This is a genomic window from Streptomyces sp. TRM70350, from assembly GCF_019219825.1.
Lineage (GTDB): Bacteria > Actinomycetota > Actinomycetes > Streptomycetales > Streptomycetaceae > Streptomyces.
This window is the reverse complement of record NZ_JAHUXH010000010.1, coordinates 113,995-170,553: the sequence shown is the minus strand read 5'-3', so window position 1 is coordinate 170,553 and position 56,559 is coordinate 113,995. Positions and strand designations below refer to the sequence as shown.

Sequence of the window (56,559 nt, the reverse complement as noted above, 5' to 3'; positions counted from 1 at the left end):
TGTGCCAGGTAGCCCTCGACCGGGCCGCCAGGCTCGCACACCGACTGAACCTGCCCGGCGACGCGGACCACTGGGCTCACGAAGCCGAGCAGCTCACTGAGCGCATCCTGCACCATGCCTGGAACGAGCAGACCCGTTCCCTGACCGAGCACCTGGGCGAGGGAGGGGGGCTCGATGCCTCCCTCCTCGCTCTGCCGCTGCGCCGGGTAGTGCCTGCCGACCATCCCAAGATGGTGGCCACCTGCCGGGCGACAGCCGAGCAACTGGGCGCGGGCGGGGGACTGCTGTACCGCTACCTGCCGGAGCGTTCACCGGACGGCATGGATCGTCAGCCCGAGGGCGCCTTTCTGCTGTGCAGTTTCTGGCTCGTGGACAACCTGACGGGGCAGGGCAAGATCGAGCAGGCCGGTGAACTGTTCGAGCACCTGTGCTCCCACGCCAACCACCTGGGGCTGCTGCCCGAGCAGATCGACCCGTCCGACGGCACGTATCTCGGCAACTATCCGCAGGCCATCAGCCACGTCGGTCTCGTCTCCAGCGCGGTCGCCCTGGCCCGCGCCATCCGGGGGGTACGCCCAGACCTCTCCACGGCGGCCTGGTTCTCCTGACTCATCGAGCAGCAGGCGGCTCCTCGCGGGCGGCAGGCCGCTTACGCCGTCACCCATCCCGGCGCCTTCGCGTCGTCACCGCACTCCCGCACTCCCGCACGCACACACCCTCGACGACTACCGCGGCCTCGCCCGCCGCCCCCTGCCTCGCCGCCGCCCTCGTCGCCTGCCTGCCCGGCCTTGTCAGCACCCCATGCCGCCGGTTGCGGAGTGCGTTCATCGGGCCTTGCCGTCGGACGGCGACTCGGCGCTTCCTGGCGGCGCGGGCCGCAGCAGGCTGAGCACGACGGAGGTGATCAGCACGGCCGCGATCACTGCGAGGCTGACGAGCGCGTTCACTTTGGGAACGCTGGTGCTGATGATCTCGTGGGACGCCTGAAGGATCAGTTTGACGGCGATGAAGGCGAGGATCAGTGCCAGGCCCTTGCTGAGATGGTGGAAGCGGTCCAGCAGGTCGGCGAGCAGGAAGTACAGGGCGCGCAGGCCGAGGATCGCGAAGGCGTTGCTGGTGTAGACGATGAAGATGTCGCTGCTGACGCCGAGGACGGCGGGCACGCTGTCGATGGCGAAGATCAGGTCGGCGCCTTCGACCGCTGCGACGACGGCGAGCAGTGGGGTGGCGACGAGTGTGCCGTTCTCCCTGAGGAAGAACCGGTTCCCGGCATAGTCGTCCCGGACGGTGACGACCTTGCGCAGGGCTCGTACGGCGATGCTCCTGCCCGGGTCGACGCTGCCCTCCCCCTTGGTGAGGATCTTGTACGAGCTGTAGAAGAGGAAGGCGGCGAAGACGAACATGACGGCGGTGAAGCGGCTGACGACCGCCACTCCGGCGGCGAGGAACAGGCCGCGGAAGACCAGAGCGCCCAGGACACCGAGGAACAGCACACGATGCTGGTATTCGCGGGGCACCTGGAAGTAGCCGAAGATCAGTGCGAAGACGAAGAGGTTGTCGACCGACAGGCTCTTCTCCAGCAGCCACGCCGTGGTGTACTCGACGCCCGCGGTGGTGCCCACCACGAGGAAGACGACCACGCCGAAGGCGACCGCCAGGCCCACCCAGACCCCGCTCCAGACGGCGGCCTCCCGTAAGCCGATGACGTGCGCCTTCCGGTTCACCAGCAGGTCGACCGCGAGGGCCACCACAACGGTGACGGCGAACGCGATCCAAAGCCACAGCGGAACGTCGTGCACGAGCTCAACCCCTCAGGCGCGGTCGACCGTAGGCTCTCCTGCCGAGTCTGGGGTACCCAGAGTGAGCCGTCGGCCATGTCGGCCGCGTTCGGTCGTCTCGACCACGCTGCACCGGGTGGCGTCGACGCGTAACGACGCCGTAGCGCGCACACAGGTCAGTCCGTGACCAGGAGTTTGTGTCGAGGGCCCGGCCTCGGGTAGTCGGTCCCAAAGTCCGGATAGGAGGTGAGAGCGGTGATCGCGTTGGGATTCTTGCTGGCGCTGGCCACTGGCGGGTTCGCGGGCATCGCGGTCGCGGAGAACTTCACGGGTGGACCTGAGTACGCGGTGGAGATCTTCGGTAATCAGATCGCGACGCTGAGTCCGCCCGGGCTCTTCCTTTCCGGCGTGGCGCTGGCGTTGATCTTCTGCTTGGGGCTGGCGATGATCGCCGCCGGGCTGAAACAGCGACGGCGCGTGCGTCAGGCCCTCGCATCCGCGTCGACGACGAGCGACCCAGGGACGTCGCTACCGTCGAAGCCGGCCCACCGGCGTCGTCGGCACATCTTCGGGCACTGACGGATCCCACAGGGGCGCGGGCGGCGCTCCCGGCTCCTGGCGTTCCCGGGAGCGGAGCCGACGCACGAGGAACCGGTCGGGGAGGTGGCTGCCGTGCGGGCGACATTCTCACTGGGGCATGTGGCGGGCATCCGGGTGGGCGTGCATTGGAGTGTCCTGGTCATCTTCGCTCTGATCCTGTTCGGGCTGGCAGAAGGCGGCTTCCGGGAAGCTCATCCGGATCGCCCGACATGGCAGTACTGGCTCGCCTCGGCGGCGACTGCGGCCGTCTTTCTTCTGTCACTGCTGGCTCACGAGATCAGCCACGCGCTGGTGGCCCGCCGCAACGGTGTGTCCGTGGACGACATCACCCTGTGGCTCCTCGGGGGACTCGCCCGGCTCAAGAGCGAGGCGTCAAGCCCGGGTGCGGAACTGCGGATCGCCGGTGTGGGGCCCCTCGTCAGCCTCGTGCTCGGTGTCCTGTTCGCCCTGGCAGCCGGGCTGGTGGCCGCATTCTCCGAAGCCGCGCTGGTGGTGGAGGCGCTGGTCTGGCTGGCGGGGATCAATATCCTGCTTGCCGTCTTCAATGCCCTGCCCGCCGCGCCTCTCGACGGCGGGCGGCTGCTGCGCGCGGTCGTGTGGTGGAAGACCGGCAGTCGGCTGCGTGCCACCGCGGTGGCCACGACCGCAGGACGGGTTCTGGGATGGGCGCTGGTGGGTGTCGGCCTGTACCTCGTCCTCGCCGGGGCTTTGTTCAGCGGCATCTGGCTGGTGGTCATCGGCTGGTTCGTCATCGCGATGGCCACCGTGGAAGGCGGCCAGGCGAGACTGCGTGAACTGCTGGGTGGCATCCCCGTGGGCGAGGCGATGACGCCCGACCCGGTGACCGTCCCGGCCGCCACCACGGTCAGCGAGTTCCTCGCCGACCCGCGCTTTCGTTTCCGTCACTCGGCCTTCCCCGCCGTCGACGACGGGTACACCGCGGTCGGCCTGGTCACGCTGAAGGGCGCCGACGCGGTCCCGGAGAAGGAACGTCCGTCCACCTCCGTCGCACAGGTCATGGTGCCGCTCGACGATCTGCCGACTCCCCGCCCCGACGACCCGCTGGCCCGGCTCGTGCCCGACCTGGAGGCCAGTTCCGCCCATCGTGCCCTCGTGCTGGAAGACGGCCGACTGGTCGGCATCGTCACCTCCTCGGACATCAGCCGGGTCACCTCCTGGCTGAGCTCGTCGTCCGCGTGGCGGCGCAAGACCCTGTGACGAAGCTTCACCCGTCACGTGCGACCGCTGGACGGCCGTCATGACCACATGCCCGACGTCGCCCGTAGCACTTCAGCAGCTCTTCAGGGGCACACATCCAGGCGGCGTTCGGGCGCCGACGCCGACACGGTGGCGTCGATGTCGATGTCGATCCAGCCGGGCAGCCGCTTGCCCGGCACGAAAGCCACGGGCAGCCGCCCGGCCGCACACGCAGCAGCAGACCGCTCCGGCATGCCCGATTCTCGGCCACCACTGCCGGGGCATCAGGTGCCGGCCAACATCGCTGCATGTCCTCGGACCGGGGACCGATGGAGCACGTGGCCCCGGTCACGGCTCAGGCTGGGCCATCACCGCATCGCTGTCCGGGGTCCGGGGCGCCGAGCGGTGGCGACGGGCGCCGAGCGGGCTGAGTTCGAAGGCCAACCGTCCCAGCGCAATAAGGGTGCCCTGCCCGAACACGAGAATCAGCCACCACCCGACATCCCAGTACCAGTTCTCGCTCCAGGGCTGTGTGATCGCCAGCGTCCCGATGAGGTGGGAGACAGCGATGACGATGCCCGTCCGCCGCTGCCGGGGGCAAAGGAACGGCAGCATCGCCCAGAGCGCGGAGACCAGCACCAGCCAGGGGGTGAAGAACGGCAGACCGGACATGAGGGGCCTCGATATCGGTGGAGAGCGCAGTCCGGCTACCGTCGCACCGGCGGTGCCGTGGCACCAGCTCGGCTGCATATCGCCCGGATCACGATGCGCCCCTGGCAGCCCGCCGGGTGGGCTTGTCACATGCGCGGCTGGCTCCGAGAGCAGGAGCAGGACGATTCCCGTTCCCACACGCGAGGTCATCGCAGGAGATCCTCCACGGTGGGCACCTGGAAGTCCGAGAGGTGACGGCGGCCGAGCTCGGTGAAGGGGTGCATGAGTACGGACATCGGCTTGGTGCGGCACAGACGCATCCGCCCATGTGGTCAGTCCGTGAGGGAGGCGAGCCAGGCGGTCAGGAGACGGTTGACCTCCTCCGGGCGTTCCTGCTGGATCCAGTGGCCGCAGCCGTCCAGGATGTGCGAGGAGACCAGGCCGGGGAGCGTGGCCGGGTAGGCGTCGATCGCGTCGGCCATCCAGGTCGTGGAGGCGTCCAGGCCACCGCCGATGAACAAGGACGGCTGCCTGAGCGGGGCGCCGCTGTGCGGGGCCAGGTCCTCCCAGTCGCGATCCATGCTGCGGTAGCGGTTGAGTGCCCCGGTCATGCCGGTGCGCTCGAACTCTCCGGCGTACACGTCGAGGTCGTCCTCGGTCAGCCAGGCGGGGAGCGGGCCGCTCGGGAAACGGTCGCGCAGTCGCCCCGCGCCCCGGTTCACGAAGTGCGGGTCGGGCTCGCTCTGGCCCGGCATGGTGTCGGCGGACAGGGCGGCGAAGAAGCCCGCGAGCCAGCCCCGGACGTCGGGCTCCATCTCGGCCTCGGCGCGGCCGGGCTCCTGGAAGTAGGACACGTAGAACTCCTGCTCGGGGCCTCCGATCCGGGTGAAGACGTCGGTGGGGCGGGGGCCGCCGGGCGGGGCGTAGGGAACGCTCAGCAGTCCGACCGCGCGGAAGATGTCGGGGTGGAGCAGGGCTGAGGTCGCCGCGATGTTGGATCCCCAGTCGTGCCCGATGATCACCGCCCGGTCCTCGCCGAGGGCGCGCACCAAGGCGACGTTGTCCGCCACCAGGTCGAGCATGCGGTACTCGTGCGTCGCGGCGGGCTTGGAGGAGCGGCCGTAGCCACGCACGTCCAGTGCGACCGCCCGGTACCCCGCCGCCGCGAGGGCCGGGAGCTGGTGGCGCCAGGAGTACCAGGACTCGGGGAAGCCGTGCACGAGCAGGACCAGCGGCCCCGTGCCCTGCTCGACCAGGTGCAGCCGTCCGGCGGGCGCCTCGACGGTGCGGTGGCGCAGGCCGGCGGATGGCGTGGGCTGGGGCATGGTTCTCTCCTCGGATTCCGGGGGGCCGCAGGTGCACACCGATGATGCGCTGCGGCGGCCAACCGATGTGACAGACCTTGCCGTTCTGGCAACGTGGCACGCACGCCGACCTTGTAGGTGCTGCTGCAGCTCGTGAGGGCGTACGGCCTCTCCCTGGACGAGCCGGCAGGCACCGCGTCCGCCGCGACGGCCGGAGCGCCCCCGTCCGCGCCGCAGAGTCGCGGCGACGGCAAGACGGTTCTGCCCCTGACCCGCTACGTCGGGGGCCTCCGCGACGACCTGGCCGACATCGGTGCCGACCGTCAGGACACGCCTGGAGCGCGCTGTCGGCGTACTGACCCTGGTCTGCCGAACAGTGCCCGTGACGCATCATGTGGACTGCGTCGCCTTCCTTGAACTGGCCGTGAAGGGCTCCTGACCTGCGGTGGTGCGCAGTTCAGCGGAGTCGTAGGGCATCGAGCGCTGTAAGGGCCACATGGAATTCCGTGCGCTGTTCGCCGGATTCGAGGTCGCAGTCGAGTATCCGCTCGATGGTGCGCAGCCGCTGGTAGACGGTTTCGCGGGACAGGCCGCCGGAGCGGGCGGCCACCGTCTTGTTGCCTGCCGCGTCCAGGTAGTGGCGCAAGGTGGTCAGCAAGTCCGTGCCGCGGCGGGCGTCGTGGTCGACGAGTCGGCCGAGTTGCCGTTCGGCGTAGTCCTGGATCCGGGTGTCGTCGCGGAGCGCGAACAGCAGGCGGCGCAGACCGATGTCGGATCGTTCATGGTAGGAGCGTCCCGGCGGCAGCGGCCGGCCGGGCTCGGTGGCTTCGGCGACGCGGACCGCCTCGCGGTAGGAGCGGGCGACCCCGTGGAGATCTGTGACCTCGCCGCCGACGCTCACCGTCGTTCCGGGCACCAGGTCGAGTGCGGCGCGGCTCAGATGCTCGACCACGGGCCGCCACGGCTGGGCGCGGCGCAGGGACAGCAGGATGCCGAGGCGGGTGGGGCCGAGCCGACCGACGAGGGCCTGTGATCCCTTTGTCTTCAGTTCCTCGGCGAGGACGGCTTCCGTCTTCGTCGTCTCGTCCTCATGCGGAACGTCCGCCAGTACGGCGATGAAGCGGGCGTCCTTCGTGGGGAGGCCCAGCGCGGAGACCCGGGCGTCGGCGTCCGCGGGTGAGCGATGGCGCTGTTCGACGAGGTCGCGCAGGACGTTGCGGTGTGCGGTGCGTTCCCAGGGCGCGGGGTGGATGAGGCGGGCGATGGTGAGGGCCATCGCGGTTCTCTCCAGGACGGTGACGTCCTCGGGGCCGAAGGCCGAGGGAGCGGTCGGGCCGGGCGGGGCGGGGAGCATCGCCACCCTGCCCCAGCGCTCGCCCTGGTACTCCACGGGTGCCACGAGCCAGCCCTCGGGGCCGGAGACGGTGGCGTGGTCGACGGGCGGGGTCGCTCGGGAGCGCTGTTCCCATCCGGTGAGCGCCTCCTCGACCGTGTCACCGGAGGGCTCGCAGATCAGGGCCTGGTGGACCAGATTCTCCAGTACGACCGTGTGGCCGCTCATCTCCGCGGCGGCGCATACGACGTCCTCCGGTTCGGCGCCGCGCAGCGTCAGCGCGGTGAACGCCTCGTGGATGCGCTGGGTCCGGCGCATCACCTCCGCCTGGTTGCCCAGGATGAGGGCGTGGACGACCTGGGTGACCTCCAGGAAGTTGACATCCCTGGCCAGGGTGACGAGGGGGAGGCCCCGGGCCTGGCAGGCGCGGACCAGGGCGTCGGGCGGACGGTGGTAGCGGCGGACCAGTTCGATGACGAGGGCCGCCGCGCCGATGTCGGCGAGTTCGTCGACGTACCGGCGTACACCGGCCGGTTCCTCGGGCAGGGGCATGCCGGTGGTCAGGACGAGTTCGCCGCCCTTGAGGAAGGAGGCGGGGTCGGTCAGCTCGGTGATGTGGACCCAGCGGACCGGCCGGTCGAGGTGGGTGACGCCGGTGACGACCTGGGGATGTCCGGCGGTCATGACGGGGAGGGCCAGGACGTCGGCGACGGTGAGCGGTCGGCCGACGCTGTCCGCGTCCCGGCCCGGCCCGGAGGCGTCAGGGCCGTCGGTGCCAGGCTCCGCAGCCGTGTGGTGCTTGTCGTTCACGGTGCCTCCATGGGGTCCCCTTCTCGATCGAGGCCGAGAACTCGGGGGAGCGCACCGTCACTCTGACAAGCCTCGCTGACCTGCGCAAGAGCACGGGGACGGCCGTTGCGGCCAGGACGGGCGGGGGCCGGGGACCTGATGCGGTTGACACAACGTCCGGATACCGCGGCCCGGCCGGACAGATCACGCATTGGCGCCGTCCCGCGTCGTCGAGATGCTCGGAAGACCGCAGCAGACCGATGACCGAGGCCGGGAGTTGACCATGACCGCACTGTCGCCGCACCTTCGCCAGGCCACGCCCGTGGTGGCGGCCCGGGGCGAGGGCGTCCACCTCTACGGCGAGGACGGCCGCCGCTACCTCGACTTCACCGCCGGCATCGGCGTCACCAGCACCAGACACTGCCACCCCAAGGTCGTGGCGGCCGCCCAGGAGCAGGTGGCCACGCTCGTCCACGGCCAGTACACCACCGTCATGCACCAGCCGCTGCGCCGCCTGGTCGACAAGCTCGGCGAGGTGCTGCCGACGGGCCTGGACAGCCTGTTCTTCACCAACTCCGGCAGCGAGGCGGTCGAGGCCGCGCTGCGGCTTGCCCGCCAGGCCACCGGTCGGCCGAACATCGTCGTCTGCCATGGCGGTTTCCACGGCCGGACCGTTGCCGCCGCCTCCATGACCACCTCCGGCACCCGCTTCCGCTCCGGTTTCTCCCCGCTGATGAGCGGTGTGGTCGTCACGCCGTTCCCGAGCACGTACCGGTACGGCTGGGACGAGGAGACCGCCACCCGCTTCGCCCTGAAGGAGCTCGACCACACGCTCCAGACGGTCTCCTCGCCCGCCGACACGGCCGCGATCATCGTCGAGCCGGTGCTCGGCGAGGGCGGATACGTCCCCGCCACCCGGGCCTTCCTGGAGGGCCTGCGGGAGCGGGCGGACCGGCACGGTTTCCTGCTGATCCTGGACGAGGTGCAGACCGGCGTCGGCCGCACCGGCCGGTTCTGGGGACACGAGCACTTCGGTGTCACGCCCGACATCCTGATCACCGCGAAGGGCCTCGCCAGCGGTTTCCCGCTGTCCGGCATCGCCGCCTCCGAGGAGCTGATGACCAAGGCGTGGCCGGGCTCCCAGGGCGGTACGTACGGCGCCAACGCCGTCGCCTGCGCCGCGGCCTGCGCCACTCTCGACGTCGTACGCGACGAGAAGCTCGTCGAGAACGCCGAGGCCATGGGCAAGCGGCTGCGCCAGGGCCTGGAGGCGGTGGCCGACCGGACCCCCGGCATCGGTGACGTGCGCGGGCTCGGGCTGATGCTGGCCACCGAGTTCGTCACCGAGGACGGCGGCCCCGACCCCGAGACCGCCGCGCGGGTGCAGCGGGCCGCCGTCGACGAGGGCCTGCTCCTGCTGCTGTGCGGGGCCTGGAACCAGGTCGTGCGCATGATTCCGGCGCTCGTGATCGGCGAGACGGCGGTGGACGAGGGCCTCCAGGCGTGGGCGACCGCGGTCGAAGTCGGTACGTCGGGAGCGCAGGACCGATGACCGACGCCCTCGCGTCCCTGGTCGCCCGGCTCGCCGGGACCGCTCCCGGCCTCCGGGTGGAAACCGGCCCGGGAGCCCTCGGCCAGTACGCCTACGACGCCTCCAACTACCGCGTGCCCCCGCAGGCCGTGGCCTTCCCCCGCTCCACCGACGACGTGGTCGCGGTGCTGCGGGCCTGCGAGGAGACAGGCGTCCCGGTCACCGCGCGGGGCGGCGGCACCAGCATGGCGGGCAACGCGGTCGGGCCGGGCGTCGTCCTGGACTTCTCCCGGTACATGAACCGGATCCTCGACATCGACGTCCAGGCGCGCACGGCACGCGTCGAGGCCGGTGTGGTCCTCGACGCGCTGCGCGGCGCGACCGCCCTGCACGGGCTCACCTTCGGCCCCGACCCCTCCTCGCACAGCCGCTGCACCCTCGGCGGCATGATCGGCAACGACGCGTGCGGGAACCGGTCGGTGCGGGACGGGCGGACCAGCGGCCACATCGAGGCCCTGGAGATCGTGACGGCCGACGGCGTGCGGGCCGTCGCCGACCGTTCCGGGCTGCGTGCCGCCGAGCCGGGCGACGCGGAAGCCGTGCGGCGCGTCGCCCGGCTCGCAGCAGACCTGCGGCGCCTGATCGACGCCAACCTGGCACCGATCCGCACCGAGCTGGGCCGCATCCCCCGCCAGGTCTCCGGCTACCAGCTGCACCACCTGCTGCCCGAGAACGGCTTCGACATGGCCCGCGCCCTGGTCGGCACCGAGGGCACCTGCGCGGTCGTCACGGCCGCGACGGTCCGCCTGATCGCCACCGCGCCGGCCACGACACTGCTGACCCTCGGCTACGACGACGTCGTGGACGCCGCGGAGGACATCCCGGAGATCCTGCGCTGGTCACCCAGCGCCGTGGAAGGGATGGACGAGGCGATCGTCGCCACCATGCGCGCCCGGCGCGGCCCGGACTCCGTCACCGGCCTGCCCGAGGGGCGTGCCTGGCTCTACGTCGAACTCGACGGTGACGACGAGGCGGACCTCAACCGCAGGGCCGCCGAACTACTGGACGTGCTCAGGTCCCGGGGCCGGATGACCGGCGGACGGGTGGTTTCGAGCGCGGCCGAGCGCCGCTCGCTGTGGCGGGTGCGCGAGGACGGAGCCGGGCTCGCCGCCCGCCTGGTCGACGGCGGGGAGTCCTGGCCCGGCTGGGAGGACGCGGCGGTCGCGCCCGAGAACCTGGCCGCCTACCTGCGGGACTTCCGCAAACTGCTGGCCGCCCACGGGCTGACCGGTGTGCTGTACGGCCACTTCGGCGCGGGCTGCGTCCATGTGCGCGTCGACTTCGACCTCGCCACGGACGCCGGGCGGGCCGCCGCCCGCCGGTTCCTCGGGGAGGCCGCCACGCTCGTCGTCGAGCACGGCGGCACGCTGTCCGGTGAGCACGGTGACGGGCGGGCGCGCGGTGAGCTGCTGGAGGTCATGTACAGCCACCGGATGATCCGCGCGTTCGCCGCCTTCAAGCAGATCTTCGACCCCCAGGGGCTCCTGAACCCGGGCGTCATCGTGGACCCGGCTCGCCTGGACGCCGATCTGGCGCTGCACACGCCCTCCGACGTGCTGCCCGTCAGCACCCTGTTCAACTTCCCGTACGACGAGGACGGCTTCGCGGGCGCCGTACGCCGCTGCGTCGGCGTCGGCCGCTGCCGCAGCGACGCGGGCGGCGTGATGTGCCCGAGCTACCGGGCCACCGGCGAGGAGAACGACTCCACCCGCGGCCGGGCCCGCCTGCTCCAGGAGATGGTGCGCGGCGAGACCGTCCAGGACGGCTGGCGCTCGACCGAGGTCCGAGACGCGCTCGACCTGTGCCTGTCGTGCAAGGCGTGCTCCAGCGACTGCCCGGTCGGCGTCGACATGGCCACGTACAAGGCGGAATTCCTGCACCAGCACTACAAGGGCAGGGTCCGGCCCCGCTCCCACTACTCGCTGGGCTGGCTGCCGCTGACCTCCGCACTCGTCGGACACATCGCTCGCCCGCTGAACGCCCTGCTGCGCGGACCGCTCGGCAGGCTGCTCGCCCGCCTCGGGGGCGTGACCACGCAGCGCAGGATCCCGGCGTTCGCCTCCCGGCGCGCCCTGCGCCGGGCACTGCGCGACGCCCGGACCGACGCGTCGGCGCAGGCCCTGCTCTTCGTCGACAGCTTCACCCGCGCCTTCCGCCCCCAGGTCGCCGGAGCCGCCGTCCGGGTGCTCGCGGACGCCGGGATCCCCTGCGCGCCGCGGGACGGGCTGTGCTGCGGGCTGACATGGGTCAGCACCGGCCAGCTGTCCGTGGCCCGCAGGATCATGGCCCGTACGGTCGCTCACCTGGACGACGGCGACGAGCGGCCGATCGTCGTGGCCGAACCCAGCTGCGCCGCCGCCCTCAAACGCGACGTGCCCGAACTCCTCGGCACGGACGCCGCCCGGCGTGTCGCGGCCCGCGTCCACACCTTCACCGGGGCTCTGACCGATCTCGCCGAGCCGGGCTGGACCCCGCCGCCGCTGCCCGAGAGCGTCGTGCTCCAGACGCACTGCCACGAGTACGCCACGTTCAAGGGCCACCGCCCCGCCGATCTGCTGCGTCGGCTCGGCGTACCCAAGGTCGACGAGGCCGAGGGGTGCTGCGGACTCGCCGGGAACTTCGGTTTCGAGGCGCAGCACTACGACACCTCGATGGCCGTCGCCGACCTGGCCCTCAAGCCCCGTCTCGACGGCCTCGACGAGCCCGCGCCGACCGCCGTCCTGGCCGACGGCTTCAGCTGTGCCACGCAGATCGACCACCTTGCCGGTGACCGGGGCGTCCGCGCCCTCCATCTCGCGGAACTGCTCGACCCCGCCGCCGATCAACCAGGAGAGACGTCATGACGACCGACACACCCACGCAGTTGTTCATCGGCGGGGCCTGGGTGGACGCCGCGGACGGCGCCACCATGCCCGTGGACGACCCGGCGACCGGCGAGATCCTCTGCCACGTCGCCGACGCGGGCCCGAAGGAGGCCCGGCTCGCCGAGGAGGCGGCCGTCCAGGCGCAGGAGGAGTGGGCCCGTACAGCACCTCGGGTCCGTAGTGAGATCCTGCGGCGCGCCTACGAGATCATCCTCGACCGCACGGACGCACTCGCCCACCTGATGACGTCCGAGATGGGCAAGCCGTCGGCGGAGGCCAGGGGAGAGGTGGCGTACGCGGCCGAGTTCTTCCGCTGGTTCTCGGAGGAAGCCGTGCGCATCGACGGCGGCTACGGCACCCTGCCCGACGGCCGCAACCGCATGCTGCTCTCCCGCCGCCCGGTCGGCCCCTGTCTGCTCATCACACCCTGGAACTTCCCGCTCGCCATGGGCACCCGCAAGATCGGCCCGGCGATCGCGGCGGGCTGCACGATGATCCTCAAGCCGGCCCCGCAGACCCCTCTGTCCAGCCTGGCGCTGGCCGGGATCCTGAAGGAGGCCGGGCTGCCGGACGGCGTGCTGAACGTCGTCACCACCTCCCGGGCCGGGGAGGTGTGCGAACCGCTCCTGCGCGGCGGTCGGATCCGCAAGCTCTCCTTCACCGGCTCCACGGCCGTCGGGCGGCTGCTGCTGGCCCAGTGCGCGGACACGGTCGTACGGACCTCGATGGAGCTGGGCGGCAACGCGCCGTTCATCGTCTTCGAGGACGCCGACCTGGACAAGGCCGTGGACGGTGCGATGGTCGCCAAGATGCGCAACATGGGCGAGGCGTGCACCGCCGCGAACCGCTTCTTCGTGCACCGGTCGGTGGCGGAGGAGTTCGGGCGGCGCCTGGCCGAGCGCATGGGCGCGCTCGTCGTGGGTCCGGGAACCCGGGACGGCGTCGACGTCGGCCCGTTGATCGACAGGGCGGGGCGCGCCAAGGTGGAGGAGCTGGTCGCCGACGCGGTGGAGCGCGGCGCCCGCGTGCTGGTCGGCGGGCGGACCCCGGACGGTCCCGGCTGCTTCTACCCGCCGACCGTCCTCGCCGACGTGGACCCCGCCAGCCGCCTGATGGACACCGAGATCTTCGGCCCCGTGGCGGCGATCCTCACCTTCGACGACGAGGACGAGGTCGTCCGCCGCGCCAACGACACCCCCTGGGGTCTGGTCGGCTACGTCTTCACCGAGGGCCTGGACCGCGCCCTGCGGGTCAGCGAACGCCTGGAGGTCGGCATGGCCGGCATCAACACCGGCCTGGTCTCCAACCCGGCCGCGCCTTTCGGCGGCGTCAAGCAGTCCGGGCTCGGCCGCGAGGGCGGCCGGGTCGGAATCGACGAGTTCCTGGAGTACCAGTACCTCGCGGTGCCCGTGCGATGACGGCGGTAGTCCTGCCCTGACATACGCCCTGTCGCGCACCGCGCGGGCCACCCCGTGCCCGGCCGACATCTCCCATGGCCGGGCGCGGGGCGTCGCCCTGCGCACAGCCGGGTCGGCCGAGCCGTGCGTCCCGCCGAGGCGCGTCCGTCGCTTCGGCGGGCGGCGCGGCCCTCAGCGCGTCAGCGGTCCGGCCTCGCTGCGCCTGTCCGGGAGCGGGCTGTCGGGGCCTCAGCCGAGGTGGCGGGCGGTGATCTCCGACGCGGTGTCGGTCACCAGTCGCGCCAGCTCGGTCAGCCGCCCGGGCTCGAAACGGGAGGCGGGCATGGAGACGGCCACGGTGGCCAGCGGGGTGCCGTCCTCGTCGAGGACGGGGGCCGCGATGGCGCAGACGCCCGGGCGGAAATGGTTGTGGTTGACGGCGTACCCGCGGTCCCTGACCCGGCGGAGTTCCGCGCGCAGCTCCGCCGGGTCGGTGATGGTCTCCTCGCCGTAGCCCTCCAGTCCGCCTGCCACGAGCTCGTCGACCTCGGACTTCGGCAGGTGGGCGAGGATCGCGTGCCCGGTCGCGGTGGCGTGCAGCGGCGAGGTGTCGCCGATGGCGTGGAAGGTCCGTACGGCGTGGTCGCAGTCGACGCGGTCGACGACGACCATGCCGTGCAGGGCGTCGGGCACCGACAGGTGGATGGTCTCGTTGACCGCGTCACGGAGCCGGATCATCGGCTCACGTGCCGCGGCGAACAGGCTGGACCCCTGCAGGGCGGCGGGTCGTACGGCCAGCACACGGGCGCCGATCTCCCAGCGGGTGGTGTCTCTGCGGTTGGCCCGCAGCCAGCCCGCCTCGTTGAGTGTCACCAGCGTCCGCTGCACGGTCGACTTGGGCAGCCCGAAGAGCTTCGTCAGTTCCCCGACGGTGACCGGCTGGTGCTGCGCCACAGCCTCCAGGATGCGCAGCGACCTGGTGACGCTCTTCATTTCCATCCGGGCCCCCGGGTCGGTTCTGTGTGTTCATCGTGCCCGCCTCTTGACTCCTCCCGGGAGCCGCGGGCATGCTCGTGCCGGATATTAGCACAGCGTTCCACATTCCGGCATGGATGGGGGCTCTGTGATCCGATGCCTCGCGGCGGTTCGCGGTGGTCAATGCCCTGACTGCGCCGTACTTCGCCGCGTGGGTGCCCCGCGCCCGGACCCCTCCCCCGCCGGGCGTGGGGGTGCACAGGGCAAGAGGGAGCCCTCGGAGGGCTCCCTCTTGTTGTGGCGCGCTTGTTGTGGCGCGACGGCGGGTTCAGGCGCCCAGTCGTCGCCCGGAGATCTCCGCGGCCGTGTCGGCGACCAGGCGGCCCCATTCCGGCAGCCGGGCCTCGTCGTACCGGGAGTCGGGCATCGACATGGCCACGGTGGCCAGCGGTGTGCCGTCCTCGTCGAGGACGGGCGCGGCGATGGCGCAGACACCCGGCCGGTACTGGTTGCGGTTGACCGCGTAGCCGTCGGTGCGGATGCGGTCCAGCTCGGCGCGCAGCTCCTCGGGGTCGGCGGGCGTCGTCTCGCTGAAGCGCTCCAGGCCCTGCGTGATGAGTTCCTCGACGTCCTGCTTCGGCAGGTGGGCCAGGATGGCGCGCCCGGTGGCGGTGGCGTGCAGGGGCGAGGTGTCGCCGATGGTGTGGAAGGTGCGTACAGGGTGGTCGCAGTCGACGCGGTCGACGACGACCATGCACTGCAGGGCGTCGGGCACCGACAGGTGGATGGTCTCGTTCACGGTGTCCCGGAGCCGGACCATGGGCTCGCGGGCGGCGACGAACAGGCTGGACCCTTGCAGGGCGGCGGGTCGTACGGCCAGGACGCGGGCGCCGATCTCCCAGCGGGTGGTGTCCTTGCGGTTGGCCCGGAGCCAGCCCGCCTCGGACAGGGTGACCAGGGTGCGCTGCACCGTCGACTTCGGCAGGCCGAAGATCTTCGTCAACTCCCCCACGGTCACCGGCTGATGCTGGGCGACCGCTTCCAGGATGCGCAGCGACCTGGTGACGCTCTTCATTTCCATCCGGTTTCCCCCTGTTGATCCTCGGAATTTCTGGCCGGCACCCTCTTGACTCCCTCTTCGGCCACTGCCATTCTCTGTGCCAGATTCTAGCACAGCATTCCACATTGTGGCACGACTCTCCCTGGAAGAACCCGATGAGGTGAGCCGGGACCCCGGGACCCGGACGGATGAGACCGGCGGCCTCCCCAGGGCCCGCCCCCGCCCAAACCCTCTCGAATCGAACAGCCTCACGCCGGGGCCCAGCATGCGCCCCCGCGATACGAAAGGAAAGTCCTGTGTCAGCTGCCGGTAAGCGTGTCGCCGTGGTCGGCGTGGGAACGATGGGCAGCCAGGGCGCCTGGCGCCTGGCGGCCCGGGGCGCCGAGGTCGTCGCCTACGACCGCTTCGCCCCCGGTCACGACCGCGGCGCCGCCGGCGGTGAGACCCGGATCTACCGCAGCGCCCACTTCGAGGACTCCCGGTACGTCCCGCTCCTCGAGCACGCCGACGCCACGCACTCGGCGAGTACGCAGCCCGGGCGTGACGTCCCCAAGGGAGGACTGAGGGCGTCAGGCAGCCGCCTTGGCGGCCTCGGCCCGTTCCGGGCGGCGCGGCAGCAGTGCCACCGCCAAGGCGGGGATGGCGGCGAGGACCAGCCAGGGCACGGCGGTCGGTAGCCCCAGGTCGAGCAGGGAGCCGGTGGCCGAGCTGCCGATGAGGACGATCAGGCCGGAGACGGAGGACAGGGCGCCGGTGTAGAGGCCGATGCGTCCTTCCTCGGCGAGGTCGGGCACCCAGGCGCGGGCGGCCGGAACGACCAGCATCTGGCCGAGGGTGAGCAGGACGACGTACCCGGCGGCGGGCAGCAGCCCGGTGATGCCCGTCCACTCGGCGGGCCGGGCGGCGGCCACGACGGCGAAACCGGCGGCGACGAGCAGCAGTCCGATGGCCATGGAGCGGCGCAGGTCGAGCCGGTCGCCGGCCCAGCGGGTGACCGGAAGCTGGGCGCACACGACCAGCAGGGAGGAGAGGGCGAACAGCCAGGACAGGGCTGCCTGGGAGCCGGTCGCGCGCTGCACCTCGTCCGGGAGGGCGAGGTAGAGCTGGTTGTAGGCGAGCAGGTAGGTGCCGTAGGCGCAGCACAGGGCGAGAAAGCGGCGGTTGCGCAGCAGCGCGCGGGCCCCGCCCCGCCGGCGGGTGCGGCTCCGGCCGGGGATGTGCTGCGGCATCAGCCGGACATGCCCGGCGAGGACCAGAACGAACACGGCGGCACCGGCGAGGCAGGCGGTGCGGAAGTCCACGAGCAGCAGCAGGCCGCCGAGCAGCGGGCCGACGAAGGCACCGGCCTGTCCGGCCGCGCTCAGCAGGGCCAGCACCCGGGTGCGTGAGCCGTGGCCCTCCTCCTCCCAGACGACCGCCTGCCGGGCCACCTCGGACTCCACCGCCGGGGAGAACAGGGCGGCGGCGAAGCCGATGACCAGCACCGCGCCGATCACCGCCCAGGTCGCCTGCGCGTACCCGAGCCAGGCGAACCCGGCGATCCGCAGCGCGCAGCCGACGAGGACGATCGGGCGTACGCCGTAGCGGTCCACGAGCCAGCCGCCGACGACAAAGAGGCCCTGCTGGCTGAAGGTGCGCAGGCCGAGGACGAAGCCGACCATCCATCCGGCCATGCCGATGGCGGTGCCGAGGTGCTCGGCGAGGAACGGCAGCACGGCGTAGAAGCCGACGTTGAAAGCGAGTTGGGTGAGGATCAGCAGCCGCAGGAGCGGTGACAGGTGCTTCCAGGTCCGCTCGCGCGGGGACTTCGCGGCCGAGCGGCGGGGGCGTATGCGGGAGAGCAGGTCGGTCATGGGCTTTCTGTCCTGGAGGCCGATACGGGGGTGAGGGCGGCGTCGGCACGCGGCGATACCGTGCCCGGCGGAACCCGCGTGGCGGGAGGTCCGGGCCGGATCAAGAGGCCCATCGGCGGACAGAGTAAGCGGTAATCGTTTCCAATCAAATGTCGTCTTCGGGGGCGGCCCCGCGTCCTACTGGCCCGTGCCCTGGCCCAGCAGCCCCGCGTCCTGGTCCTCGACGAGCCGCTCGACCACCTCGACGTACGGCACCAGTTGGAGGCCCTGCGCATGATCCGGGGCCTCGGCATCACCACCGTCCTCGCCCTGCACGACCTCGCCCTGGCCCTGCGCTACTGCGACCGGCTGTGTGTCCTGGCCGACGGCACCGTGGTCGCCGCGGGCCCGCCGCGTGAGGTACTGCGACCCGATCTGATGGCCGACGTGTTCGGCGCACGGGCCCGGCAGGTGGAGATCGCGGCGGGGGAGTACGTCCTGTGGTGCGAGCCCTTGCCGGACGCCCGGCTCCCGGGCGACCTCGAATCCCAGGACGCCACCGAGTCCCCGAACACCTCCGGGCCCCTCACCGCGCCCGAGCCGTCGGCCACATCCGAAGAGGAGCCCGCGTGCTGACCTCACTGCTGTCGTACGCACGCCCCGGGCGCCGCCCGCTCCTGGCGAGCGTGGCCGCCGGACTCGGCGTGTCCGCCTGCTACGCCGCCCAGAGCCTGCTGCTCACCCTGGCCGTGGCCCGCGGGCTGCGCGAGGACCTGACCGGCGCGGTCTGGGCCTGCTGCGGCGCGCTCGCCCTCGTCGCCGTACGCGCCGTACTGATCCGGGCCCGCGAGGTCGCCGCCGCCCGCGCCGCCGAGCACGTCAGGACCGAGCTGCGGCCGCACCTGTACCGGCACCTGCTCACCCTGGGCCCCGGCCATGTGACACGGCAGCGCACCGGAGCGGTCCTGACCACGCTGCAGGACAGCGTCGAGGCGCTCGACCGGTTCGTCAGCATCTTCCTGCCCCAGGTCCTCCTCGACCACTGCCCGGCCTACGGCGAACTGCTCAACCGGAAACCGCAGGAAGCCGAGTAGACGACAGCCGTGGTGGCTGGGGGCCCCATGACGCGCCGTGTCCCAGATGCGATGATGCTCGGCGACAAGGCGACGGCGGAACGAGGAAGCCGGTGTGATTCCGGCGCGGTCCCGCCACTGTGATCGGCGAGCGGATCCCGAACAGGCCACTGCCCGAAGCCGGGTGGGAAGGCCGGGACGAGCTTCGACCCGAGAGCCAGGAGACTCACGCGGTCGCCTCCTCGACGAACCCGGGGCGGATTTCCCCGGAGGAGGGTGGTTCGGCATGCCCGTGAGGCCGGCCGAGGGGGCGTACGACAGCCCGGTGGGCAGAGGATCGGTCGATCCGGTGCCGTGCCGGGTCGTCGTGTGCCGGGACTGCTGCTGCGGCAGTCCCAAGGTGACCGGGGTGGATCACACGGCGCAGACCGCGCGCCTGGGTGAGGCCGCTCCCGTACGCGTCTCCGCCTGCCTGGACGTGTGCGATCAGGCCAACGTGATCGTCGTGCAGCCCTCCGCCGCCGGACGGGCCGCCGGGGCGCGGCCGGTCTGGCTGGGCCTGGTCAACGACCCGGCCGCGACCGAGGACATCGCCGCCTGGGTGAGCGCGGGCGGCCCCGGCATCGCTCCCCGGCCCGAGATCCTCGACCTCTACGCCTTCACCCCACCCCGGCGCCGCGCGGTCTCCTGAGATTGGCAGCCTGCGCGCCGATCATCCCTAACACCCGCACGAGCCGTACACCCGTACGAGCCGTAACACCCGTACGAGAGGAACTCTCCCATGACGGGCAGACGCCCACTGTCCCCCCTGCTGGCCATGGCCACAGCTCTGCTGATCTCCGGTTGTGGCACGAGCGCCCAGGACAACACCGGTGGCGCCAAGGGCGGCCCGGCCGCGAAGGGCTTCCCGCTCACCGTGTCCAACTGCGGGGTGAAGACGACGTTTCAGCGCCCACCGCAGCGCGCGGTGTCGCTGAACCAGCACGCGACCGAGGTGATGCTGGCGCTCGGCCTGGAGAAGTCGATGGTCGGCACCGGCTACCTCGACGACGAGATCCTCCCCGAGTACCGGGCCGCCTACGACAAGGTCAAGGTGCTGTCGAAGGAGTACCCGTCGTACGAGACGCTGCTGGCGGCCGAGCCCGACTTCGTCTACGGCGGCTGGGCCTCCACCTTCGACGAGAAGGAGGGCCGCTCCCGCGACGCCTTCGCCAAGGTGGGCGTCAACACCCGCCTCAACATCGAGGAGTGCCCGTCCGGGCCCGTCACGATGACCCTGATGGACCGGGAGATCCGCGAGGTCGCCAAGGTCTTCGGCGTCCCGGAGCGGGCCGAGCGGCAGATCGAGCGGCTGCACGCCACCTTGGAGGAGGTGGACGAGAAACTCGACGGCGTCGAGCCGGTGAAGCTGTTCGTCTACGACAGCGGCGACAAGACCGCCTTCACCGCGGGCGGCGCGGGCATCGGCAACGACATGATCGAGCGGGCCGGAGGGGTCAATCTCTTCGCCGACCTCGACAAGCCGTTCGGTGACGTGTCGTTCGAGCAGGTGGCCGAGCGGGCGCCCGAGGTCATCGTCATCTACGACTACGGCGACCAGACCGTGGCGCAGAAGAAGCAGTTCCTGCTCGCCAACCCGGCGCTGAAGGACGTGCCCGCCATCAAGAACCGTCGGTTCGCGGTGCTGCCGCTGTCCTCCACCGTCGTCGGCGTACGGGTGCCCGCGGCCGTGCAGTCGCTGGCCCGTCAGCTCCACCCGGACCGTTTCCGGTGACCGGCGTGACCGAACCGGCCGCCACCGGCAAGGACGCCGTCGCCGGGAAGACCGGCGCGGGCAGGGCGTCGGCAACTGCCGAGGCGGTCGGCAGGAGTTCCCCCAGGACCGGGGCCGGGCAGACCGTGGTGCCCGGCCGCCGCAGACTCCCCTACGCCCTGGTGCTCGCCGGGCTCGCCGCCCTGGTGGCGGTGGCGGCGACGTTCGGGATCGCGGCCGGTTCGGTCACGGTCCCGGCCGGGGAGGTGTGGGGCATCCTGCTCCACCACCTGCACCCCGCCCTGGCGGATGCGACGTGGCCCCCGGTACGGGAGACGATCGTCACCGACGTCCGGCTGCCCCGGGTGCTGCTGTGCGCGGTGGTGGGAGCCGGACTGTCGGTGGCGGGGATGGCGTTGCAGGCCCTGGTCCGCAACCCGCTCGCCGATCCGATGCTGCTGGGAGTGTCGTCGGGCGCGAGCGTCGGCGCGGTGCTGGTCCTCGTCTTCAACGTGACGCTGTTCGGAGCCTTCTCGCTGCCGCTGGCGGCGTTCTGCGGCGCTCTGGCGGCCCTGGTCGCGGTGTACTTCCTGGCCCGCTCCGGCGGACGGATGACCACCGTGCGGCTGGTCCTGGCGGGCGTGGCGATGGCCGAGGTGCTGTCGGCGGTGGCGAGTTTCCTCATGGTCACCTCCAACGACCCCCACAAGACGCAGTCGGCGCTGCGCTGGATGCTCGGCGGACTGGCCGGCACCACCTGGACGATGGTGTGGATCCCGGCCGCGGCGGTCCTGCTCGGCACGGCCGTCCTGCTGGGCGTGAGCCGCCCCCTGAACCTGCTGCTCGCCGGGGAGGAGGCCGCCGCCGCCCTCGGCCTGGACGTCCACCGCTTCCGTGCCGCACTGTTCATCCTGGTCGCGCTGATGATCGGCACGATCGTCGCGGTCAGCGGCCAGATCGGCTTCGTCGGCCTGATCCTGCCGCACGTCGTACGGCTCCTCGTCGGGGCCGACCACCGCCGGGCGCTCCCGGCCGCGGCCCTGCTCGGCGCGGCCTTCCTGATCGCCGCCGACCTGGCCGCGCGCACCCTCATGAGCCCCGAGGAGATCCCCGTCGGCATCCTCACCGCCCTGGTCGGCGGCCCGTTCTTCCTCTGGCTGATGCGAAGGAGGGCACGATGACCGGACGACCGGAAGCGGCACCCGGAACCTTGGACATCGACGACGTGTCGGTGGTCGTCGACGGCAGACCGCTGGTCGACCGGGTCTCCTTGACGGTGCCCGCCGGAGAGGTGGTCGGCCTCGTCGGCCCGAACGGCGCGGGCAAGTCCACCCTCTTGCGCACCGTCTACCGGGCGCTGCGCCCCACGTCGGGCCGCGTGCTGCTGGACGGGACGGACGTCTGGCGGATGCCCGGCAAGCGCCTGGCCCGGCACCTGGCGGCCGTGCTGCAGGAGCACGCCGGGGACTTCGAGCTCACCGTGTACGAGGTGGTGGCCATGGGCCGCACCCCGCACAAGCGCCCCTTCGCGGGCGACGACGCCGACGACCGCGCCATCGTCACGGCCGCCCTGACGGAACTCGACGCCGCCGACCTGGCCGACGCACCCTTCGACCGGCTGTCGGGCGGGGAGAAGCAGCGCGTCCTGATCGCCCGCGCACTCGCCCAGCGGGCCGGGACGATGGTGCTGGACGAGCCCACCAACCACCTCGACCTGCGCCACCAGCTCGACGCGCTCCGTCTCGTCCGCCGCCTCGGAGTCACCGCCGTGGTCGCGCTGCACGACCTCAATCTCGCCGCCTCGTTCTGCGACCGCCTCTGCGTGCTGCAGGCCGGACGGGTGGTCGCCCACGGCGCACCACCAGACGTCCTCACCCCTGCCCTGCTGGCCGAGGTCTACCGCGTCGAGGCGGACGTCACCGAGCATCCCCGTACCGGCGTACCCCAGGTGACACTGCTCACCGGCGATCGCCCCGGACAGCGACAGAGGGCCACGCAGACATGACTCCACCCGTATCCGCGTCCGCATCCGCTCGCGCGCCCGCCGGGGCCGTCGCCGCCGCGCTCAAGGACGTGGCGGCCCTCGGAGGATTCTTCACCCTGGCCGTGGGCGGACCGGACCAGGGCCGGCACCCGGTCACCGACGCCTACGCCCGCGGCTTCACCGACCTCGCGGAGGCCGTCGCCGACCGGTACGACACCCGCGAGAGGCGCATCGGAGTCTCCATCGCCCAGCTCGGACACGCCGCACGCCTGTGGTCCCCGGTCCTCGCCTGCACGCTCCTCCACGGCATCGTCCCCGACCTGGCCGGGCTGCACCGCGCCGACGAGGGCCCCGCGCTGTGGCTGCCCGCCCCCACCGGCTGGTACGCCGACCGGATCCCGCACCTCACCGAGGCGCTGTACCAGATGGTGGTCGAGCAGCACCTGGACGCGCTGGCCGCCGGACTCCGCGTCAAGATCTCCCCGCGTCTCCTGGACGGAAACGCCGCCTCCGCGCTGGCCGGGACGGCCCAGGTGCTCCTGACGGCACGACCGGACCTGCGCGGCCCGCTCACCCAGCTCACCACCGACCTGCTCACCACCGGACGCCTGGCCGGCACCGGCCACTTCACCGGGCCCGACCTGACCTTCCGCCGCCGCAGCTGCTGCCTCTTCTACCGCACGCCTGCGGGCACGAAGTGCGGAGACTGCTGCCTGGCCCGATGAATCAGCCGACGGCCGGGGCACCAGGGGGCGCGGCCAAGGCGCCGCGCCTCACCCTAAGACTCGCGTCGTCGACATGCCTCCCTCGGTGGCGGCGGCGCCGGCCGAGTACTTCATGGAGATCCCCGCTGCCGAGGTGGAGTTGCCGTGGGGCGGCCCTGAGCGGGATCGGGAGATGATCGAGGCGTACGTGTGCCGGAGCCTTGGAAGCCGTCCTTGCGGGACACCTTTCGCGGGAGAGTTCGTAGATACGGCGGGAGACCTCCGGGTCGCCGCGGAACACCTCGGTCTCGATCTCGTCGATGTCGTTCTGGACGCCCGCGACGACCGGCGCGTAGCCGTCGACGACCGCGTCGAGGATGGCGTACAGCACCGCTTCCGGGCCCAGCTGCAGCAGCTCCGGCGTCTCCTCCATACGGCGGCGCAGGTAGAACTCCTCGGCGAGGGAAAGGAGTTCACTCTCCGTGGGGCGGGCCAGGCCGATCCAGGCCATGCCGGACGGCTTCGCGCGCAGTTCGCGGTAGGTGTCGGCGAGGGTCGCGGGGGAGGAGACCCGGACGCCGTCCTCGTGCAGCGCCGCCTCCACCACGCTGACGATCTCCGCGGGCTGCGCGGTCGGCGGATCAGGAGTGGGTGGCGGGTCGGCCTTCGGCGGCTGCGGGGGCGAGGCTGCGGCGAGAGCTGCGGACCGAAGCTGTCCGCAAGCGGCGTTAGCGTGCGCAGCATGACGAAGACGACGACCGTGCTCGGCACCCGAGCCCTCAACCGCGCCACCCTCGACCGGCAGCTGCTCCTGCGCCGGGCGCCGCTGTCCGCGAAGGCGGCTGTGGAGCACCTGGTCGGACTGCAGGCCCAGGAGGTCAAGCCGCCGTACTACGCGCTCGCCGCCCGCCTCGACGGCTTCCGCCCCGAGGAGCTCTCCGGGCTGCTGGCCGACCGCGAGGCGGTCCGTATCGTCACCCTGCGCTCGACCATCCACCTGCACACCGCCGACGACTCCCTCACCCTGCGGCCGCTGGCGCAGCCCGCCCGCGACCGGGAGATCAAGATCTTCCGCAAGGGCCTCGTCGGGGTCGACCTGGAGCGGCTCGCCACCATCGCCCGCGAACTGGTCGAGGCCGAGCCGCGCACCATGCGGCAGCTGCGCGAGGCCCTGCTCACCGAGTGGCCGGACGCCGACCCGCAGGCCCTCGCCATCGCCGCCCGCTGCACGCTCCCGCTGGTCCAGGTCACCCCACGCGGACTGTGGGGCACGAGCGCCCAGGTCGCCCTCACCACCGCCGAGCACTGGCTGGGCCGCCCCGCCGAACCGGCCGCCACCCCGGAGAGCGCCGTACTGCGCTATCTCGGCGCGTTCGGCCCCGCCTCCGTGAAGGACATGCAGACCTGGTCCGGCCCGACCCGGATGCGCCCGGTGTTCGAACGGCTCCGTCCGCAGCTGGTCACCTTCCGGGACGACAGTGGCGTCGAGCTTTTCGACCTGCCCGACGCGCCCCGCCCCGACCCGGACACCCCGGCCCCGCCCCGCTTCCTGCCCGAGTTCGACAATCTGCTGCTCTCGCACGCCGACCGCACCCGCGTGGTGCCGCCCGCGCGCCGTGGCCGCACCTGGCAGGCGAACACGTTCTACTGCCCGCTCCTCGTCGACGGCTTCCTGGCCGGTGTCTGGCGGCTGCTCGACGGCGCCCTGGTCGTCGAGCCGTTCGGCAGCCTCAGCCGGGCCCAGCGCGACGAGGTGGCCGAGGAGGGCGGGCGGATGCTCCAGGTGCTGCACCAGGGGTCGTACGACCTCCGCTTCGGGACCGTGATCCCGTGACCCGCGCCCGACCGGGCGCATGGAAAGGGGGCGCTGCGGGCCGCTCGTGGAGGCCCGCAACGCCCCCCGGCTCACTTACCTGAGGGGTACTCAGGAATCCTGTTCGTCCGCTACGAGTTGACCTGCGCGGTCACCTGGCTGGAGAACGTCGTCAGCCGGGTGTAGACGCCCGGGTAACCGGCCTGCGCGCAGCCCTCGCCCCAGGAAGTGACTCCTGCCAGGACGCCCCCGATGAGCAGGGGACCGCCACTGTCGCCCTGGCAGGTGTCCACGCCGCCGGAGGTGTATCCGGCGCACACCATGTCGCTCGCCAGGAAGTCGGAGCCGTACGAGCTGCGGCAGCCGGCATCGGACACGGTCGGGACCGTCGCGGTCCGCAGCTGGTTGGAGGAGCTGCCGCTCTGCGAGGTGGTGCCCCAGCCGAGGACGCGGGCCGTGGTGCCGGCCGCGTACACGGAGGTCTGCGAGGAGGAGACGTACTTCGCCGTGGTGTACGGCATCGACGTCGACAGCGTCAGTACGGCCACGTCGTCGCCGCTGGTGACGTTCCTGTAGTTGGGGTGGATCCAGATCTTGCTGACCCGGCTCACCGTGCCGTTGGTGCCGTTGAGGTAGGTGCGGCCGCCGACCACGCGGACGCTGCGGGTGGTCTCGCCGACCATGCAGTGCGCGGCGGTCACGACCTTCGTCGGGGAGACCAGGGTGCCGCCGCAGAACTGGTCCTGCGAGGCGTCCGTGATCTGCATCATGAACGGGTACGCGGACGTCGTGGTCGTCGTACCCCCGACGACGGGCTGCGGGGCGGCGACGGCGGCGGGGGCGGTGAGCAGCGCGGTCGCGGCGGCGGCAGCGGTCGCCGCGACGACGGCGGCGGTCTTTCTGGCACGGGTGAGCCCGAACATGAGTCTCCTCAGGGGGTTGCCGGTGGGGGGTCGCGCGGGTGGGGGGTGGAGCACGGGGCCTCGGGACAGGCCCCGTGTGCCCGGCGAGCGGCACGTGACTACGCTAGGGCGGGGCGCGCGTGCGCCCCAAGGAGGGAACGCCCTAAGGGAGTTGGGGGAGGGAAAACCCTCGGTCGGCTGCAGCCGCCGCGCCTACTTGACGTGCCGCCCCGCCGCCAGTCGGACGATGTCCACCCGCGATCGGATCCCCAGCTTGCGGTAGACCCGGGTGAGCGTCGCCTCGACCGTCTTGACGCTGATGAACAGCCGCCCGGCTATCTCCCGGTTCGTCGCGCCCTCCATGACCAGCGCCGCGACCTGACGCTCCATCGAGGCGAGCCCCTCCAGCGCGGTCGGCGCGACAGCCGGGGCCGCCTGCCGGTCCTGCGTCGCCCCCGCCGCCACGGCCGCGTCGACCTGCCGCAGCCAGGGCAGCGCGCGGCACCGCCGGAACAGCCGCGCCGCCTCGTCGTACGACGTCGGCCCGGGCCCCCGCCGGGCCCGCAACCGCGCCAACTCGAAGGCCGCGCGCGCCTCTTCGAGCCCGTAGCCCAGCTTGCTCAGCCGGTCCTGCACCGACGTCAACCGGCCCACCGCCGCGTCGTGCTCGCCGCTCGCGGCCCGCACCAGCGCCTCCGCCCGGTCGAGCACGGCCAGCACGCTCTCCCGACCCAGCCGCAGCGCCTGTTCGCGCGTGACGTCGATGACGTCCTGCGCCTCCGCGAGCTCACCGATCCGCACCAGCGCCTCCGCGAGGTCCCCGTGCCAGCGGCCGCGCGCCGGGTCGGTCACGCCGAGCCCGTGCTCCAGCTCCCGCACCCGGCGCAGCGACCGGACGGTTTCCGGGGCGTCCCCGGCGACCAGCTGGACGTATCCGAGGGCGGCCAGCGCGCGCGAGACGTAGATCTGGTCGCCGTCCTCCTCGGCGTGCTCCACCGCCTCCCGCGCCAGCGCCAGCGCCTGCTCCACGCTGCCGCCCGAGGCCTCGGCGAGCGAGGTGAGCATCGCGGAGGCCACCTCGCCGATGCCCGAGTCGCGGGCCAGCCGCAGGCTCTCGCGGGCCAGGTCGAGGGCGCGGCCGCAGTGCCCGGCGCGCAGTTCGGTCTCGGCCAGCAGCCGCAGGAAGTGCACCTCGCTCTCGACCATCCCGCGCCGCCGCACCTCGCGCAGCAGCGCGGTGACCGTGTTGCGCGCCTCGGGCAGCTGGTCGCTCATCAGCAGCCAGCGGAAACGCGTCGAGCCCGCCCCGTTGTGGTGGCACGCCACCTGCGGGTCCTGCGGCTCCTTCAGCGCGCGTTTGATGGTCGCGGGCGCGTCCGGGTGGCCCATCAGGGTCTCGGCCTGGGCCTGGAAGGCGAGCGCCAGCAGTTCGGTACGCCGGTCCCCGGCCCGCGCCGCCAGGTCCGCCGCGTGCGCGGCCTCCTCGCGGCCCTCGGCGAAGTCGCCCTCGACGACCAGCGCCCGCCAGGCCAGCTGGTAGTGCACCAGGGCGAGCAGTCGTGGGTCGTCGCCCGCGTCGGCCAGCGCCTGCGGAAAGACGGCGTCGACCTCCCCGAGGGCCTGTCCCGCCGCCTCGATCACCACCATCCAGGCCCGCACCCGCTCCGCGGGAACCGTGGCCCGGGTCAGCACCTCACGCGCGATGTCCCGGGCGAGGTCCACCTCGCCGGCGGTGATCGCGTCCTCGGCCGCCTGCAACCGCCGCTCGTCCGGCCCCGGCACACTGTCGGCCGGCGTGTGCCGCGCCGCGAGCAGCCCGAGCGAGGCGGCCACCGAGGGCGCCCCGCGGTCCCGGGCCAGTATGGCGGCCCCGGCGAGCCGCGCCGCCACCTCCGGATCCGTCCCGGTCGTCGCCAGGGCCAGGTGCCGGGCCCGCTCGATCGGATCGGAGGCCGCCGTGGACAGCGCCGCGTGCGCGGCCCGCCGCTGGTGCGCGGGCGCCTCCGCGTACAGCGCGGCGGAGATCAGCGGATGCGCGAAGCGTACGGTGGGACCCTCCGGCTCCGTGGCCAGCAGCCCCAGTTCGGCCGCCCGGGCGGTCTCGGCCTCGGCGTTCTCCCGGCCGGCCGCGTGCAGCAGGGACAGCGTGGGCCGGGCGCCCGCGCTCGCCACGAGGAGGGTGTGCCGGGCCTCGGCGGAGAGCATCTCCAGCCGGCTGAGGACCAGCGCCCGCAGCGAGGTCGGCACCGGCAGCGGCTCGCCCGGGCGCGGCGGGGTCGGGCTCTCGGCGAGGGCACGGCCCAGCTCCAGCGCGAACAGCGGATTGCCGCCGCTGGTGCGGTGGATGTCCCGGACCGTGGAACGCGGCAGGCCGGTGTAGCCGCGGTGGTCGAGCAGCGCCGAGACCTGGGCGCGGGAGAGCGGGCCCAGCCGGACGGCGAGGGTGTCCGGGGGAGAGGTGCGCAGGTGGCGGTCGTACTCCTGGCCGTCCGTCCGCACCGCGCACAGCATCGTGACGGGGGTGTCGCCGAGGCGGCGGGCGGCGAAGCCGAGCAGTTCCGAACTGGCCGGGTCCAGCCACTGCACATCGTCGGCGACGACCAGGACCGGCCCCTCGGCGGCGAGCGCGCGCAGCGCGGACAGCACGGCGAGGCGCAGCGCCAGGCCGTCGCGCTGGAGGGTGGACTCGCCGCGGCCGGTGAGCGCCGACTCCAGCGCGGTGCGCTGGGCGGCGGGCAGCTTGTCGGACACCTTGTCCAGCACCAGACCGAGCAGGTCGGCCAGGGCCAGGAACGGCAGATGCGATTCGGACTCCGTCGCCGAGCAGCGCAACACGGTCCGGGCCGCCTCGGCGTAATCCGCCGCCAATGCCCGCAGTACGGTCGACTTTCCTATTCCGGCGGGCCCGTGCAGCAGCACACTGCCCCCGCGACCGAGCTGCTCACGCGCCGCCGTGAACGGTTCCTCCCGGCCGATGACCAGGTCGGGGCGGCTCCTGGCAGGCTCCTGGAAGTCCCGTCGCACGGTCACCGCTCCCTCCGTGTGTCGTGTCCGGGCCAAATTCTAGGCAACAACTCATTGAAATCCGGAGCGCCGAGACGGTGAGGGAAATAACAACAGGGGTGCATGGGCAAATTCAGACGACCGTCAGATGAATGGTCTGCCCGTACTGAGGGCCGCCCATGCGTGCGCACACCCCCCCGTTGGCGGGTAGGGACACCTGCGTCGGTTCGGCTCCCAGGAGGACAGATGACGACGGCGACGGAGGAGTTCCGCGGGGCGCGGGACTTCCTGCTGGCACACCGCGAGGACTACGACACCGCTTACGCGGGTTTCCGCTGGCCCCGCCCGGAGCACTTCAACTGGGCGCTGGACTGGTTCGACGTCATCGCGGACGGCAACGACCGCACGGCCCTGCACATCGTCGAGGAGGACGGCAGCGAGCTGAAGCTGTCCTTCGCGGCCATGGCCGAGCGGTCGGCGCGGGCCGCCACCTGGCTGCGGGCCCGCGGCGTCGGCGCCGGGGACCGGATCCTGGTGATGCTGGGCAACCAGGCCGAGCTGTGGGAGACGGCCCTGGCCGCGATGAGACTGCGCGCGGTCGTCATCCCGGCCACGCCGCTGCTCGGCCCGGCCGACCTGCGGGACCGCGTGGAACGGGGACACGTCCGGCACGTGCTCGTGCGCGCCGCGGACAGTGGCAAGTTCGACGAGGTGCCGGGCGACTACACGCGTATCGCGGTCGGCGGGGCGCCGGAGGGCTGGCTGCGGTACGAGGACGCGTACGCCGCCCCCGCCGACTTCACGCCCGACGGCCCCACCCGCGCCGACGACACGCTGATGCTCTACTTCACCTCGGGGACGACAGCCCGCCCGAAGCTGGTCGAGCACACGCACACGTCGTACCCGATCGGCCACCTGGCGACCATGTACTGGATCGGGCTCAAGCCCGGTGACGTGCACCTGAACATCTCCTCGCCGGGCTGGGCCAAGCACGCCTGGTCCAACCTCTTCGCCCCGTGGAACGCCGGGGCCACCGTCTTCATCCACAACTACGCCCGCTTCGACGCGGCCCGGCTGATGACGGAGATGGACCGGGCGGGGGTGACGACGTTCTGTGCCCCGCCGACGGTCTGGCGCATGCTCATCCAGGCCGACCTGACCCAGCTGCGCACCCCGCCCCGGGAGGCGGTGGCCGCCGGGGAGCCGCTCAACCCCGAGGTCATCGAGCAGGTGCGGCGGGCGTGGGGCGTGACCATCCGGGACGGCTTCGGGCAGACCGAGACCGCGGTGCAGGTCTCCAACAGCCCGGGCCAGCCGCTGAAGACGGGCTCCATGGGCCGCCCGAGCCCCGGGTTCCGGGTGGTGCTGCTGGATGCGGAGACGGGCGCGCCGGGCGCGGACGAGGGCGAGATCGCGGTGGACCTGTCCCACTCGCCGGTCGGCGTGATGGCCGGATATCACGGGGACGCGGAGCGCACGGCGGAGGCGATGGCAGGCGGCTACTACCGCACCGGCGACATCGGATCCCGTGACGAGGACGGTTACCTCACCTACGTCGGCCGCGCCGACGACGTCTTCAAGGCCTCCGACTACAAGATCTCCCCCTTCGAGCTGGAGAGCGCCCTGCTGGAGCACGAGGCGGTGGCGGAGGCGGCCGTGGTACCGGCACCGGACGCGCTGCGGCTGGCGGTGCCGAAGGCGTACGTCGTCCTCGCCGAGGGCTGGGAGCCGGGCCCGGACACGGCGAAGGTGCTGTTCGAGCACGCGCGCGACACCCTCGCACCGTACAAGCGCATCCGCCGACTGGAGTTCGGAGACCTCCCGAAGACCGTTTCCGGCAAGATCCGCCGTATCGAGCTGCGCGAGGCCACGGCAGCGGGGTCGGCGAGTGAGTACCGCGAGGAGGACTTCCGCTGAGGGACCCGTGGACCGCCGTACGTGACCCTCAGGCGAGGGTGGAGTGCAGGGCGTCGGCGGGCTGGTTCACCGGGCGCGGGGTGCCGGTGGGCTCGTCGACGACGAACAGCGGGACGCCGAGGGCGTCGGCACGGGCGCGGGCCTCGACGGCGTACCCGGAGAGCGAGAAGTACACGCAGCGCGCGGACTCCGACATGGCCATCAGCCACAGGCACTCCACGTCCCGCAGGGTGGCCGGGCGCGCGGACGGGTCGACCTGGGCGAGAAGGCCGCGGGCGGCGAGCCCTATGCCGGACGGGGGCCGCTGGTCGGCGCGGCGCAGGTCGCGGTGGCCGAGGCGGTGGAGGTAGAGGGCGGCGGCCGTGACCGCGTCGAGAGCGGTGCGCACGGCGACCGGTCGCCGGTGGCCGGTGCCGGGCCTCGCCACCGGGATGCTCAGCATCGTTCCGCAGGGGCAGCCCAGCTCCGGGCGCGGCCACTGGTTGCGCCGGCCGCAGGATGCGCAGCGCACGGCGACCCACTCCTCGTCCCAGCTGCGGTGCGTGATGGCCGCCGGCGCCGCGTGCCGGTCCAGCGGCGGGCCGGTGGGGGCGCCGCAGCCGCAGGGGTACGACGGGGCGGTGTAGAGGTGCTCGCGCCGACAGGCCGGGCAGCGCACCGGGAGGCTCTCGGGCATGGCCACATCGTGCTCCTCTCGCCCCCTGCCTGTCCTTCCCTTGACTGCATTTGGCACCCGCCCTTACATTGCTTCCAGATCGTAGAAGTTACTTTCCGCTATACGGAAGTGCTCACCGGCGGGGCGCGACGGGAGTACGCATCCGACAGCCGAAGCAGGAGTACTCAATGGCTCGTATGACCGCTGCCCGCGCGGCAGTCGAGATCCTCAAGCGCGAGGGCGTCACGGACGCGTTCGGTGTGCCGGGCGCGGCGATCAACCCGTTCTACGCGGCACTCAAGGCGTCCGGCGGCATCAGCCACACCCTCGCCCGCCATGTCGAGGGCGCCTCGCACATGGCCGAGGGCTACACCCGCACCCACCCCGGCAACATCGGCGTGTGCATCGGCACCTCCGGCCCGGCCGGCACCGACATGATCACCGGCCTGTACTCCGCGACCGGCGACTCCATCCCGATCCTGTGCATCACCGGCCAGGCCCCGACCGCGGTGATCCACAAGGAGGACTTCCAGGCCGTCGACATCGCCTCCATCGCCAAGCCGGTGACGAAGATGGCGGTCACCGTGCTGGAGGCCGCGCAGGTCCCCGGCGTCTTCCAGCAGGCGTTCCACCTGATGCGCTCCGGCCGCCCCGGCCCGGTCCTGATCGACCTGCCGATCGACGTCCAGCTCACCGAGATCGAGTTCGACCCGGAGACGTACGAGCCGCTGCCGGTCTACAAGCCGGCCGCCACCCGCGCCCAGATCGAGAAGGCGATCGGGATGCTGAACGCCTCCGAGCGCCCGCTGATCGTGGCCGGCGGCGGCATCATCAACGCCGATGCCGCCGAGCTCCTCGTGGAGTTCGCCGAGCTGACGGGCACTCCGGTCGTGCCGACCCTGATGGGCTGGGGCGTCATCCCCGACGACCACGAGCTGAACGCGGGCATGGTCGGCCTGCAGACCTCGCACCGCTACGGCAACGCCACCTTCCTGGAGTCCGACTTCGTCCTCGGCATCGGCAACCGCTGGGCCAACCGCCACACCGGCAAGCTCGACGTCTACACGGCGGGCCGGACGTTCGTGCACGTCGACATCGAGCCGACGCAGATCGGCAAGATCTTCGCGCCCGACTACGGCATCGCCTCCGACGCCAGGGCCGCGCTGGAGCTGTTCGTCGAGGTGGCCCGGGAGCTGAAGGCGACCGGCAAGCTGCCCGACCGCTCCGAGTGGGCCGCGTCCGCGCAGGAGAAGAAGGCGACGCTCCAGCGCCGTACGCACTTCGACGACATCCCCATCAAGCCGCAGCGTGTCTACGAGGAGATGAACAAGGCCTTCGGCCCGGAGACGCGGTACGTCACCACCATCGGCCTCTCGCAGATCGCCGGCGCCCAGATGCTGCACGTCTACCGCCCGCGCCACTGGATCAACTGCGGCCAGGCGGGCCCCCTCGGCTGGACCATCCCCGCCGCGCTGGGCGTCGCCAAGGCCGACCCGGAGGCGTCCGTGGTCGCGCTCTCCGGCGACTACGACTTCCAGTTCATGATCGAGGAACTGGCGGTCGGCGCCCAGCACCGGATCCCCTACGTCCACGTCCTGGTGAACAACTCCTACCTGGGCCTGATCCGGCAGGCGCAGCGGGCGTTCGAGATCGACTTCCAGGTCAACCTGGAGTTCGAGAACCTCAACTCGCCCGAGCTCGGCGTCTACGGCGTCGACCACGTCAAGGTCGCCGAGGGCCTCGGCTGCAAGGCGATCCGGGTGACCGACCCGAACGAGCTGGGCGCGGCCTTCGAGCAGGCCAAGAAGCTCGCCGCCGAGTTCCGGGTGCCGGTGGTCGTGGAGGCGATCCTGGAGCGGATCACCAACATCTCCATGTCCGGCACGAACGACATCAGCAACGTGGTGGAGTTCGAGGAACTCGCGACGGAGCCCGGGCACGCGCCGACGGCGATCAGGACGCTGAAGGTCTGACGCGCGTCACAGCGCAGTCGAGGGCGGCTCACCCGGGAGGTGGGCCGCCCTCGTCGTCGTGCCCGGGCTCAGTCCCCGCCGCCACCGCCCCCGCCGCACCCGTACCCGCCGCCTTCGTGGTGGTGGCCGCCGTACGAGCCGTCGCCCGGCTCGTACCCTTCCTCGGCACCGTAGGTCCGGCGCAGGTCGGAGCCCCGGCCGAACGGGAAGCGCCCCTCGTCCGCGAGGGCACCGCGGCCGACGAGCCCGGAGGCGCGGGCGAAGTGCGGTACGAGCGCCGTCAGGGCCCGTTCGCCGTGGAGGGCGACCGCGAACAGCATCTCCTCGTCGGTGAGACCGTCCGGGCCGGTGGGGAGCGGATGCCGGGCGCGCAGGGCGGCGAGGTGACGGCGTGCCGTGCGGGTCGGGCCGGGCAGCGCCGGGCGCAGCAGCCCGGCCGCGGTGAGGTCGCCGCGCATCCGGGCGAGGGCGAGCCGGACGGCCGAGCGGCTGGACAACTCCCGTATGCCGCAGGGCCGGTAGAGACCGACGCGTACCGCCTTCTCCAGCGGGTGGTCGGGGGCGGGGAACGCGGCTGCCCTCCGCACGGTCCCCGGCTTCCCGGCTTCGGCCAGGCCCCGCAGATGCAGACCGAGCACGGCGACCGTGACGGCGGCCCGGGGGCCACCCCGCACAAAGCCGGTCTCGTGCGGCCCCGGCCGCCCCGTCATCGTTTCGTCGCTCATCACAACCGACCCCCGTCACCCGGGGCCCGCCGCCCCCGTGCCGGCGGGTCCCGGTGTGTGAGGGGTATGTGCCCGCGTCGGGGGGCGCTCGAAGCATGCCGGGGCGGGGTTCAGAGGTTGATTTGAGGGAGCCGTACCCGGCGTACGCCCCCTGGCGTACGCGCGGTCGTCCGGGCACGGCGAAGGGCGCCGGGAAGATGAGGGTTCTTCCCGGCGCCCTGGTCGTGGTGGCCGTCCGGCGGTGCGAGGCTGGGCGCGTCAGGACGTTCGCGCCGCCGGACGGAGTCGGTGTGGCTGGGACCGCGGCGGCCGACGACGGCTCCGGGTTCCTTCCCTCAGGTCGAAGAAGGAGCCTCGGGACCTTTACCACCGCACTGGCTCGCATGCCGCCGCGGTCCTCGCCCCGCCCGCCGTACCACCGGGCGACCACCCCTCATCCGGGTCGCCGATGGCGTGACGGGCTGTGCGTCCGGATTCCTGACCTCCCGTCGGAGTCCGGACGCGGCCCTTGGGTTCAGTCCTCGCGCAGGGCGCGCACCGCCTCCTCCACACGCTTGCCGTACTCGGGGTCGGCGGCGTGGAAGTGGGCCAGGTTCTTCTCGATCACGTCGTCGCGGGACACCTGGGAGAGGCTGCCGGAGATGTTCGCGATCAGGCGGGACTTCTCCTCCGCGGACATCAGGCGGTACAGCTCGCCCGCCTGGAAGAAGTCGTCGTCCTTGGTGTGGAGGGGGGCCGCGTGCGTGCCCGTGTGGCCGGTCACCGGCAGCGGGGCCGACAGGGGGCGGCCGGTCTCGACCGGGCCGTCGTAGGAGTTCGGCTCGTAGTTCTTGGCGTGCCGACCCTGGGGGTTGGTGGCCATGAAGCCGTCCCGGCCGTAGTTCTGGGCGGTGGTCGCCTTCGGGGTGTTGACCGCGAGCTGCGTGTGGTTGACGCCCAGGCGGTAGCGGTGCGCGTCCGCGTAGGCGAACAGGCGGCCCTGGAGCATCTTGTCGGGGGAGGGGCCGATGCCCGGCACGAAGTTGTTCGGGGAGAACGCGGCCTGCTCGACCTCGGCGAAGACGTTGTCCGGGTTGCGGTCCAGGACGAGGCGGCCCACGCGCTGCAGCGGGTAGTCCTTGTGCGGCCAGACCTTGGTCAGGTCGAACGGGTTGAACCGGTAGTCCGCCGCCTCCGCCGCCGGCATGACCTGCACGTACAGCGTCCACGACGGGTTGACGCCCCGCTCGATCGCCTGAAGCAGGTCCGTCTGGTGGGAGTTGGGGTCCTTGCCCGCGATCTCGGCGGCCTGCTCGGTGCTCAGGCAGCGGATGCCCTGGTTGGTCTTGAAGTGGTACTTGACGAAGAAGGCCTCGCCGTCGGCGTTCGTCCACTGGTAGGTGTGCGAGCCGTAGCCGTTCATGTGGCGGTACGACGCCGGGATGCCGCGGTCGCCCATCAGCCAGGTCACCTGGTGCGTGGCCTCGGGGGCGTGGGCCCAGAAGTCCCAGACGTTGTCCGGCTCCTGGCGGCCGGTGAACGGGTCGCGCTTCTGCGAGTGGATGAAGTCCGGGAACTTGATCGGGTCCTTGATGAAGAAGACCGGCGTGTTGTTCCCGACGAGGTCGTAGTTGCCCTCCTCCGTGTAGAACTTGACCGCGAAGCCGCGCAGGTCGCGCACCGCGTCCGCACCGCCGAGCGAGTCGGCCACGGTCGAGAAGCGCACGAACACCTCGGTGCGCCTGCCGATGGTGTTCAGGAAGTCGGCGTGGGTGAAGCCGGTGACGTCGTCGGTCACCTCGAAGTAGCCGTACGCGCCGGAGCCGCGGGCGTGCACCACGCGCTCCGGGATGCGCTCGCGGTTGAAGCGCGCCAGCTTCTCCAGCAGGTGCTGGTCCTGGAGCAGGAGCGGACCGCCGACACCGGCGGAGGCGGAGTTCTGGTTGTCGGCGACCGGGGCGCCGGACTCGGTGGTGAGCACGCGCTTCGACATGGTGACCTTCCGTACGAGGGGCAGCGGAAAACCAATTCCACTTCGTGGAGCATCCGCTTTGTGGAGCCTAGGTTCGGGGCGATCGCGACGTCAACAGTTTGTTGAAGCCGAGTGTGGTCGAGTGTGGTTCCGGGCGGCGCCACCGCCTGGGCGCGACAGGACAGGTGTCAGCGGCGGCGCCGCCCGGAGGTCTCGGAGGGGCCGGGGTCTGTCGTTTGGGTCAGCTCGGCGTCGCGGGCCCTGGCACGCGCATCTGCGGTGTTGTCGTCGGTTGTCGACGCTCCGTGTCGCCGCCCTCCTCCGCCTTGCATCTGCGCGCACCAGACCCCGCTCGGCTCGGCTGGAAGGCGCAGTCCCTCTCAGCCGACCTGATCCCAACGGCAGGCCCTAGACCTGGGCGCCGGAGAGGCGCTCCACGGCCCGCAGCAGGGCCGAGTGGTCCAGGTCCCCGTCGCCCTGCGCGCGCAGGGAGGCCACCAGCTGGGCGACCACGGCGCCGACCGGCAGCGCCGCGCCGACGTTGCGGGCCGCGTCGGTGACGATGCCCATGTCCTTGTGGTGCAGGTCGATCCGGAAGCCCGGCTTGAAGTCCCGGTTCAGGAAGTTGTCCTTCTTCCGGGTCAGCACGGTCGAGCCCGCGAGCCCGCCGTTGAGGACGTCCAGCGCCGCCTTCAGGTCCACTCCGGACTTCTCCAGGAAGACCACGGCCTCGGCGCACGCCTGGATGTTCACGGCGACGATCAGCTGGTTGGCGGCCTTCACGGTCTGGCCGGAGCCGTGCGGACCGCACAGCACGATGGTCCTGCCCAGCGCCTCGAAGATCGGCTTCGCCTGGTCGAAGTCGGCCTGCTCACCGCCGACCATGATGGACAGCACGGCCTCGATGGCACCGGCCTCACCGCCGGACACCGGCGCGTCCAGCACCCGGATGCCCTTGTCGCGGGCGGCGGCGGCCAGGTCGACGGAGGTCTGCGGGGTGATCGAGGACATGTCGATCAGCAGCGCCCCGGACCTGGCGTTCTCCAGGATGCCGTCCGGCCCGTACGCGATGGCCTCGACCTGCGGCGACGCGGGCACCATCGTGATGATCACGTCGGCGTCCCGGACGGCCTCGGCGATGGAGGAGGCGGCGGTGCCGCCGGCGGCGGCCAGCCGGTCCAGCTTCTCCCGCTCCAGGGTGTAGCCGGTGACGTCGTAACCCGCCTTGATCAGGTTCTCGGACATGGGGGAGCCCATGATGCCGAGGCCGATCCAGGAGATCTTGGGAAGTGCGTTGCTCATAAGGGTGCCTCTCAGTACGGGTGTCAGCGGGACAGCCAGTCGAATGCCTCGGCGCTCGGGCGGTCGCCCGGCTTGTACTCAAGGCCGACCCAGCCGTCGTAGCCCGCCTTCTTCAGCTGGTCGAGGAGGTCTTCGAGGGGCAGCGAGCCCGTGCCCGGGGCGCCTCGGCCCGGGTTGTCGGCGATCTGCACATGCCCGGTCCTGTCGGCGTACGCGGCGATCACCTGCGGCAGGTCCTCGCCGTTCATCGACAGGTGGTAGAGGTCCATCAGGAACCGCGCGTTGCCGAGGCCGGTCGCCTGGTCGACCTTGTCGACGATGCCGATCGCGGCCGGCGCCGACACCAGCGGGTACAGCGGCGACTCCGGCTGGTTGAGGGCCTCGATCAGCAGGATCGCGCCGATCCGGTCGGCGGCGCGGGCCGCCAGGACCAGGTTCTCCAGCGCGAGCGCGTCCTGCTCGGCCGGGTCGACGCCCTCGACCCGGTTGCCGTAGAGCGCGTTGAGCGCCTTGCAGCCGAGGGAGGCGGCGAAGTCGGCGGCCACGTCGATGTTCGCGCGGAACCGCTCCGACTCCTCGCCGGGGATCGACAGGGCGCCGCGGTCCGGGCCCGGGAGCTGTCCGGCGTAGAAGTTCAGGCCGGTGAGCTGGACGCCCGCGTCCTCGATCGCCCGGTTCAGGGCGTCCAGCTCGGACCGCTCGGGGGTGGGGGAGTCGACCCAGGGCCACCACAGCTCGACCGCGGTGAAGCCGGCCGCGGCCGCGGCGGCCGGGCGCTCCAGGAGCGGGAGTTCCGTGAAGAGGATCGACAGGTTGACGTTGAAGCGCTGGTCTGCGAATCCCATCGGGGGTCGGCGCTCCCTTCCTGCTCTGCGCTCTCTGCGCTTATTCCGTATTGCGGAAATTGCTTTCTGCTTAATGGAAGAGTGCCTGTGGTGGGTGAGGACTGTCAAGACCGACCAGCAAAAAAGCGCCCCCGCGCGTGGCGCGGGGGCGCTGGGGGAGGCCTGGCTCAGAGCGCGTCGACGGCGCTCACCTTCCAGCCCTCGGACGTGCGGGTCATCGTCATCCGCACCCGGTTCAGGTCCACACGGGATCCGGTGACCTGGGTGCTCTGCGTGACCTGGTTGACGAAGAGCAGGACCACGGCCTCGTTCGCCGAGGCCGACACCACGGAGGCCGCCGGGGCGCCCCCGTCGGCAGGCTCCGCGACCGTCGCCTTCACCACGCCGTCGTACTTCTTCGCCGTCGGCCCGACCACGGTCCGCGTGGTCTTGCCGTACTCGTCACGGAACTTCCCGGTGAGGTGGGCGCGCGCCGCGGCGAAGTCCCGGTCCAGGTGGCGGTAGTCGTACGACAGCACGACGGGCGCCGCCTTCCGCGCGGCCGCGAGCGCCGCCACCCTCGCCTCGTCCGCCCGCACGCCCTGCCGGTAGTGCGTCGCGAGTACGGCGGCGGCGACCAGGCTCGCCACGAGCAGGACGGACAGGAGCGCGGCCCGCAGCCCTCGCCGCGGGCGCCGTACGGCCGTCTCCTGCCCGGTGTCCTCCGCGAAATCCTCCGGCGACGGCTCCGGCGGGTCGTCCCAGCCGTCCGGCGGCTCGACGACCACCGTGCGCCCGGCCACCGGCGCCTTCACCGCAGCGGGCGCCGGGCTCCGTTCCGTGCGCTCGGCCACGGCGGTGGCAGGGCCGCGCTCCGTGCGCTTGGCCGCGGCGCGGGCCGCCGCCGTCATCGTGCGCCGGGCCGGGGACGCGGAGCCGCGTCCTCGGGGGGTGGGTTTCGCCACGGTCTTCCTCCTCACTGGATCGGGTCAGCCCACGAACTCGACGTCGGAGGTCAGCCAGCGGCCGTCCTCGTGCACGAGGTCGAGTTGCAGCCGGTAGGTGCGCGCCTCCCCCTTGGGCACGGCGGTGTTGGTCACCTTGCTGTCGGCCACCACGAGCACGCGGGCCGAGCGCTCGTCGGAGCGGACGATGCCCGCGTCGAGGACCTGGCCCTCGGAGACGGACTTGTTCTGCGCGACGAGCTCGGTCAGCTCCTCGGTCTGCGCGGCGAACTCCTTCTTGAAGTCACCGGTCGCGCCCTTGAGCACGTTGGCGCTGTCCCGGTCGTACCGCCGGTAGTCGAGCGAGGTGAAGTTCAGCGCCGACTGGCGGGCCGCCGCCAGGATGTCCTGGCGGCGCTGCTCCGCCTCGCGTTGTTCGTAGAGCCCGTGGCTCAGCCAGAGCGCCGACGCGGTGCTGAGGAGGGTCGCCACGACGAGCCCCACCGACACGGCCCTGGAGCGTCCGGCCCGGCTCAGCAGGCTCCGGGTCGCCTGGAACACCATCCCGCTCATGCCATCGGTCCGACGAGCAGCCATTGCCACGACTCCTTTCCGAAGACGGTCTGCTGGCCGCCCGTCGAGCCGATCTCGACGGGCGTTCCGTCCGGGCCGGTGAAGATGCCGGTCCCCGGGTCGTACGGCGTCACGTACGCCGCCCGGTCGGCGCCCCCGGCGCCGGACGACGCGCCGGGCGCGTTCTGCGCGCCGCGCACCGAGGTGGCGCTGCCGCGCGGGGCCGTGCAGCGCGCGTCGGTGTTCGCCTCGCGCGTGCTGGTGTCGGCCGGGTCGCGCCGGGCGGTGCCCTCGTAGCCCTGGGTGCAGGCGGGCGGGTCCTCGGCGTTCACCACCAGGCCGAAGTGGGTGGTGCCGTCGCCGGGGACGACCGTGTAGCTGCCCGCGACCACCACCGGGAAGGTGACCAGCGCCTGCTCCACGCCGGGCAGCCGGGCGAGCGTGACCTGCCCGCCGCTGATCAGGTTGGCCAGCAGCACCGACAGCCGCGGCTCGATGGACTTCAGCAGCGAGTTGAGCTCGACGGCGGCCGGTCTCGCGTTGCCGATCAGCCGGCGCAGATCCCCGTCGCTCGACTTCAGCTCCTCGGTGAGCAGCGCCAGATCGCGGGAGAACGCCTTGATGGACGAGCCCTGGTCGGCCTGCGTCTTCAGCACCTTGCGGGAGTCCTCGATCAGCGCGATCGTCTCGGGCAGCGACTCGGACGCGGACTCGACGAGCGCGTTGCCCGAATCGACCAGCCTGCTCAGGTGCGGGCCGGTACCGGCGAAGGCCTTGCCCAACTCGTCGACGGTGACCCGCAGATCGTCCTTGCCGACCGAGTTCACCAGCCGGTCGAGGCTGAGCACGAGGTCCGTGGTGGGCAGCGGCACGCGGGTGCTGCCGCGCGGGATCGTGCTGCCGTCCAGCAGGTACGGCCCGGCGGACGTACGCGGCTGGAGGTCGACGTACTGCTCGCCCACCGCCGAACGGTTCCCCACCACGGCGAGCGTGTCCGCCGGGATGCGCGGCGCCCCGTCCTCGATGTCCAGCGCGACCGAGACCCCTCCGCCGCCGGTCAGCCGCAGCGCCCCGACGCGGCCCACCGGCACCCCGCGGTAGGTGACCTCGGCGCCGGTGAAGATGCCCCCGGACTCGGCGAAGTCGGCCCGCACGGTGTAGCCGCGGCCGAGCACGCTGTCCACCAGGCCCGTGTACTCGGCGCCGACGTAGGACACCCCGACGGCGGTGACGGTGGCGAAGGCGAGCAGCTGGGCCTTGACCGCACGTGTGATCACGGCTGTATCCCCTTCAGCAGCAGTTCCGCGAGCGCCAGGTCGATCCCCGGCGGCAGGCCCTGGCCGGTGCCGTGCGCGGCCGTGCACACCGGCGGGCACAGCAGGCCTCCGGACGGAGGGGAGGGGGCGGCCGGCGCGTCGGGCAGGTCGGGAGCGGGCGCCGGCACTCCCGGCAGGTCGGGAACGCCGGGGACATCCGGCACATCGGGCAGATCCGGAAGGCCGGGTGCCTCGGGAGTGCCGCCCCCGTCGCCGTCCTCCGGCTCCTGGGCCAGGTTGCCGTAGAGGCTCGCCAGGTCGAGGTCGGCGGTGACGCTCAGGTTGACGTAGTCGCCCTTGATGGCGTCCACCGCGTTCCGCGGGAAGGGGTAGGTGGTCAGCAGCTCGAGGGAGTTGGGCAGGTCGTCGCCCGCCTTGTTCAGCTGCTGCAGGATCGGGCGCAGCTGTTCGAGGTTGGCGACCGTGTCGTCCCGGGAGGCCTTGATCACCTTCGTGCCGGTGGTGCCGAGTCTGGACAGGGCGGTGAGCATCTTCGTCAGGTCGCGCCGCTGGTCGGCGAGCACCTTCAGCGCGGGCGGCATCGTGTCGACGGCCGTGGCGATCGTCTTCTTCTCCTTCCCGAGCCGCGCCGCGAGCCGGTCGACGGCCTCGATCGCGCGGACGATGTCCCGGCGCTGGTCGTCCAGGCCGCCGAGGAACGTGTCCAGTTCCTCCAGCAGGGACCTGACCCGGTTCTCGCGCCCTTCCAGGGCCTTGTTCAGCTCCACGGTGATCGTCTTGAGCTGGGCCACTCCACCGCCGTTGAGCAGCGCGGACAGGGCGGACAGCACCTCCTCGATCTCCGGGTTGCGGCCGCTGCGGCTGAGCGGGATGCGGTCGCCGTCGCCCAGCCGCCCCACGGGCGGCGCGCCCGGCGGAGCGGACAGGGCGACGTACTTCTCGCCGAGCATGCTGGTCTGCCTCAGCTCGGCGACCGCGTTGGCGGGCAGCTTCACCGAGTCGGCCACCCGCAGCCGTACGCGCGCGTGCCAGCCGTCCAGCTCGACCTTCTCGACGGCGCCCACGGTCACGTTGTTGACCTTCACCGCGGACTGCGGGACCAGGTCGAGGACGTCGCGGAACTCGACGGTGACGCGGTAGGCGCGGCCGTCCGAGGCGGCGCCGCCGGGCAGTTCCACGTCGTACCAGCCGTTGAACTCGCAGCCGGACAGCAGCAGCGAACCGGCCGCCACCCACGCGCATCTGCGCAGCCCGCTCATGCGTCGCCCTCCAGGATGCCGCCGAGCGTCCGGTCGACCGTGCCGGTGCCCGTATGCGGCACGGCGGGCGCGGTCGGCACCTCGGGCAGGGAGGCGAAGAGCTTCTCCAGGTCCGCGCAGTCGGCCCGCTCGCCGGTGGTGCGCAGCACGGAGCAGAGCAGGGAGGCCGGATCCTGCGGGTGCTGTGGGTTGTTGCGGGTGTCGAGAGTGCCGGAGGAGGCGTTGTAGGCGTTCTGGAGGTTCGACAGACCCGTGGGGGCGACCTCCAGCAGCTCCTCCAGCGCCGCCCGTTGGGCGACGAGGACCTTGGTCACCTTGCTGAGGCCCTTCACGTTCGAGGTCAGCGACTTCTTGTTCTGCTTCACGAACGCGGAGATGTCGCCGAGGGCGATGCCGAGGTTGCGCAGCGCCGCCGCGAGGTCCTCGCGCTCCCCGGCGAGCTGCTCCGCCACCTGGGCGAGGCTGGTGTTGAACGACCGCACGCTCTTGTCGTCCGCCGCCAGCGCCGCCGTGAACACCTGCAGGTTCCGCACGGTGCCGAACAGGTCCCCGCGCCCGTCGGACAGCGTGGTGACCGCCGCCGAGAGGTCCTTCACCGTCTGGTGGATGTTCTCGCCCTGGCCGTCGAGGTTCTCCGCGCTCACCCCGAGCAGCCGGGACAGGGCGCCGTCCTGGTTGGCGCCCTCGGGGCCGAGCGCCTCGGCCGTGGTGTGCAGGCTGTCGAAGATCCGGTCCAGCTCGACCGGCACGGCCGTGCGCGACTCGGGGATGACGGCGCCGTCCCGGAGCACCGGACCCTCGCGGTAGACCGGCAGCAGCTGCACATAACGGTCGCTGACCACCGAGGAGTTGATGATCGCGGCCTGCGCGTCGGCGGGAATCCTGCGCGCCGCGTCGTACTCCAGCTCCACCCGCACCCTGCCGCCCTCCGGCGTGATGGCCTTCACCTCGCCGACGCGGACGCCGAGGACCCGGACGTCGGAGCCGGGATAGATGCCGACCGTGCGCGGGAAGTAGGCGGTGACCCGCACCTTCTCGGGGCGTGGCCACAGGACGAAGGCGAGCCCGGCGACCAGGGCCAGCACGACGAGCAGCGCCAGACGTTTCCTCATCGCGAGCCTCCCGTGCTGGGCACCACCGGGGCGGCGACCAGGTTCTGGACGTAGGAGTCGAACCAGCGGCCGTTGCCGAGGGTGTTGGTGAAGACCCGGACGTAGGGCGCGAGCAGCTCGACGCTGCGGTCCAGGCTCGACTGGTTGCGTTCCAGCATCTCCACCACCTGGTTGAGGCCCCGCAGCGCGGGCCCGATCTCCTTCTCGTTGTCCTCGACCAGGCCGGACAGCTCGACGCCGAGCGCCGCGGAGGTCGTCAGCAGCTTGTGGATGGCCTCGCGTCGCCTGCTGATCTCCTTGAACAGCTTGTCGCCGTCCTTGACCAGGGCCGTGAAGTCCGAGGAGCGCTCGGCCAGGACGCCGGTGACGCCGTTGGCGTGGTCGAGGAGTTCGCGCAGCGCCTTGTCGCGGGAGGCGACCGTCCGGGAGATCTTGGACAGGCCCTTGATGGACGCCCGTACCTCGGCGGGGGAGTCCTGGAAGGTGGTGGAGATGGTGTCCAGGGCTGTCGCCAGCCGTTCGGTGTCGACCTCCTCGGTCGTGGTCGTCAGATCGCTGAACGCCTGCACGACGTCGTACGCCGGGACGGTCCGCGTCAGCGGGATCTCACTGCCGGGCGCCAGCCGGCCCGGGCCCTTGGGGTGCAGGGCGAGGTACTTGGCACCGAGGATCGTCTTCACCCGGATCGAGGCCCCGGTCGCGGTGCCGAACTCCGGGTCGCCCTTGAGCTTGAAGGTGACCTTGACGTGGTCGCCGTCGAGGTCGACCTCCTGCACCTTGCCGACCTTGACCCCGGCGATCCGCACCTCGTCGCCGGGCTTGAGCCCGCCCGCCTCCGCGAACGCGGCGCTGTACGTCTCTCCGTCGCCGATCACCGGCAGGGAGTCGGCGTTGAACGCGGCCACGGTGAGCAGCGCGAGCGTGGTGAGACCGACGGCGCCGATCGTGACGGGGTTGCGCTCACGGAAGGGGGTCAGGCGCGGTCGGCCGAGGCGCGGTCGGCGTCCGATGCGCGGGAGCCGGACGCGCGGCAGCTTCGGCCACTCGACGCGCACCTTGACCAGCGGCTCGGGACGAGCCCTGCGCTTTCGTCGCAGCCGGATGCTCATGCTGCGCACCTCGCCCTCGCCACCTGCAGCTGAGGCGTGATCACCTCACGTGTCTTCGGCAGCACGATCCGGCCGTCGAAGTCGCAGAGGTAGAAGTTGAACCACGAGCCGTAGGACGCCGTCCCGGTCAGCTCGCTCAGCTTGTTCGGCAGCCGCTTCAGCACGCCCTCCACGGTCTTCTCGTTCCTGTTCAGCGTTCCGGTGAGCTCGGTCAGCTCGGCGATGTCGTCCTTCAGCGGCGGACGGGCGTCCGCGAGCAGCCCCGATGTGGCCTCCGTCAGGTCGCCGATGCTCACCAGCGACTCGCCGATCGGCTTGCGGTCGGCGGACAGCCCCGAGATCACCCGGCGCAGCTGCTTGAGCAGCTCGGAGAACCGCGCGCCGCGCTGGTCGAGCGTCTCCAGCACGGTGTTGAGGTTGTCGATCACGGACCCGATCAGCTCGTCCCGGTCCGCGAGGGTGGTGGTGAGCGACGCCGTGTGCGCGAGCAGGCTGTTGACGGTGCCGCCCTCGCCCTGGAGCGTCTTGATGATCTCGGTGGCGAGCTGGTTGACGTCCTTGGGGCTGAGCGCGGCGAACAGCGGCTTGAAGCCGTTCAGCAGCGCGTTGAGGTCCAGCGCGGGCTGCGTCCGCGCCAGCGGGATCGTGCCGCCGGGCCGCAACCGGGTGCCGTCGCCCGCACCCTCGGTCAGGGTGACGTACCGCTGCCCGACGAGGTTGCGGTAGCGGATCACCGCGCCGGTGCTGGTGAGCAGCGGACGGTCCCGGGTGACGGTGAAGGTGACCTCCGCCCGCGTCCGGTCCTTGATCCGGATGCCCTCGACCTCGCCGACCCGCACCCCGGCCACCCGGATGTCGTCGCCCTCCTCCAGGCCGGTGACGTCGCTGAACACCGCGCGGTACGTGTGCTCGGGAGTGAAGGAGATGTTGACGATGGTGGCCGCGAGCAGGGCCGTCGCCAGGATCGTCACCACCGCGAACAGGCTGAACTTGATCAGCGGCGCGGCGGTCGTGCGCGCTGAGGTGGTGCTCATACGACGCTCACCGCCGTCCCCCGCGCCATCGGCCCGAACAGCAGCGTCGCGACCGGCGGCACCTCGTCGGCGGGCACGCCCAGCACGGGCGCGACGAGCGAGCCGACGGCGCGCTGCTCGGCCCGGGTGCCGGACACCTCCGACGTACCGTCGTTCAGCTTGGTGTGCGGCGCGGGCACGCGCGGGTTGGGCAGGCCACGGCAGTTCGGGCCGGACCGCTCGCCGTAGTAGGGCTCCTCGCCGGGCTCGTACGCCGGCCGCTGCCGTACGACCTCCAGGGTGATCCGCATCTTCCCGCCCCGGAACGCCTCCTCCGAGGCCTTCTCCTGCCGGACCAGGCCCTCCAGGAGGCAGGGGTACTCCGGCGAGTAGCGGGCGAACAGCTCCAGCGTGGGCCGGGAGACCCGGCCGAGGGTGATCAGCCGGTCGCCGGTCGCGGCGAGGAAACCGTCCGCCGTGCGGGCGGTGGTCGTGGTCGAGGTGAGCGCTGCGGCCAACTGTTCCTTCTTCTCCACCAGCGTGCGGCTGGTCGTGACGGTGTTGCGGAGGATCCGCATCAGGTCGGGCGCCGCGTCGCCGTACATCTCGGCGACGTCCGCGAACCGCGCGATGTCCTCCTTCAGGGACGGCAGATGCGGGTTCAGCCTGCGCAGATAGGCCTCCACGCGGGCGAGGTTGTCGCCGATGCGGTCGCCGCGCCCCTCCAGCGCCGTGGCGAACGCGGACAGCGTGGCGTTGAGCTCGCCGGGCTTGACGGTCCGCAGCAGCGGCAGCAGGTCGTTCATCAGCTGCTGCAGCTCGATGCCGACGCGGGTGCGGTCCTGGGTGATCACGTCCCCGGCGCGGATCGGCCGCGCGGACGAACCGGCGGGCACCACCAGGTCGACGTACTTCTCGCCGAACAGGGTCTTGGGCAGCAGCCGCGCGTGCACGTCGGCGGGGATGTACGCGACGTGCTCCGGCTTGAGCGCGATGTCCAGCGTGGCCTTCGTGCCGTCCGCGCGCACGCCGCGCACCTCGCCGACCAGCAGCCCGCGCAGCTTGACGTCGGCCCGCCGGTCGAGCTGGTTGCCGAGGCTGTCGGCCTCCAGCGTGATCCGCACGACCGGCGTGAACGCCTGCTGATAGACGGCGACGGACAGGGACAGCAGAGTCGCGAGGACGGCGACGAAGACGACGCCGTACAACCGAAGTCTCAGCACTCTCACCCGGCTCACCCCGCTATCCGTACGGTCGTGCTGGCGCCCCAGATCGCCAGCGACAGGAAGAAGTCGAGGACGTTGATCGCCACGATCGAGGTGCGCACGCCCCGGCCCACCGCGACGCCGACGCCCGCCGGGCCGCCGCTCGCGTAGTAGCCGTAGAAGCAGTGCACCAGGATGATCACGACGGCGAAGACCAGCACCTTGCCGAAGGACCAGAGCACGTCGACCGGGGGCAGGTACTGCTGGAAGTAGTGGTCGTAGGTGCCCGCCGACTGCCCGTAGTAGCCGGTCGTGATGGTGCGGGCGGCGAGGTACGACGACAGCAGCCCGACCACGTACAGCGGGATCACCGCGACGAACCCGGCGATCATCCGGGTGGTCACCAGGAACGGCAGCGACGGCACGCCCATGACCTCCAGGGCGTCGGTCTCCTCGCTGATCCGCATCGCGCCGAGCTGCGCCGTGAACCCGGCGCCGACCGTCGCGGACAGCGCGAGCCCGGCCACCAGCGGGGCGATCTCCCGGGTGTTGAAGTACGCCGACAGGAACGCCACGAAGTTGGACGTGCCGAGCTGGTTGAGCGCGGCGTACCCCTGCAGGCCCACCTCCGTGCCGGTGAAGAACGACAGGAAGGCGATCACTCCGACGGTGCCGCCGACGACGGCGAGCGCGCCCCGGCCGAAGCTGACCTCGGCGAGCAGGCGCAGGATCTCCTTCTTGTAGCGGCGCAGGGTGCGGCCGGTCCAGGCCAGCGAGCGGCCGTAGAAGGAGAGCTGGGCGCCCAGGTCCTCGAGGGACTTCAGCGGGCGGTCGAGAAGTCTCATCGCTCAGCCCCTCTGCGGGACGACCTGGAAGTACACCGCGGTCATCACGAAGTTCGTCACGAACAGCAACATGAAGGTGATCACCACCGACTGGTTCACCGCGTCGCCCACGCCCTTGGGGCCGCCCTTCGCGGTGAGTCCCTTGTACGAGGCGACGATCGCGGCGATCGCGCCGAAGACGAGCGCCTTGATCTCGGCCGCCCACAGGTCGGACAGCTGGGCGAGGGTGGTGAAGGAGGCCAGGTACGCGCCCGGTGTGCCGTCCTGCAGGACGACGTTGAAGAAGTAGCCGCCCGCCACGCCGACCACCGACACCAGGCCGTTGAGCAGCACCGCCACCAGCATCGAGGCCAGGACGCGCGGCACGACCAGCCGGTGGATGGGGTCGATGCCCAGCACCTGCATCGCGTCGATCTCCTCGCGGATCTTCCGTGCCCCGAGGTCCGCGCAGATCGCCGTGCCGCCCGCGCCCGCGATCAGCAGGGCGGTGACGATCGGCGAGGCCTCGCGCAGCACCGCGAGCACGGAGGCCGCGCCCGAGAACGACTGGGCGCCGAGCTGCCGGGTGAGGCTGCCGATCTGCAGGGCGATGACCGCGCCGAAGGGAATCGACACGAGGGCGGTCGGCAGGATGGTCACGCTCGCGATGAACCACGCCTGCTGGATGAACTCCCGCACCTGGAACGGCCTTTTGGGGACGGTCCGTACGACGTCCAGGGCCATCGCGAACAGGCTGCCGGAGTGGCGCAGCGCGCCGACGGGGTTGAGGCTCATGCGCGGGCCACCTCCTCCTCCCGCTCGGCGATGGCCTGCCAGCGGGGCGGTCTGGTGATGCCGGGGCTGGGCAGCAGCCGGGGCGTGAGGTGCTGGGGGTCGGCCGTCTCGCCGATCTGGGCCAGCTCCTGCTCGACCTGGGCCGCGTCCTTCTCCTCCGCCATGCCGATCGGCCCCTGCACGCGGCCGTTCAGGAACTGCCGTACGACGGGCTCGTCGCTGGTCAGCAGCTCCTCGCGCGGCCCGAACATCACCAGCTCGCGGCGGAACAGCAGCCCGATGTTGTCGGGGACCTGGCGGGCCGAGGCGATGTCGTGCGTGACGATCAGGAAGGTCGCGTCGATCTGGGCGTTGAGGTCGACGATGAGCTGGTTGAGGTAGGCGACGCGGACGGGGTCGAGGCCCGAGTCCGGCTCGTCGAAGAGGATGATCTCCGGGTCGAGGACGAGGGCCCGGGCCAGCCCGGCGCGCTTGCGCATCCCGCCGGAGATCTCGCCGGGCAGCTTCTGCTCGGCGCCGATGAGCCCGACCATGTCCATCTTCTCCAGCACGATCCGCCGGATGTCGCTCTCCGGCTTGCGGGTGTGCTCGCGCAGCGGGAAGGCGATGTTGTCGTACAGGTTCATCGAGCCGAACAGCGCGCCGTCCTGGAACAGCACGCCGAAGAGCTTGCGCACCTCGTACAGCTCGTGCTCGCGGAGCTTGGTGATGTCCCGGCCCTGGATCGTGATGGAGCCCCGCTCCGGCTTCAGCAGTCCGACGAGCGTCTTGAGGAACACCGACTTGCCCGTGCCCGAGGGGCCGAGCATGACCGAGACCTCACCGGCGGGCAGCGTCAGCGAGACGTCCTGCCAGATGACCTGGTGACCGAAGGACTTGGTCAGCCCTTCCACACAGATCTCGACACCCATCCGGTCCACCCTTCGCCCTTGAAGTCGCCCGTGGAGCAGCTCCGACATCTGCTCTACGGGGAGGGGTGGGGGGTCCGTCGCGGCAAACCGAAATTTTTTGCGGGTTGGGGGAGGGGGTGTGTGTGGGGGGCGGGGGAGTGGGCGTGTGGCGGGCCGGGGCGGGGTGTGGCGGGCCGGGGTGTGGGGGTGCGGCGGGCCGGGGAGTGGTGGTGCGGGTGGTCGTAGAGCGGTTGAGCGGGGTGTGGGACCGTCCGGCGGCGTCCGCCCGGACGGGCGGACGAGTGGGGTTCAGGGCAGTTCGCCGACCGGGGCCGAGGGGGCGTCGGGGACCGGGGGCGCGGAGGCTTCCGGGAGGTGGGGGCCTGCCGGAGGCTCGGGGGCTGTCGGGAGCTCCGGGAGGTCGTTGGCGTCCGTCAGGGACCGTGGGACGTCGCGGACGTCCGGGACCTGCGGCACGGCCACCCCAGGTACCGCGGGCACCTCGGGAGCGGGCACTTCGGGCGCCGCGGAGACCACCGGCAAAGACGGCACGGACAGCGGCAGCAGCGACCGGTCGGCAGGGCTTCGCCCCGCCTCCGGCGCGGCCGTGCTCGACGCGTCCGGCAGCGCACGCTCCTCCGCAGCCGTGCCCGGCCCCTCGGCGGACGGCCGCTGCCACGCCTCCGGCGCGGGGGAGACCGACGTCCCGGGTTCCGTGCCCTGCCCGTCCCCGTCGTAGGCGTACGGCAGCACGAACCCGGCCACCGCCAGCGTCGCCGCCGTGGACGCCAGAGCGACGGCCTGCGCCTGCGACGCCCCGCGCGGCCTGCCCCGGCCGCACAGGAACAGGGCGAGACCGAGTGTGCCGGCCAGCGAGTTGCGCAGCGTGCGGCGGGCCCGGGCCAGCAGCGACTCCACCGTCCGGTAGCTCAGGCCCATCCGCACGGCGACCTGACCGACGTCCAGGTCCTGCGACTTCAGCCGGAGCGCCTCCGCCTGGCGCGCGGGCAGCTCCCCGCTGCGCACGGCCAGCCACCTGGCCTCGGCCCGGTCGCACACGGCTTCCTCGACCGGCACCGGACCAGGAGCGATCAGCGTCGGGCTGGTGCGCACCTCGGCCTCGCGGTTGACCTGCCGGTAGCGGTCGACGCACAGCCGGATCGTCACCGTCGTCAGCCAGGCGGCGAGCCGCTCGTCGTCCAGGTCGGGGCGCTCCGCCGCGCGCAGCATCGCCTCGTGCACGGCGTCCTCGGCGTCCTCCAGCGACATCGACCTGCGGCGGGCCACCTTGAGCAGGTGTTCGCGGTGGCTCCACATGCGTTCCCACCGGTCGTGGGCCGCCTGTATCTCCGCGGGCATGTCCATCGTCGCCATGAGGGCCCCTTCGCGCTCATCCGCCGGCCAGGTGCGCCCGGCGGAGGGCGACATTACCCTCCGGTAGCCACGCTTGTGGAGGGGGCGGCGCCCATCGGGTCTCCTGCGGGCAGCAGATCGTCGCCAGGCAGGTCGGCCCCGGTGTCGGGCAGGGGCAGCGGGGGCCGCGGCGAGGCCTCGGTGGACGGGCGGCCGGTGGGGGAAGGCCGCGGTGCGGTCGGGGACGGGGAGGAGGACGGGGACGGCGCGGGGGACGGCGTACCGGATCCGCCGCCGGTCGGGCGGGTTCGCGGTGTGGGCGACGGCTCGCGCGGCACCGGCCCGGAGTCCTCGCGCTCCGCGCTGCGACCGCCTGCCGTCCCGGCGTCCGGAACGACCCGGTGGCCCTCCAGGAAGTACGCGAACCAGGCCCGGACCGTGCGCAGATACGCCGTCGAGTGGTTGTAGCCGAGGATCGCCGCGTCCAGGTCGCCGGGCGCGGACAGGTCCCGGCCGCCCGCGCACAGGTAGCGCCCGGCGGCGAGCGCCGCGTCGAAGACGTTGTGCGGGTCGGCCCGCCCGTCGCCGTTGCCGTCCGTGCCCCACACCGCCCAGGTCGACGGGATGAACTGCATCGGCCCCACCGCACGGTCGTACACCGTGTCCCCGTCGAGGGAACCGTCGTCGGTGTCCCGGATGAGGGCGAAACCGTTGCCGTCCAGGCGTGGACCGAGGATCGGTGTCGGCGTCGTACCGTCCGCGGCCACCCGCCCGCCGCGCGCCTGACCGGACTCCACCTGCCCGATGGCGGCGAGCAGTTGCCACCGAAGCCCGCAGCCGGGCGCCATGTGCGCGAGCCGCGCCTCGGCCCGCCGGTAGGCGGCGAACACGCTCACCGGCAGCGCGCCGACCACCGGCGACAGCGCGGCCCCCCGTGCTCGCAGCGGCGGCAGTTCCATGCGGTACGGGGTGTCCCCGGACACGCTCGGGCCGTGCCCGGCGCGCAGTTCCGTCCCGGCGGGCGCGGTGGCCCGCGCCGACGGGGCGGCGCCCGGCGCCTGCGACGCGGTCAGCGCGGCCATCGCCGCCACCGCGAGCGCCGTCCCCTTGGCGCCTGTGATCCTGTGCCGTCCTGACACGGTGCAGCCCCTCCCTGTGCAGTCACTGCGTTCGACTGCTCTACGGGGAGGGGGCGCCGGTCCGTCGCGGGAGGTCCAAAGCGAGCATTCCGGGAAGCGTCAATCCCTCCCGCGCCTTCCTTCACGCACGACGGCGGTTGTCGGCCCACCGGCCGGGGGGCAATCGCCGACGGTTCGCGACCAGGAGCGACCCTCACGATCAGCCCCTGCCGCCTGCAGTACCTCTACCAGGAGGTTGGCCCGGATGCAGTCCAGGAACTCCATGTGCACGGAGTCGGGCGCAGGGGGTTCGGAGTGCGTCATGGGCCTTCCTGGTCGGTCGTCAGATCCAGCGCGGCAGCTCGGGCAGCGGGCCGCTGTCGTGGGTGGCAAGACCCGTGCCGGGCGAGCGGCCGGCCAGCCAGGCGAGGAGATCGGCGCGGGAGCCGGTGACGACGGGGCGCTCAGGATGCCCGCCGCCGAAGGTGTGTACCGACTCGCCTGTGGCGTCGCGGAGTTCGAGGTCCGGCATGCCCGGGGTCTGGGCGAGGTAGCCGGCCACGTCGGCCAGGATGATCTCCCGTGCCGACGGCGGGATGTCGACGAAGGTGTAGCCGACGGCGAGGTCGACATGGTGCACCTCCAGCTCCCGCAGCCGGATGACGAGGATCCGCTGCGGGGTGCACAGCTCGCCGGTGAAGGGCCGGACAACCGCCCGCCAGGCGGCCTCGGGCAGCTCCTCGATGCTCCGCCGGAAGCCGGCTGCGGCCTTGCGCACCCGGGTGGCGAGTTCGGCGGCGGTGCCGCGGGCGCCTGCCTCGATCTCGGCGTCGCGCGCCTCGCGGGAGGCGTACTGCGGGTTCTCCACGCCGGTACGGGCCCAGTCCAGCAGCCGCTCCAGCGCGGACGCCTGGGCGGCGAGGTGGCTGAGCACGTGGCCGCGGCTCCAGCCGTGCAGCGCGCTCGGCGCGGTGACGTCGGCGTCGGTGAGCTGGTCGATGTCCGCCAGCAACCGGTCGGCCGCGGCGGCGAGCTCGGCGAACGCCGCGGGCGTGGCGGGCATCTCCTTCAGGTCCACTCGCATGGTGCCTTCCTCCTCAGACGGCGAGCGCGGTGAAGGCGCTCGCGATGCGGTCGACGTTCTCGGCGATGTGCGGCAGCGACACCGGCTCCTTCGCCGCCGGCGCGGCGGCCTGGTCCTCGGCGTCCCCGTACAGCAGGCTGGTCGCGGCCTTGGACCGCAGCGCCTGCGCGTCGTCGCCGAGCAGGTGCCCGGCGAGCACGACGACGTCCTGCTCCTCCAGCAGCCAGCGGGCGAGCGACGCCGAGTCGGTGACGCCGCGGGCCGCAAGCCGGTCCCGCACCGGCTCGAAGCCGGGTAGACGTGGAAGCCGCCAGTCGCGGGCGGCACACGGCACCGCCCTCGACGGCCGCGCCGCGCACCGCGCGCGCCACCGCCCCGTGCAGCCGGGCGGCGGCCCGCAGCCGAGCGCGGATCTCGGGCGGCTCGGCGAACGCGTACTCCGCCACCGCCTGCATCGGCCCCGCCGGCGTGGACCACGGCTCGCTCGCCACCGACACCACGGCGTCGCGCAACCGGTGCGCGCCGGCAGGGAAGCGGGCGACGCCGATGCGCGAGCCCCCAGGCCCAGCGACTTGGACAGGCCGCTGGTGACCACGGTCCGCTCGGGCAGCACCGCGGCCGCGCTGAGCACCTCGGTGGCGTCCGGGTCGTGGACCAGGTCCCGGTAGATATCGTCGGAGACGATCAGCAGGTCCTCCGTCTCGGCGATCGCGCAGAGCTGGCGCACCAGTTCCGGTGGCGCCGGCGTCCCGGTCGGATCGTCGGGAAGGGTGAGGACGAGGATGCGCGGGTCTCCTCCGGCCGCCCGGGCGGTGCGGATCGCCTCCCGCAGCGCCTCCGGCTCCGGCACGCCCTGGGCGTCCAGCCACCAGCTGAGCGGCAGCACGGCCAGCACCGCGGACCGGCAATTAATTCCGTATGATGGAATTTATTTTCCGGAACTGGGCGTGCACGCTATCAACCCCACCGCCACTCTTCAACACAATGGTGACGTCGAGCCGTCGGCGGGACTCCGCGGGTCGGTTAGGGTCGCCTCGTGGCGGGCGAACCGGCTCCGTCGCGGTGAGCCCCGATGTGCCCTCGCCCTGGGTGATCTGGGTAAAGCGCAGGTCGGAAAGGTGTGTGGGGGCACAGTGCGACTGAGAGTGGAATTCACGACGGAACCCTTCGACCTCGACGAGGCGCCCGCGCACGCGCTGGTGGCACGCGAGGTCGTCCAGGCGGCCGAGCTGGACGCCGTGGACGTCGGCCCCTTCGGCAACACCGCCGAGGGTGCCGCCGATGCGGTGCTGACCGCCGTGGACGCCCTGCTCCGCAGGACGCTCCAGGCCGGTGCCACCCGGGTCTCGCTCCAGGTCAACGTGGTCGGGGAGGGCGATAAGTGACCGGCAACGAGTCCTTCATCGCGGCCGTGAAGCCGTTGGTCGACGCCATGGGCGGCATGATGATCCCGCCGGACGAGGCGAGCGCCGACGACGTCGTGCTGGCCTGGGAGGGCGTCGACGTGGTCGCCGTACGGCTGCCGCAGCTCGCCGACTCACTCGACCACATCCTCGCGGCCATGGAGCGCAAGCGGGGCAAGCCGCTGTCCGAGCTGGACCGCAGGTCCAAGCAGGAGGTGGTGCGCATACTGGAGGCGCGGGGCGCCTTCTCCGTGCGGCACGGCGTGGAGACCGTGGCGAGCGCGCTCGGCGTCAGCCGGTTCACCGTCTACAACTACCTCAACCGCGAGAAGGAGTCCTGACCAGGGCCTTCCCCCGGTGCGCAGCCGCCGTCCCGCGATCTCGGGGCGGCGGTTTTTGTTACCCCGAATTTTCAACAAAGTGTTGACGTGCTCTTTCGGAGGGCGTTAGCTATCCGCAGCCCGTTCAGTACGAAGGCCGACAAGGCCACGGAGGCTCCCGTGACGTCCACTTCCACGCCGCCGGGCCTGGCCCGCTTCAACGCTCTGGAGGAGCACGCGGCCTTCGCCGCGCTGCACGAGGCGTGTGCTTCCACGGCCTGGGCGAACCGGCTGCTCGCCGTCCGCCCCTACGCCACCCCCGACGACCTCTACGCCGCCAGCGACGCCGCGATGGCCGAGCTGACCACCGAGGACCTCCGAGAGGCGATGGCCGGGCACCCGCCGATCGGCCGCCCCAAGCCGGGCGACCCGACCTCGGCCCGGGAGCAGCGCGGCATGGCCGGCGCCTCGGAGGAGCTCAAGGCGGAGATGCTGGAGCTGAACCTGGCCTACCAGGAGAAGTTCGGCCATGTCTTCCTGATCTGCGCCACCGGCCGCACCGGCGAGCAGATGCGCGACGCGGTCAAGGAGCGGATCGGGAACTCGCCGGAGCAGGAGCGGGAGATCGTCCGCACCGAGCTGGGCAGGATCAACCGTATCCGCCTGGCCAACCTCGTACAGGAAGATCAGACATGAGCACCAGCACCACCGCCTCCGTGTCCACCCACATCCTGGACACGTCCGTCGGCCGCCCCGCCGAGGGCGTCGCCGTCCACCTCTCCGCCCGCTCCGGGCGCGATGCGGACTGGCAGGCGCTCGGCGGCTCCGCGACCGACGCGGACGGCCGGTGCAAGGACCTCCCGGCGCTGCCGGAGGGCACCACCCACGTACGGCTCGACTTCGCGGTGGAGCCGTACTTCGAGAAGTTCGCGAAGAAGCAAGCCGATGCGCAGCAGGACGCCCCCGCGAATCGGGACAGCGGACCCGGTGTGTTCTTCCCGGAGGTGGCGATCACGTTCGCCGTCGTGCCGGGCGAGCACTACCACGTACCGCTGCTGCTCAACCCGTTCGGCTACTCCGTTTACCGAGGGAGCTAGCTAAGATGCCCACGATTCTCGGCCAGAACCAGTACGGCAAGGCAGAGAACCGCGTCGTAAAGATCACGCGGGACGGCGCCACCCACCACATCAAGGACCTGAACGTGTCGGTGGCCCTGAGCGGCGACATGGACGACGTCCACTACTCCGGTTCCAACGCCAACGTGCTGCCGACCGACACCACCAAGAACACGGTGTACGCGTTCGCGAAGGAGTACGGCATCGAGTCCGCCGAGCAGTTCGGCATCCACCTCGCCCGTCACTTCGTCAGCTCGCAGGAGCCGATCCACCGGGCCCGCATCCGCATCGAGGAGTACGCCTGGGAGCGGATCGAGACCTCCGACGCCAACTCCAAGTTCATCGGAGCGGACGAGGTCAAGCACTCGTTCGTCCGCAAGGGCCAGGAGACCCGGCTGACCCAGATCACCTACGACGGTGAGTCGTGGGAGGTCGTCTCAGGCCTGAAGGACCTGGTCGTCATGAACTCGACCAACTCCGAATTCTGGGGCTACGTCAAGGACAAGTACACGACGCTCCAGGAGGCCTACGACCGCATCCTGGCCACCCAGGTCTCCGGCCGCTGGCGCTTCAACTGGAGCGACGACGAGCAGAAGATGCCCAACTGGGAGAAGTCCTACGAGCAGACCAAGAAGCACATGCTCCAGGCCTTCGCCGAGACGTACTCGCTGTCGTTGCAGCAGACGCTGTACCAGATGGGCGCCCGCATCATCAACCACCGCAGCGAGATCGACGAGGTCCGCTTCTCCCTCCCGAACAAGCACCACTTCCTGGTGGACCTGGAGCCGTTCGGGCTGAAGAACGACAACGAGGTGTACTTCGCCGCCGACCGCCCCTACGGCCTGATCGAGGCCACCATCCTCAGGGACGGCTGCGAGGCGCGGATCCCGGTGGACCTCACCAACCTCTGATCCACTCCCCCTTTCGGCACCCGCGGCCGGCGGAGACGCAGGCTCGAAGGCTCCCCGGCCGCGGCACTCAAAACTCCCAGGGTCCTGCCGTGCCCTCTCGACCAAAGTCCACTGAGCGAAAAGGACGCACCATGGCAGCAGCCCGGCGCATCGTCATCGAGAACTGCGCGATCGCGACCGTCGACGCGAACGACACCGAGTACGCCTCCGGGTACGTCGTCGTCGCCGGCAACCGCATCGAGGCGCTCGGCTCGGGCAAGGCCCCCGAGGGCCTGGAGAACGTCGTCCGCCGCATCGACGCCTC

Annotated in this window: 51 protein-coding genes, 3 pseudogenes and 1 riboswitch (2 of these 55 cut by a window edge); of the genes and pseudogenes, 23 read left to right on the top strand and 31 right to left on the bottom strand. The window is 71.9% G+C overall.

Features of this window, described 5'->3' with window-relative positions; translation table 11 throughout:
- Positions 1–608 carry the final stretch of a glycoside hydrolase family 15 protein gene (locus KWI83_RS18300; RefSeq protein WP_218515421.1) on the top strand. 1,234 nt of this gene lie to the left of the window's left edge, so 608 of the gene's 1,842 nt are visible here — the last part of the coding sequence; its start codon lies beyond the left edge, outside the window; it ends in the stop codon at positions 606–608.
- Positions 609–824: 216 nt separating this feature from the next.
- Here KWI83_RS18300 and KWI83_RS18295 read toward each other — a convergent pair whose 3' ends face one another.
- Positions 825–1,799 (bottom strand): TerC family protein, encoded by a 975-nt coding sequence (locus tag KWI83_RS18295; RefSeq protein WP_218515420.1) that lies wholly within the window; start codon positions 1,797–1,799, stop codon positions 825–827.
- Positions 1,800–2,033: 234 nt separating this feature from the next.
- On the opposite strand from KWI83_RS18295, the gene KWI83_RS18290 reads away from it, so the two are divergent.
- Complete coding sequence (locus tag KWI83_RS18290) at positions 2,034–2,357, top strand: hypothetical protein (protein ID WP_218515419.1); 324 nt, start codon at positions 2,034–2,036, stop codon at positions 2,355–2,357.
- Between the two features lie 93 nt (positions 2,358–2,450).
- Positions 2,451–3,596 carry a site-2 protease family protein gene (locus KWI83_RS18285; RefSeq protein WP_218515418.1) on the top strand — a complete coding sequence of 382 codons (1,146 nt, stop codon included), beginning with the start codon at positions 2,451–2,453 and terminating at the stop codon, positions 3,594–3,596.
- An 83-nt stretch (positions 3,597–3,679) separates the two neighbouring features.
- On the opposite strand, the gene KWI83_RS18280 is transcribed toward KWI83_RS18285, so the two are convergent.
- The 4 genes from KWI83_RS18280 to KWI83_RS18265 form a co-directional block, all read right to left on the bottom strand.
- The gene (locus tag KWI83_RS18280) at positions 3,680–3,829 is read right to left on the bottom strand and encodes a hypothetical protein (protein ID WP_218515417.1); all 150 of its coding nucleotides are present in this window, start codon (positions 3,827–3,829) and stop codon (positions 3,680–3,682) included.
- 94 nt (positions 3,830–3,923) lie between these two features.
- Complete coding sequence (locus tag KWI83_RS18275) at positions 3,924–4,247, bottom strand: hypothetical protein (RefSeq protein ID WP_218515416.1); 324 nt, start codon at positions 4,245–4,247, stop codon at positions 3,924–3,926.
- Between the two features lie 311 nt (positions 4,248–4,558).
- On the bottom strand, positions 4,559–5,551 hold the full coding sequence (locus KWI83_RS18270; protein ID WP_218515415.1) for an alpha/beta fold hydrolase: 993 nt from the start codon (positions 5,549–5,551) through the stop codon (positions 4,559–4,561).
- A gap of 436 nt (positions 5,552–5,987) precedes the next feature.
- Positions 5,988–7,673, bottom strand: a complete 1,686-nt coding sequence (locus tag KWI83_RS18265; protein WP_218515414.1) for a PucR family transcriptional regulator ligand-binding domain-containing protein — start codon at positions 7,671–7,673, stop codon at positions 5,988–5,990.
- 262 nt (positions 7,674–7,935) lie between these two features.
- Between KWI83_RS18265 and KWI83_RS18260 the strand changes: the two genes are divergently transcribed.
- The 3 genes from KWI83_RS18260 to KWI83_RS18250 are packed head-to-tail and all read left to right on the top strand — an operon-like array spanning position 7,936 to position 13,525.
- On the top strand, positions 7,936–9,204 hold the full coding sequence (locus KWI83_RS18260; RefSeq protein ID WP_218515413.1) for an aspartate aminotransferase family protein: 1,269 nt from the start codon (positions 7,936–7,938) through the stop codon (positions 9,202–9,204).
- On the top strand, positions 9,201–12,086 hold the full coding sequence (locus KWI83_RS18255) for an FAD-binding and (Fe-S)-binding domain-containing protein (RefSeq protein ID WP_218515412.1): 2,886 nt from the start codon (positions 9,201–9,203) through the stop codon (positions 12,084–12,086). Before KWI83_RS18260 ends, KWI83_RS18255 begins: the two co-directional genes overlap by 4 nt.
- Entirely contained in the window at positions 12,083–13,525 is a 1,443-nt protein-coding gene (locus tag KWI83_RS18250) for an NAD-dependent succinate-semialdehyde dehydrogenase (protein ID WP_218515411.1), read from the top strand. Before KWI83_RS18255 ends, KWI83_RS18250 begins: the two co-directional genes overlap by 4 nt.
- Before the next feature lie 228 nt (positions 13,526–13,753).
- Here KWI83_RS18250 and KWI83_RS18245 read toward each other — a convergent pair whose 3' ends face one another.
- Complete coding sequence (locus KWI83_RS18245) at positions 13,754–14,497, bottom strand: IclR family transcriptional regulator (RefSeq protein ID WP_218515478.1); 744 nt, start codon at positions 14,495–14,497, stop codon at positions 13,754–13,756.
- A 310-nt stretch (positions 14,498–14,807) separates the two neighbouring features.
- The gene (locus tag KWI83_RS18240; protein ID WP_218515477.1) at positions 14,808–15,554 is read right to left on the bottom strand and encodes an IclR family transcriptional regulator; all 747 of its coding nucleotides are present in this window, start codon (positions 15,552–15,554) and stop codon (positions 14,808–14,810) included.
- 281 nt (positions 15,555–15,835) lie between these two features.
- Between KWI83_RS18240 and KWI83_RS38715 the strand changes: the two are divergent.
- Positions 15,836–16,051, top strand: a pseudogene (locus KWI83_RS38715) (FAD-dependent oxidoreductase); the annotation flags it as partial.
- A gap of 57 nt (positions 16,052–16,108) precedes the next feature.
- Here KWI83_RS38715 and KWI83_RS18230 read toward each other — a convergent pair.
- A complete protein-coding gene (locus KWI83_RS18230) occupies positions 16,109–17,392 on the bottom strand; it encodes an MFS transporter (protein WP_218515410.1) in 1,284 nt (427 codons plus the stop codon).
- Positions 17,393–17,557: 165 nt separating this feature from the next.
- On the opposite strand from KWI83_RS18230, the pseudogene KWI83_RS18225 reads away from it, so the two are divergent.
- The 7 genes and pseudogenes from KWI83_RS18225 to KWI83_RS18195 form a co-directional block, all read left to right on the top strand.
- Positions 17,558–18,007, top strand: a pseudogene (locus KWI83_RS18225) (hypothetical protein); the annotation flags it as partial.
- Entirely contained in the window at positions 18,001–18,465 is a 465-nt protein-coding gene (locus KWI83_RS18220) for an ABC transporter transmembrane domain-containing protein (RefSeq protein WP_218515408.1), read from the top strand. The pseudogene KWI83_RS18225 and the gene KWI83_RS18220, both read left to right, overlap by 7 nt.
- Positions 18,466–18,544: 79 nt before the next feature.
- Positions 18,545–18,672: riboswitch (cobalamin riboswitch) on the top strand.
- A gap of 58 nt (positions 18,673–18,730) precedes the next feature.
- Positions 18,731–19,135 (top strand): (2Fe-2S) ferredoxin domain-containing protein, encoded by a 405-nt coding sequence (locus KWI83_RS18215; protein WP_218515407.1) that lies wholly within the window; start codon positions 18,731–18,733, stop codon positions 19,133–19,135.
- 90 nt (positions 19,136–19,225) lie between these two features.
- The gene (locus tag KWI83_RS18210) at positions 19,226–20,218 is read left to right on the top strand and encodes an ABC transporter substrate-binding protein (RefSeq protein ID WP_218515406.1); all 993 of its coding nucleotides are present in this window, start codon (positions 19,226–19,228) and stop codon (positions 20,216–20,218) included.
- A gap of 125 nt (positions 20,219–20,343) precedes the next feature.
- Entirely contained in the window at positions 20,344–21,378 is a 1,035-nt protein-coding gene (locus KWI83_RS18205) for an iron ABC transporter permease (protein ID WP_218515476.1), read from the top strand.
- Positions 21,375–22,202, top strand: coding sequence for an ABC transporter ATP-binding protein (locus KWI83_RS18200; RefSeq protein WP_218515405.1), 828 nt, complete (start codon positions 21,375–21,377; stop codon positions 22,200–22,202). The genes KWI83_RS18205 and KWI83_RS18200 overlap by 4 nt, the downstream gene beginning before the upstream one ends.
- On the top strand, positions 22,199–22,906 hold the full coding sequence (locus tag KWI83_RS18195) for a (2Fe-2S)-binding protein (RefSeq protein ID WP_218515404.1): 708 nt from the start codon (positions 22,199–22,201) through the stop codon (positions 22,904–22,906). Before KWI83_RS18200 ends, KWI83_RS18195 begins: the two co-directional genes overlap by 4 nt.
- Positions 22,907–23,105: 199 nt before the next feature.
- Here KWI83_RS18195 and KWI83_RS18190 read toward each other — a convergent pair.
- Positions 23,106–23,492, bottom strand: a pseudogene (locus KWI83_RS18190) (transporter); the annotation flags it as partial.
- Positions 23,493–23,627: 135 nt separating this feature from the next.
- Here KWI83_RS18190 and KWI83_RS18185 point away from each other — a divergent pair.
- Complete coding sequence (locus KWI83_RS18185) at positions 23,628–24,719, top strand: winged helix DNA-binding domain-containing protein (protein ID WP_218515403.1); 1,092 nt, start codon at positions 23,628–23,630, stop codon at positions 24,717–24,719.
- Between the two features lie 110 nt (positions 24,720–24,829).
- On the opposite strand, the gene KWI83_RS18180 is transcribed toward KWI83_RS18185, so the two are convergent.
- Entirely contained in the window at positions 24,830–25,621 is a 792-nt protein-coding gene (locus KWI83_RS18180; protein ID WP_218515402.1) for a trypsin-like serine protease, read from the bottom strand.
- A gap of 192 nt (positions 25,622–25,813) precedes the next feature.
- Positions 25,814–28,630 carry a LuxR family transcriptional regulator gene (locus tag KWI83_RS18175; protein ID WP_218515401.1) on the bottom strand — a complete coding sequence of 939 codons (2,817 nt, stop codon included), beginning with the start codon at positions 28,628–28,630 and terminating at the stop codon, positions 25,814–25,816.
- 219 nt (positions 28,631–28,849) lie between these two features.
- Here KWI83_RS18175 and KWI83_RS18170 point away from each other — a divergent pair, with 219 nt between their 5' ends.
- A complete protein-coding gene (locus tag KWI83_RS18170) occupies positions 28,850–30,520 on the top strand; it encodes an AMP-binding protein (protein ID WP_218515400.1) in 1,671 nt (556 codons plus the stop codon).
- 28 nt (positions 30,521–30,548) lie between these two features.
- On the opposite strand, the gene KWI83_RS18165 is transcribed toward KWI83_RS18170, so the two are convergent.
- The gene (locus KWI83_RS18165) at positions 30,549–31,196 is read right to left on the bottom strand and encodes a hypothetical protein (protein ID WP_218515399.1); all 648 of its coding nucleotides are present in this window, start codon (positions 31,194–31,196) and stop codon (positions 30,549–30,551) included.
- A gap of 167 nt (positions 31,197–31,363) precedes the next feature.
- Between KWI83_RS18165 and gcl the strand changes: the two genes are divergently transcribed.
- Positions 31,364–33,148 (top strand): glyoxylate carboligase, encoded by a 1,785-nt coding sequence (gcl, locus tag KWI83_RS18160; RefSeq protein WP_218515398.1) that lies wholly within the window; start codon positions 31,364–31,366, stop codon positions 33,146–33,148.
- Between the two features lie 68 nt (positions 33,149–33,216).
- Here gcl and KWI83_RS18155 read toward each other — a convergent pair whose 3' ends face one another.
- From KWI83_RS18155 to KWI83_RS18065, 19 genes are all read right to left on the bottom strand, one after another.
- Positions 33,217–33,873, bottom strand: coding sequence for a TIGR04222 domain-containing membrane protein (locus tag KWI83_RS18155; protein ID WP_256362438.1), 657 nt, complete (start codon positions 33,871–33,873; stop codon positions 33,217–33,219).
- A gap of 514 nt (positions 33,874–34,387) precedes the next feature.
- Positions 34,388–35,845: a catalase gene (locus KWI83_RS18150; RefSeq protein ID WP_218515397.1), complete on the bottom strand. Its 1,458-nt coding sequence runs from the start codon at positions 35,843–35,845 to the stop codon at positions 34,388–34,390.
- 387 nt (positions 35,846–36,232) lie between these two features.
- Positions 36,233–37,126, bottom strand: coding sequence for a 2-hydroxy-3-oxopropionate reductase (locus KWI83_RS18145; protein ID WP_218515396.1), 894 nt, complete (start codon positions 37,124–37,126; stop codon positions 36,233–36,235).
- 23 nt (positions 37,127–37,149) lie between these two features.
- Positions 37,150–37,971: a TIM barrel protein gene (locus KWI83_RS18140; protein WP_218515395.1), complete on the bottom strand. Its 822-nt coding sequence runs from the start codon at positions 37,969–37,971 to the stop codon at positions 37,150–37,152.
- A 167-nt stretch (positions 37,972–38,138) separates the two neighbouring features.
- The gene (locus tag KWI83_RS18135) at positions 38,139–38,915 is read right to left on the bottom strand and encodes a hypothetical protein (RefSeq protein WP_218515394.1); all 777 of its coding nucleotides are present in this window, start codon (positions 38,913–38,915) and stop codon (positions 38,139–38,141) included.
- 24 nt (positions 38,916–38,939) lie between these two features.
- On the bottom strand, positions 38,940–39,497 hold the full coding sequence (locus KWI83_RS18130; protein ID WP_374106325.1) for a hypothetical protein: 558 nt from the start codon (positions 39,495–39,497) through the stop codon (positions 38,940–38,942).
- Positions 39,464–40,744, bottom strand: coding sequence for an MCE family protein (locus KWI83_RS18125; protein WP_218515393.1), 1,281 nt, complete (start codon positions 40,742–40,744; stop codon positions 39,464–39,466). The genes KWI83_RS18130 and KWI83_RS18125 overlap by 34 nt, the downstream gene beginning before the upstream one ends.
- Positions 40,741–42,003 (bottom strand): MCE family protein, encoded by a 1,263-nt coding sequence (locus KWI83_RS18120; protein ID WP_218515392.1) that lies wholly within the window; start codon positions 42,001–42,003, stop codon positions 40,741–40,743. Before KWI83_RS18120 ends, KWI83_RS18125 begins: the two co-directional genes overlap by 4 nt.
- Positions 42,000–43,115: an MCE family protein gene (locus tag KWI83_RS18115; RefSeq protein WP_218515391.1), complete on the bottom strand. Its 1,116-nt coding sequence runs from the start codon at positions 43,113–43,115 to the stop codon at positions 42,000–42,002. The genes KWI83_RS18120 and KWI83_RS18115 overlap by 4 nt, the downstream gene beginning before the upstream one ends.
- The gene (locus KWI83_RS18110) at positions 43,112–44,092 is read right to left on the bottom strand and encodes an MCE family protein (RefSeq protein ID WP_256362475.1); all 981 of its coding nucleotides are present in this window, start codon (positions 44,090–44,092) and stop codon (positions 43,112–43,114) included. Before KWI83_RS18110 ends, KWI83_RS18115 begins: the two co-directional genes overlap by 4 nt.
- Before the next feature lie 128 nt (positions 44,093–44,220).
- Positions 44,221–45,258 (bottom strand): MCE family protein, encoded by a 1,038-nt coding sequence (locus KWI83_RS18105; RefSeq protein WP_218515389.1) that lies wholly within the window; start codon positions 45,256–45,258, stop codon positions 44,221–44,223.
- Complete coding sequence (locus KWI83_RS18100; RefSeq protein ID WP_218515388.1) at positions 45,255–46,466, bottom strand: MCE family protein; 1,212 nt, start codon at positions 46,464–46,466, stop codon at positions 45,255–45,257. Before KWI83_RS18100 ends, KWI83_RS18105 begins: the two co-directional genes overlap by 4 nt.
- Positions 46,467–46,471: 5 nt before the next feature.
- Positions 46,472–47,287 (bottom strand): ABC transporter permease, encoded by an 816-nt coding sequence (locus KWI83_RS18095; protein WP_171116928.1) that lies wholly within the window; start codon positions 47,285–47,287, stop codon positions 46,472–46,474.
- 3 nt (positions 47,288–47,290) lie between these two features.
- Positions 47,291–48,061, bottom strand: a complete 771-nt coding sequence (locus tag KWI83_RS18090; RefSeq protein WP_129801449.1) for an ABC transporter permease — start codon at positions 48,059–48,061, stop codon at positions 47,291–47,293.
- The gene (locus KWI83_RS18085) at positions 48,058–48,972 is read right to left on the bottom strand and encodes an ABC transporter ATP-binding protein (protein ID WP_218515387.1); all 915 of its coding nucleotides are present in this window, start codon (positions 48,970–48,972) and stop codon (positions 48,058–48,060) included. Before KWI83_RS18085 ends, KWI83_RS18090 begins: the two co-directional genes overlap by 4 nt.
- A 288-nt stretch (positions 48,973–49,260) precedes the next feature.
- Complete coding sequence (locus tag KWI83_RS18080) at positions 49,261–50,325, bottom strand: RNA polymerase sigma factor (protein ID WP_218515386.1); 1,065 nt, start codon at positions 50,323–50,325, stop codon at positions 49,261–49,263.
- Positions 50,326–50,378: 53 nt separating this feature from the next.
- Positions 50,379–51,386, bottom strand: coding sequence for a lytic transglycosylase domain-containing protein (locus KWI83_RS18075; RefSeq protein WP_218515473.1), 1,008 nt, complete (start codon positions 51,384–51,386; stop codon positions 50,379–50,381).
- Positions 51,387–51,765: 379 nt separating this feature from the next.
- Positions 51,766–52,506 carry a maleylpyruvate isomerase family mycothiol-dependent enzyme gene (locus KWI83_RS18070; protein ID WP_256362436.1) on the bottom strand — a complete coding sequence of 247 codons (741 nt, stop codon included), beginning with the start codon at positions 52,504–52,506 and terminating at the stop codon, positions 51,766–51,768.
- A gap of 13 nt (positions 52,507–52,519) precedes the next feature.
- Entirely contained in the window at positions 52,520–53,392 is an 873-nt protein-coding gene (locus tag KWI83_RS18065) for an aminotransferase class I/II-fold pyridoxal phosphate-dependent enzyme (RefSeq protein ID WP_308122097.1), read from the bottom strand.
- Positions 53,393–53,639: 247 nt separating this feature from the next.
- On the opposite strand from KWI83_RS18065, the gene KWI83_RS18060 reads away from it, so the two are divergent.
- The 6 genes from KWI83_RS18060 to KWI83_RS18035 all read left to right on the top strand — a co-directional run.
- Entirely contained in the window at positions 53,640–53,891 is a 252-nt protein-coding gene (locus KWI83_RS18060) for a hypothetical protein (protein WP_218515385.1), read from the top strand.
- Entirely contained in the window at positions 53,888–54,250 is a 363-nt protein-coding gene (locus KWI83_RS18055) for a helix-turn-helix domain-containing protein (RefSeq protein ID WP_218515384.1), read from the top strand. Before KWI83_RS18060 ends, KWI83_RS18055 begins: the two co-directional genes overlap by 4 nt.
- A gap of 159 nt (positions 54,251–54,409) precedes the next feature.
- Positions 54,410–54,925 (top strand): 2-oxo-4-hydroxy-4-carboxy-5-ureidoimidazoline decarboxylase, encoded by a 516-nt coding sequence (gene uraD / locus KWI83_RS18050; RefSeq protein ID WP_218515383.1) that lies wholly within the window; start codon positions 54,410–54,412, stop codon positions 54,923–54,925.
- Positions 54,922–55,326, top strand: a complete 405-nt coding sequence (gene uraH, locus KWI83_RS18045) for a hydroxyisourate hydrolase (protein ID WP_218515382.1) — start codon at positions 54,922–54,924, stop codon at positions 55,324–55,326. The genes uraD and uraH overlap by 4 nt, the downstream gene beginning before the upstream one ends.
- Positions 55,327–55,331: 5 nt before the next feature.
- Positions 55,332–56,255, top strand: coding sequence for a factor-independent urate hydroxylase (gene pucL / locus KWI83_RS18040; RefSeq protein WP_218515381.1), 924 nt, complete (start codon positions 55,332–55,334; stop codon positions 56,253–56,255).
- A 131-nt stretch (positions 56,256–56,386) separates the two neighbouring features.
- Positions 56,387–56,559 carry the 5' end (the start) of an 8-oxoguanine deaminase gene (locus KWI83_RS18035; RefSeq protein ID WP_218515380.1) on the top strand. The gene runs 1,207 nt beyond the window's last position, so only the first 173 of its 1,380 coding nucleotides appear in the window; it begins with the start codon at positions 56,387–56,389; its stop codon lies beyond the right edge, outside the window.

What these genes read in the sequence shown, in the direction of transcription:
- KWI83_RS18280 (WP_218515417.1), bottom strand. Translation starts at nt 3,829, where the DNA reads ATGCCGGAGCGGTCTGCTGCTGCGTGTGCGGCCGGGCGGCTGCCCGTG.
- KWI83_RS18275 (WP_218515416.1), bottom strand. Translation starts at nt 4,247, where the DNA reads ATGTCCGGTCTGCCGTTCTTCACCCCCTGGCTGGTGCTGGTCTCCGCG.
- KWI83_RS18270 (WP_218515415.1), bottom strand. Translation starts at nt 5,551, where the DNA reads ATGCCCCAGCCCACGCCATCCGCCGGCCTGCGCCACCGCACCGTCGAG.
- KWI83_RS18260 (WP_218515413.1), top strand. Translation starts at nt 7,936, where the DNA reads ATGACCGCACTGTCGCCGCACCTTCGCCAGGCCACGCCCGTGGTGGCG.
- KWI83_RS18255 (WP_218515412.1), top strand. Translation starts at nt 9,201, where the DNA reads ATGACCGACGCCCTCGCGTCCCTGGTCGCCCGGCTCGCCGGGACCGCT.
- KWI83_RS18250 (WP_218515411.1), top strand. Translation starts at nt 12,083, where the DNA reads ATGACGACCGACACACCCACGCAGTTGTTCATCGGCGGGGCCTGGGTG.
- KWI83_RS18245 (WP_218515478.1), bottom strand. Translation starts at nt 14,497, where the DNA reads ATGAAGAGCGTCACCAGGTCGCTGCGCATCCTGGAGGCTGTGGCGCAG.
- KWI83_RS18240 (WP_218515477.1), bottom strand. Translation starts at nt 15,554, where the DNA reads ATGAAGAGCGTCACCAGGTCGCTGCGCATCCTGGAAGCGGTCGCCCAG.
- KWI83_RS18230 (WP_218515410.1), bottom strand. Translation starts at nt 17,392, where the DNA reads ATGACCGACCTGCTCTCCCGCATACGCCCCCGCCGCTCGGCCGCGAAG.
- KWI83_RS18215 (WP_218515407.1), top strand. Translation starts at nt 18,731, where the DNA reads ATGCCCGTGAGGCCGGCCGAGGGGGCGTACGACAGCCCGGTGGGCAGA.
- KWI83_RS18210 (WP_218515406.1), top strand. Translation starts at nt 19,226, where the DNA reads ATGACGGGCAGACGCCCACTGTCCCCCCTGCTGGCCATGGCCACAGCT.
- KWI83_RS18200 (WP_218515405.1), top strand. Translation starts at nt 21,375, where the DNA reads ATGACCGGACGACCGGAAGCGGCACCCGGAACCTTGGACATCGACGAC.
- KWI83_RS18195 (WP_218515404.1), top strand. Translation starts at nt 22,199, where the DNA reads ATGACTCCACCCGTATCCGCGTCCGCATCCGCTCGCGCGCCCGCCGGG.
- KWI83_RS18185 (WP_218515403.1), top strand. Translation starts at nt 23,628, where the DNA reads ATGACGAAGACGACGACCGTGCTCGGCACCCGAGCCCTCAACCGCGCC.
- KWI83_RS18180 (WP_218515402.1), bottom strand. Translation starts at nt 25,621, where the DNA reads ATGTTCGGGCTCACCCGTGCCAGAAAGACCGCCGCCGTCGTCGCGGCG.
- KWI83_RS18170 (WP_218515400.1), top strand. Translation starts at nt 28,850, where the DNA reads ATGACGACGGCGACGGAGGAGTTCCGCGGGGCGCGGGACTTCCTGCTG.
- KWI83_RS18165 (WP_218515399.1), bottom strand. Translation starts at nt 31,196, where the DNA reads ATGCCCGAGAGCCTCCCGGTGCGCTGCCCGGCCTGTCGGCGCGAGCAC.
- gcl (WP_218515398.1), top strand. Translation starts at nt 31,364, where the DNA reads ATGGCTCGTATGACCGCTGCCCGCGCGGCAGTCGAGATCCTCAAGCGC.
- KWI83_RS18155 (WP_256362438.1), bottom strand. Translation starts at nt 33,873, where the DNA reads ATGAGCGACGAAACGATGACGGGGCGGCCGGGGCCGCACGAGACCGGC.
- KWI83_RS18150 (WP_218515397.1), bottom strand. Translation starts at nt 35,845, where the DNA reads ATGTCGAAGCGCGTGCTCACCACCGAGTCCGGCGCCCCGGTCGCCGAC.
- KWI83_RS18145 (WP_218515396.1), bottom strand. Translation starts at nt 37,126, where the DNA reads ATGAGCAACGCACTTCCCAAGATCTCCTGGATCGGCCTCGGCATCATG.
- KWI83_RS18140 (WP_218515395.1), bottom strand. Translation starts at nt 37,971, where the DNA reads ATGGGATTCGCAGACCAGCGCTTCAACGTCAACCTGTCGATCCTCTTC.
- KWI83_RS18120 (WP_218515392.1), bottom strand. Translation starts at nt 42,003, where the DNA reads ATGAGCGGGCTGCGCAGATGCGCGTGGGTGGCGGCCGGTTCGCTGCTG.
- KWI83_RS18115 (WP_218515391.1), bottom strand. Translation starts at nt 43,115, where the DNA reads ATGAGGAAACGTCTGGCGCTGCTCGTCGTGCTGGCCCTGGTCGCCGGG.
- KWI83_RS18105 (WP_218515389.1), bottom strand. Translation starts at nt 45,258, where the DNA reads ATGAGCACCACCTCAGCGCGCACGACCGCCGCGCCGCTGATCAAGTTC.
- KWI83_RS18095 (WP_171116928.1), bottom strand. Translation starts at nt 47,287, where the DNA reads ATGAGACTTCTCGACCGCCCGCTGAAGTCCCTCGAGGACCTGGGCGCC.
- KWI83_RS18090 (WP_129801449.1), bottom strand. Translation starts at nt 48,061, where the DNA reads ATGAGCCTCAACCCCGTCGGCGCGCTGCGCCACTCCGGCAGCCTGTTC.
- KWI83_RS18085 (WP_218515387.1), bottom strand. Translation starts at nt 48,972, where the DNA reads ATGGGTGTCGAGATCTGTGTGGAAGGGCTGACCAAGTCCTTCGGTCAC.
- KWI83_RS18080 (WP_218515386.1), bottom strand. Translation starts at nt 50,325, where the DNA reads ATGGCGACGATGGACATGCCCGCGGAGATACAGGCGGCCCACGACCGG.
- KWI83_RS18075 (WP_218515473.1), bottom strand. Translation starts at nt 51,386, where the DNA reads ATGGCCGCGCTGACCGCGTCGCAGGCGCCGGGCGCCGCCCCGTCGGCG.
- KWI83_RS18070 (WP_256362436.1), bottom strand. Translation starts at nt 52,506, where the DNA reads ATGCGAGTGGACCTGAAGGAGATGCCCGCCACGCCCGCGGCGTTCGCC.
- uraH (WP_218515382.1), top strand. Translation starts at nt 54,922, where the DNA reads ATGAGCACCAGCACCACCGCCTCCGTGTCCACCCACATCCTGGACACG.
- pucL (WP_218515381.1), top strand. Translation starts at nt 55,332, where the DNA reads ATGCCCACGATTCTCGGCCAGAACCAGTACGGCAAGGCAGAGAACCGC.